The following is a 45841-nucleotide window of genomic DNA, read 5'->3' as shown; positions in this document are numbered from 1 at the left end:
AAATTAAACATAGATAACAGCCCGATTTTTACACCTTACTTTCTTAATTCTCATCCGGTAACACCTGATATTTATATCAACTGTAGTGCTAATAACTCTGCTTAAACACTCGATACAAAAATTTAACTTCCTTTATTTTTACAAGTGAAGTTTTAATCCCTTGAAATTAACAGTACTTATTTTATTGATTTTAGTTGTAAGTGAATAGTCACTTCAAATACAGAAAGAGTTACCAGGGTTATCTATGCTTAATTTTTTAGGGTTATTGGGGTTGCTGTCGCACAAATAAAAGTAACCCCCAGGGTTATATGTGTATTGCAAGCAAGGGTTATCAGAGTTAACATGAGTTAAACTCAGAATAAGGATTAAATTAATGAAATATCCAGTTATGGTTTTACGTAACAACGAAGAGAATAAATATGTATTATCAGTTGTTGATTTACCGGGATGCCAAGTGAAAGCGTCAACTATGGATGAAGGATTTTCGCTGTTAAATGAAGCGATGATTTCGCACTTAAAAATTTTAGTTGAGTACGGTGAACAAGTACCACATGCAAAGACAATTGAAGAGCACATGTTGCTGTGTTCAGCTACCTCTCCAATATGGGGTGTGTTAGATTTTGATATCGTTCCTTACATGGGGAAAAGCCATAAAATTAATGTCACGTTACCTGAATTATTGATTAAACAAATTGATGATCGGGTGGCTAAAACATCAGAATATAAAACCCGATCAGGATTTATTGCTATGGCATGTTTAACCGAGTTATCGAATTAATCTGGCAATAAATATATGCTTGTCGTTTGAAGTTTTGAATAACTTTAAGCGCTACGTTTTAAAGTTAGGTCTTGAAATTAAACTCTTTAATCAGGTGACTGTGCTTAGAATATATATTTAACAATAATGAAAGTTAAAAAGGTGAAAAAATTGTTTATCGAAAATGCAAACTTGTTACTACTAAGCAGCTCTCGTGTCGGGAGTACAGAATATTTACAACATGCTTCAGGAATGATAGAAGAAAAGCTTAATGGCATAACTGAACTTTTATTTGTGCCATACGCTGGTGTAACGCTAAGTTACGATGAATATACCGCTAAGGTGCAATGTGCTTTAAATGAGCAAGGCATTAAAGTAACAGGTATTCATGAATATGATGACCCGATCACCGCTATTAATAACGCACAAGCCATTGCCGTTGGTGGAGGTAATACGTTTCACTTATTACATCAGCTATATCAACACAAACTTATTGAGCCTATTCAACAAAAAGTGTCTACAGGTATGCCTTATATAGGTTGGAGTGCTGGGTCGAACATTGCTGGACTGACAATTCGTACTACAAATGATATGCCGATTATCGAACCGCAAAGTTTTAATGCACTTCAATTAGTTAACTTTCAGCTTAACCCGCATTATACCGATCATAGCCCTGCTGGTCATAATGGTGAAACACGAGCACAACGTTTAGCTGAGTTTATGGTACTAAACCCCACAACACCAATCGTAGCGATTGTTGAAGGAACAGCATTAGACATTAAGCTAAATACGATGAGATTAATCTCTGGTTTATCAGGCAGTAAATCACTAGCCAATGGTTTTATATTTAAGGCAGGTTGTAAAACAGAGATGACAACAGACGATATTGTAGATGATTTATTATAGAATCGGCGGTTAGTTGAATGATTATAATTATAAATTACTCATGGGCAATGTTTCTGAGCACCGTTTATTGAATAATGCTTATTTAACAATACTTAACGAGTAATTTATAATTAATCTGTTAGCGTTATTTTAGCGAGGTAAGTAGTGAAATATCAATACGCTTCGCAGCTTGTCGAATATCTTCGTCAAAAGGTAGCTCTGCTAATTTAGGAATTGGCAAAAGTGCAGTTAATTCACTAATGTTTTCAGCTAAATAAGGCATATCATCAGGGCAATTAGCTATCCAACCCAAACAGGTTAATCCGTCAGATATAATAGCCTGATAGGTTAACATTGCATGGTTTAAGCAGCCCAGTTTCATATTGACGACCAGTATCACATTTTGCTCACTAGTTTGGGCAAATTCAGATAAAAACTTCCCCTGGCCAAGTGGTAATCGCCACCCTCCTGCGCCTTCACAAATCACTACGTCTGCAGCTAAATTAATAACATCTTCATAATTACGCTCAATGTCATTTATGCTTATAGTTTGTTGTAACTTAGACGCGGCTATGTGTGGTGCAATAGGTTGTTCAAAAGCTATCGGGTTAACTTGTGAAATAGTTTGCTGGCAATTAGACTGGTTAAGTAATAACAAGGCATCTTCGTTTACTAGTGTATTATCAATAAGTTCACAGCCTGCAGAAATAGGTTTATATACTGCCACTTTGTTACCTGCTTGAACGAGCGCATGCACTATCGCTTGGGCAGCATAGGTTTTCCCCGCGTCAGTGTCTGTAGCGGTAATAAATAATTTCAACATATCAGTTCGCTTTTAAAAATGAGTTTATGATTCAACAATGATATTTCAGGTGACTTAATCGCTTAATTTAACCACTACACCAGAAAAGGCTTTATATGTTGCAGGATAAATTCCAGATGGCTCTAAAAAACTTTGGTAGCTTTTAGTCATTTTTTGCCACTGATCTTTACCGGCAAGGCCTTTGCCCTGCTTTTTAGGGACATGACTTGCGCCTAAGCTTTTCAATTCACGGGCTAAATGCAGAACATTTTCATATTCTAAAACAATATCTTGCTGCTTAGCATTTAAGAGTTTTCTATTTGTACCATCAAACAAGGGTCTAATTTCACTTTCAGGTTTAAAGTCAATCACGTGTTGGTCATTATCTACTTGTGCCCATGCAGATTTTAACTCAATTAACGTACCATCAATCAAGGTACTAAAAACAAAAAGACCGCCGGGTTTTAATACACGCATAACTTCATTGATCACTAAGTCGAGTGGATCGCACCATTGGATCATCAAGTTGGAATAGACTAAATCTACACTGCTATCTTGTAATGGTATTTTATATGCGTCTGCTTCTAGCCAATGAATCGACGAATTACGATTACCTTTGGCGAATTGCAGCATATTTTTTGATATATCTAAGCCAATAACTTGCTGGTACCGACTAGATAAAAGTTCGGTGAAAAATCCAGTACCTGCACCTAAATCTAACGCAGTTAAATCGTTACGATTAGGTAACCATGGCATTAAATGTTTTCCACAATAACGCTGTAATCGCGCAGAAGTGTCATAAGAACTACTAGCTGAGCCAAAAGATCTCGCTATCTTAAAACGGTTAGTCTTTTCAGACATTATGTTATAACCTCATTGATACAATTAGCTAAGTAATTGATATCTTTAATTTCGTGGCTCGAAGTTATGGTTACGCGTAACCTTGAGCTATTGTTTGGAACCGTGGGAGGACGAATTGCACTGAGCCAAATTCCCTTTTCTCGAAGCTTCTGACAAACATTAAGTGTATTAAGTTCATCACCAATAACAATGGCATGAATTGACGATGAATTTTTGATTAACTGCACACTACTGGATAATTTTGTTGCAAGTAATTGACTCAATTCTGTAATTTTTTCTCGTCGCCAATGATCGCGTTGAATGATTTCAATGCTTTTTTTAGTTGCCCATGCAAGGGCTGGTGAAATGGCTGTTGAATAAATATAATGCCGTGAAAAATTAACTAAATAGTCAGCAAGCAATTCATTACAAGCGACAAAAGCACCACTGGTTGCAATACTTTTACCGAAAGTCCCCATAATAATGTCAATATCGGCAATGCTGCTACTTCCTTGCCCTTTATTGCCAATAACACCGATACTGTGAGCGTCGTCTAAATATAGTAGTGCATTGTGCTGTTGTGAAAGTTTCGACAAACTTTCTACATCAGCCTGATCGCCATCCATACTAAAAACACCTTCAGAGACGATAATCTTATTTAATTCAATAGCGTCATTATCCGATGATTTTGTATTTTTAGTTAAAAATCGCTGTAATTGTGCCGTATCGTTATGTAAAAAGCGTTTTACTTTTGCCTTACTTGCTAAAGCACCATCGATTAAAGAAGCGTGGCTGAGTTTATCTAAATAAAGTTGGCAACTTTCATGACCTAAAGCGTGCATTAAGGCATTGTTTGCCGAAAATCCGCTAGCGAATAACAAACATTTAGGCTGGTTTAGCCAATCACAAATATCATTTTCCAATGCTTGATGAGCATAAGAGTAGCCAGTAATTAAGCTAGAGCCACTCGCACAGGTGCCAAATCGTTCAGCACCAACGACTAATGCTTGGTTAATATCTTTATGATGATTTAAGCCAAGGTAGTCGTTTGAAGAAAAGTTAAGGTAACTTTTCTTGTCAATTTTAACATAGCGGCCATTTTGCTCAGCAACACACTGACGCACACGATAACGTGCGCGCTGTTTTTGTTGTGCAATATCTGCGGATAAAAACTCAAACGCCATACAAATTAATTTACGGCGTTATAAAATAGATCACTGTTTTGCTGATCAACAACAGCGGTTTTAATTTTAGCTTCGTCTACTTCTGAACTCGCAATTGTTTCAGTATTAATACCTAAACGATCAAAGAGCATCATGTCTTTATTCGCTTCAGGATTACCAGTAGTCAATAATTTACAACCGTAAAAAATTGAGTTGGCACCCGCTAAAAAGCACATGGCTTGCATTTGCTCATTCATCGCATCACGCCCTGCAGATAAACGAACATGACTTTTTGGCATCATGATTCGTGCAACGGCAATACAGCGAATAAATTCGAAATGATCTAAATCATCAACGTCAGAAAGCGGCGTTCCTTCAATTTTAACCAGCATATTAATTGGTACACTTTCTGGTTGTGGTGAAAGGTTGGCAAGTTGAGCCAATAAAGACGCACGGTCTTTACTTTCTTCACCTAAACCAACAATACCGCCACTACATACTTTCATACCTGAACTTCGTACATTAGTTAAAGTGTCTAATCGGTCTTGATAAGTACGCGTAGTAATAATTTGATTATAATGCTCTGGCGAAGTATCTAAATTATGATTGTAATAATCTAAACCAGCCCCTTGTAATTCATCAGCTTGGTCGGCAGATAACATGCCTAGTGTCATGCAGGTTTCTAGTCCTAAAGCTTTAACGCCCTTAACCATTTCAACTACAGCAGGCATATCTCTAGCTTTAGGGTTACGCCATCCTGCGCCCATACAAAAACGTGTAGAACCTTGATCTTTAGCTACTTGTGCTGCTTCTAGCACTTTTTGAACTTCCATTAAACGTTCTTTATCAATGTCAGTTTTATAACGAGAGCTTTGAGAGCAATACTTGCAGTCTTCTGGGCAGGCTCCGGTTTTTATTGATAATAAAGTACTTACTTGAACTTCATTTGGATTAAAGTTTGCGCGGTGAATAACTTGGGCTTTAAACATCAAATCATTAAATGGCATTTCAAACAGGGCTTTAACTTCCTCTGCTTGCCAATTATGGCGTACTTCACTGTTACCTTGGTTGCTATTATTAGCGGTCGTATTTGTTGAAGATTCACTTACCGCTGATGTTTGCTGTGTCATAGTTATTCACTCGTTTTGAAATTGCATCTGCCATTATTAACGGGTAGTCTATGCGTCAACCGCAAGATGTCAACTAATTTACCCAACCAAGCCTTACATATGAACAATAAACAAACAGAATTACTCGAATTTGACAAAAACCACGTTTGGCATCCTTACACTTCTATGTCTAAACCTTTGCCTTCATACCTAGTTGAGTCAGCTAACGGTGTACATATTAACCTGGCAAGTGGTGAAAAAGTTGTAGATGGTATGTCATCATGGTGGTCTGTACTGCATGGCTATAATCACCCTGAACTAAATCAGGCCTTAATTGACCAAACCCAAAAATTTGCTCATGTAATGTTTGGCGGTTTAACGCACGAACCTGCCATAACGTTATCAAAAACCTTAATTGAAATTACCCCTGCTGGTTTGAACAAAGTATTTTTAAGTGATAGCGGCTCGGTGTCAGTTGAAGTCGCACTTAAAATGTCATTACAGTATTGGCATAGCAAAAATAAACCTGAAAAGCATAAAATACTCACTGTTAAGAATGGCTACCACGGCGATACGTTCGCTGCTATGTCAGTTTGTGATCCAATTAATGGTATGCATCAATTATTTGAACCTGTTTTAATGAAAAACCTCTTTGCTCCCGCGCCTACCATAGCCTTTGACCAACCTTGGGATAACAAAGAGGTTGAAGAGTTAAGTAAAATATTTGCCGAGCACCATAATGAAATTGCAGCTTTTATTATCGAGCCGATAGTACAAGGCGCCGGTGGCATGTGCTTATATCACCCTAACTATTTAAAAGCTTGTAGAGCGTTATGTAATCAATACAATGTGCTGATGATCGCTGATGAAATTGCCACAGGGTTGGGTCGAACAGGAAAGTTATTCGCCTGTGAGTGGGCTGATATTAGTCCAGATATTATTTGTTTAGGTAAAACGTTAACCGGTGGCTACATGACACTAGCAGCCACCTTATGTACTGACGAAATTGCTAACGCCATAAGTAATGGTGAAGCTGGATGCTTTATGCACGGACCTACCTTCATGGGTAACCCACTTGCTTGTGCGGTTGCAAACGCCAGTCTTAACATTTTAAAGCGAAACCAATGGCAACAACAAATAGCCAATATTGAAAGTACGTTTAAAGAACATTTATTACCACTAAATTTACACGATAGAGTTAACGACGTTCGTATATTGGGCGGTATAGGCGTAGTTGAAGTTATTGAAAATGTTGATATGGCAGAGATACAAAAGCGCTTTGTTGAATTAGGCGTTTGGATCCGCCCCTTTGGAAAGCTTATTTATATTATGCCGCCTTTTATTAGCAAAGAAACAGATTTAAATTTACTGATAAAGGCGATAAGTACGATATTGGATGAAGATAAATGTTTTAAACGCAATTAACGCTATTTATTTAACTAGTCGTTATTACGTTTAAAACTCATTAATACTTAATACTTTATACTTAGCAGTAAGTTATTAAACAATTTTCGATTCGGAAATTTGCACTAAAATAAAGCTTACCCAAGCGATGGTGATAGCAAGCAGCAATAATATATTAAAATGCTTACTGTCGCTTTTACGTCGGCTACGGTACTTGTCTAGTATCAAACAAAAATAACTACTTAAGGCACTTAACCATAAAACTATATATAAGTAACCCGTTAATGGTGTTAACCAAAACTTTCTAATTTCAATATCATGATAACGTAATAAACCATAATCAGACTCTGGTGCCGCATAGTAAGACACGATTAAAGCAAAAACGAATAATCCCCAACCTAAGATGGCTAGTATTCTCAATAGATAAGTCCATAAATCAGCAGCACTCCTTCGCTCTTTTCTAGTATTTTTCATACTTCGTACCGCCTTTTATCTCTAATTGTATTTTTTCTTTTTATAAAGACAAGATTTAGCAATTATTACTTGTTAAACCTTACAAGCAAGGTAACATATCAATCCTTAAAATTAGAGAACATTTTTGAAAAAAAAAGAGGTTTAAATGTCAGTCATTGCAATTACTGATATCTTGGCAGGAAAATATCCTGTTAATGAATCAATTACTATCCATGGTTGGATCCGCACACGTCGTGATTCGAAAGCAGGTATTTCATTTTTAGCGGTTCATGACGGTTCATGTTTCGACGCTATTCAAGCAATTGCTCCTAACAACTTGGATAATTATCAGACTGATATATTAAAACTTACTACTGGTGCTGCCGTAAAAGTTACCGGTATCTTGGTAGAATCACCAGGTAAAGGTCAGTCATTTGAATTACAAGCAGAGCAAGTTGAAGTATTAGGTTTAGTAGAAGACCCAGATACTTATCCAATGGCAGCAAAACGTCATAGCATTGAGTTTTTACGTGAACAAGCACATTTGCGCCCACGCACCAACATAGGTGGCGCTGTTACTCGTGTTCGTAATACATTAGCACAAGCGGTACATCGCTTTTTGCATAGTAAAGGTTACTTTTGGATCAGCACACCATTAATCACAGGTAGTGATTGCGAAGGTGCAGGTGAAATGTTCCGCGTTAGTACGCTTGATATGGAAAACTTACCGCTAAACGATCAAGGAAAAGTTGATTACAACCAAGACTTTTTTGGTAAAGAAACATTTCTAACGGTTTCAGGCCAATTAAATGTTGAAACCTATTGTTGTGCCCTTTCTAAAGTTTATACCTTTGGACCAACTTTTCGTGCTGAAAACTCAAACACTACACGTCATTTAGCTGAATTTTGGATGATCGAACCAGAAATTGCTTTTGCTGATTTGTCAGATGCTGCTGATTTAGCTGAAGAAATGTTAAAATATGTCTTTCAAGCTGTGCTTGATGAACGTGCTGACGACATGGCATTCTTCCAACAACGTGTTGATAAAACGGTTGTAGAACGATTAAATTCAGTGATTAACAACGACTTTGTACGTTTAGATTACACCGACGCAATCACTATTTTAGAAAACTGCGGTAAAAAGTTTGAAAACAAAGTAGCTTGGGGTGTTGATTTAAACTCAGAGCACGAGCGCTACTTAGCTGAAGAGCATTTTAATGGTCCGGTTGTTTTACAAAACTACCCTAAAGACATTAAATCTTTCTACATGCGTTTAAACGATGATGGAAAAACCGTTGCTGCTATGGACATTTTAGCTCCGGGTATTGGTGAAATTATTGGTGGTAGTCAACGTGAAGAACGTTTAGATGTTCTGGACAAGCGTTTAGCCGAAATGAATTTAGATCCTGCAGATTACAGTTGGTATCGTGACTTACGTCGCTACGGCACTGTTCCACACTCAGGTTTTGGTTTAGGTTTTGAACGTTTAGTGGCTTATGCAACAGGCATGCAGAATGTTCGTGACGTGATCCCTTTCCCAAGAACACCAAACAACGCTGCATTCTAAGCTTGTTAACTGTTAAACACTTAACAGGTCGACATAAAAAAACCCTCTTATAGAGGGTTTTTTATTAAGTAAAAATAAGTAAATACATCTATTACATACATTTAACTTCACTTAAAAACATAACATTGCGCGATTTTTATAACGTACAATTTACCTATCTAAAAATAACTAACATGGTCTTCAAGTAATTTACTATTTTTCAAAGGTAACTCTTTTAGCTCGTCACCAATGTATAAAAAGCCAACAATTTCTTCATGTAACTCAATATTTAAACGCTCTTTAACCAATGGATGATAACTCATTTCACCCGTGCGCCACACAGAACCGAGCTTAAGACATGTTGCCGCCATTTGCATTGCATGAACCGCACAACCCGCAGCAATTAATTGCTCTTGTTTTGGTACTTTAACATGTTGATGAAACTTGGTGCTGATCACAATAATTAACGGTGCTCTAAAAGGCATTTTAGCGGCTTTTTCAATTTTAGCTTCATCGCCACCATCAGTGATCACAGCTGACTTAAATGCCTTACTTAGCTTTGTTAAACCGTCATCTTTTATTACGGTGAATCGCCAAGGCGTTAAACATCCATGGTCAGGAACACGCATTCCTGCTTTGAGAATATTCTCAATGGTCTCTTGATCAGGTGTATTGCCGTGCAAATGAGGGTTAGACTGACGAGTATGTAAAAACTCTAATACATTCATAAAATTGAAAATTCCTTTAGTTTGATATCCTTTGAGCCAAAATGAACTGATGAATATAGCCATCAATTATACTGATTTTGCGTGTGAACATTACAGTTATATAGATGCTATCTACTTGTTATCATATAGGTTAAATATCTTTTGTCATCAATTAATGTAACTTTACTGTATATATCTATTTCTTCAACTTTATCATATAAAAAATTCCAAATTGTAATAAAGAATAAAATGATCGAGGGCTTAAACCTTACAAAATAACCCTCTGACAAAAATAGTTACATTTACGACTACTTAATCACGTGAATTTTCAGTAGCATATAGTATCGATAACTTAGAATAATCTGTAGACAGGTTTTATGAAAGAAAATAAGAGTACATTGGCACGAATCACCTTCGGCTTTTTTAGTTTACTTAACACTTCACGTAAAATTATACTCAATCTAGTTTTTTTTACCGTGCTATTCATTTTTATTATTGCCATTAATAGTGGTGAAGAAGCGATTGTGATTAAGCCAGGCTCAGCACTGGTGTTAAATCTAAGTGGTGATATTGTTGAACAAAAACACGATATAGATCCCATTGATGCATTCGTGAGTGAAGCTCTAGAACAACCTGATACCGCGCCTGAAGTATTATTAGCTGACATTTTAAACGTGATCGAACACGCTGAACAAAACGATAATATTAGTATGCTTGTGTTGGACTTAAAAAACATGCAAGGCTCAGGTATTACGAAATTAAGCGATATTGCTCATGCCATTACAAAGTTTAAAACCAGTGGCAAGAAAGTCATTGCTGTGGGCGAACAATACAGTCAAAACCAATATTACCTTGCTAGTTTTGCTGATGAAATTTGGCTAAACCCTAAAGGCTGGATGCTATTAGACGGCTATGGTCGTTATCAACTTTACTTTAAATCGGCATTAGACAAGTTATCAATTAGCCAACATGTTTTTCGTGTTGGTACTTATAAATCCGCGGTTGAACCTTATATTAGAGACGACATGTCTGTTGCTGCAAAAGAAGCTAACCAATTATGGTTAAACGATCTATGGCAACAATATAAAAACGATGTTGCCCAGCAACGTGGTTTTGAAAGCAGTAACTTTGATGAAGATGTTGATGTTCTCCTCACTAAATTGAAAGCGGCTAATGGTAATATTGCCGAGTATGCGCTGCAAAACCATTGGGTTGATGCGTTAAAAACAAGAGAACAAATTAGTAATGAATTAATCAATATGGTTGGAAGTGATGGTGAAGAAAGCTTTAAAAAAATAGTTTTTAATGATTATTTAAATGTGATCAAAAACCCATTTGCTCCGAACATGATTAACGGTGATAAAGTCGCTGTCATCGTTGCTAAAGGTACTATCTTAGATGGTAATCAAAAACCGGGTACTATTGGTGGCACATCTACGGCAGCCCTACTTCGCAAAGCTCGAATGAATGATGATGTAAAAGCGGTTGTACTCAGAGTTGATAGTCCAGGTGGCAGTGCATATGCTTCAGAAGTTATTCGACAAGAGGTTGAATTACTAAAAGTTGCCGGTAAGCCGGTAGTTGCATCAATGGGAACATATGCTGCATCAGGTGGTTATTGGATATCTGCCCCAGCAGATAAAATATACGCCTCACCTACTACAATAACCGGCTCAATTGGTATATTTGGTTTTTTTATGACCTTTGAAAACTCATTGAGCAAGTTAGGCATTCATACTGATGGTGTAGGTACAACTGATATTGCTGGGTTTGGCTTAACACGCGAATTAACCCCAGGCATGGCTAACATTGTACAATTAAATATTGAGCGCGGTTATCGAGACTTTATTGAACTGGTTGCCAATAATCGAGATATGACAACAGCACAAGTTGATGCTATTGCACAAGGTCGTGTGTGGTCAGGTAAAAAAGCATTAGAGCTGGGTTTAGTGGATGCATTAGGTAATATTGATAACGCTATTGAAGCTGCAGCTGAACTAGCCGGATTACAAAATTACGATACCTTACTCATTGAAAAAGAAAAAAGCCCTCGTGCATTATTCTTACAAAGCTTATTCGGACAAGCATCAGTATTGTTTAATGAACCGACTAAAGAAATTTACAGTGAAAACAGTATTACAAAAATAATCAGTCAGCTGGCTCTTGAAATTAAACAATTCTCGCAATTAAATGATCCTCAAGGAATTTATTCATTTTGTTTAGCGTGTGAAGTTGAATAAATAAAGTTTACATCAACTAACTCAAGCCTCGAATTATCGAGGCTTTTTTTTATCTAAAACCTGTTTAATTCTTCAAAGACACTGAAAACTGTGTGTTACAATCCTCGGCAATTACAATTCTACTTTGGCATTTTAATGTCAATTTTACATTAAGACTTATGCTATGAGAAAACGTATCTATATTGCTTATACCGGTGGCACCATTGGTATGAAGCCGAGTGAAAATGGTTACATACCACAAAAGCAACATTTAACCGACGCAATAATGAAAATGCCCGACTTTCATCGTGAAGAAATGCCAGAATTTACGATAAATGAATATCAGCCATTAATCGACTCATCTAATATGTCACCTGCCGATTGGCAACATATCGCTAACGATATTCAGCAACATTATGAAGATTACGATGGTTTTGTAGTGCTTCATGGCACAGATACTATGGCTTATACCAGTTCTGCGCTTTCATTTATGCTCGAAAATTTAAGTAAACCCGTTATTGTTACCGGTTCACAAATACCGTTAAGCCAATTACGTTCAGATGGCCAAGAAAACTTACTCAATTCATTATATATAGCAGCCAACTACCCTATTAATGAAGTTGGTTTATATTTTAATAATAAATTATTTCGTGGCAACCGTAGTATCAAAGCCTACGCTGATGGTTTTAATGCTTTCGACTCACCTAATTTACCACCGTTGCTTGAGGCAGGTATTAACATTAAGTTAATTGAAGGCAAAATTTCTGAGCCTGTTTCTCTGCCTTTAAAATTAGCACAAATTACTCCACAACCTATTGGCGTAGTACATTTATACCCAGGTATATCTGTCGAGTTAATTAAAAACATCATTAAACAACCAGTAAAAGCGTTGATAATACGCAGTTATGGTGTTGGTAACGCTCCACAAAATCAAGCAATGTTAGATTGTTTAAAACAAGCAAATGATGATGGTATTGTGATTGTTAACTGTAGTCAGTGCATTAAAGGCACAGTAAATATGAAAGGATATGCTACGGGTAATGCACTGAGTAAAATTGGGGTAATTAGCGGTAACGATATGACTTTAGAAGCAACATTAACGAAATTACATTACTTGCTAAGTAAAGAATACTCGCACGATAAAATTTGCCAATTACTTGAAGTAAGTTTACGTGGTGAATTAAGTTAAGACATCGCTAATTAGTTTGAAGCTATCAGTTTTTATGACGGCCGACAGCTTCAAACTTAGCGAGTTATTCTTTTATTGAAATATAGGTTTAACTCTATTCAAGTAGGCAATATCTTGCTGATCAAACTTTCCTAACATTAGCCATTGTGAAAATTTATCCTCTAAATCAATTGGCGCACCAGAAGACATTTGGGTCTGCATTAAATTAACCTGTACCGCCATTCTACTTTGCTGTAGTTCGCTTGGTGATGGTATACCAGATAAAATTTCAAGCTCTAGCGTTGCCTCAGCACGATTAGCCAACTGTTCTTTGTTGGTTAATTCTTTTAGTTTTTTCTGCCAGAATGTATTTAAGTGTTGGTATTCACCCTGCTCAGTAAAACCTGCTTCACTAGCAACACCTTGTTCCAACGCAGTAAATAAATAACGCCATTGCTGTTTTTCATTAGCTTGTTTACAGTCAACAATTTTCTTAGCTAAAGACTTTTCCTTCGCAATAATTTGTTTTTCAAGTTTGACCATTTTTGGCTTTTGTTGTGTTACTTCATGGTATAAAACTTGTAATGCTTGCTCAAAATCTTGTAGCTCTTGTAATTGGTTAATAGTTGAAAATTGGGCTTCAAGAGTTTGTAAAGCAAGTTCTAACTCAGCTGTTTTAGCGGTACTTGCTGATTTTTCAATCGCGGACTGTTGATCACGTTTAGTAAAAATATCATCATTAATTTTTCTAAAGGTTTGCCAAAGTTTATTTTCAACTTTAGCACCAGAATAACCAGTATTACGCCATTGAGTTTGCAACGTTTTAACTTGATTAACCGCTTTAAAAACATCGTCCTGTTCAAGTAACTGCTTAGCAGTACCAATAAGTTGCTGTTTTATTTCTTTGTTTTCATCATGATAAACTTTTATTGCAGATTTAACCGGTTGTAAAACATTATTAAACTGTTGGTTTATTTCTTGATAAATTGCACGGTCAACTTGCCCTGCACTTTGCCATTGTTTTACCACTTGGTTTAATTCAACTTCCAATGCCTTAAAATCTACAACAATGTTTTGGTCTATATCTTCAGTTGTACTCGGTAACTTATTAGCGAGTAAAGTTGCTTGCTCCATAAAACCCTGACGGGTTAATAAGTGTTGAGCTCTAAGTTTTTCTTGTTCTGCAAAAAATAATCTACACGGCGTAAATGCAGTTTCACATAATTGATTAAACTCGGTATTCAATTTTTGTTCTTCGTCGTCGTCAGCATGACCAAGACTATTCCAAGTTTTTCGATACTGTTTAACTTTTTCAGCTTGTTCGTTAGGGTTGTCTAGTGGTGTTTCTACAATTGTTTTAATGTCAGCTAATAATTGCTGCTTACGCGGGGTTGCAATGTAATGCTCCCAATCGGCTAAATCAGCTATTTTTTCACTGAGTGAGTCATAATCTTTTTGTATACGATTTTGTTGCTGCTCTGATAACGCATTAAAAAGTTGTTTAGCTTTTTTGAAAACGCCAAATGCAGCATTGTACTTACCCGATGCAATGAGCCTTTTAACATCATGTAGTTTTTTCTGAGTGACTGAGAATTCTTGCTTTTGTGCTTGCTGAAGTGGCTTGACAGCCTGACGCCAGTTACGCTGAATTTCATTAGCCGCATTCTTAATAGAATCAGGTAATGCTCCAGCCGAATTTTTTTCAGCATTTGTCCATTCACCAAGCCAGTCTTGATAAACAGTTTGGCGTTCGTTCATTTCTGCAACGGTTGTTGGCATAGCTAATTGTGATACTTTTGATATTAAATGTGTAGCATCACTAACCGACTGTGCAATTTCAGGTAATTGCTGAAGCTTTTGTTGTTGTTGGCAAATTTTTGCAATGAAGGAATTCTGTTCTTCTTTAGTTAATACTGAAGCAATTATCTCACTGGTTAATTTATCAAACAGTGTTTGATATTGTTGTTCTTCAATATCATCATTTTCAAAAATACTTGTTGTTAATGTTTGATCAATAATAGCTAACGTTTTGTCAAAATGAATACGTGACTTCTGTTTAGCATCGCTTAGTTCACGCGCAATTTCATCCTGAACATGTTGTTCAGCTTTTGTAGCAAAAAGTTTATCAAGTTGCACAGTAATAGTTTGGTGCTTATCAATAAAGTCATTATTTTCTGCCGTATCAAATGCAGACAATTCAGCAATTAATGCTTGCCATTCTGTATTCAAACTTTCGCGCTTATCTAAGTATTCTTTATAATCGTATTGATCTTTTAAAGCTTGTAACTTTGCCAGAACTAAATTAATTTTTTTACAAAGTACGATCGGTTGTTCAATGGCGTAATGTAGCTTAGCAATTTTATCGGTTAACCGTTGTGTAACTTCAAGCTGTTGTGATTTTTTCTTAAGTTTTTCTAAAGTATCTAAATCATCAACTTTACTGATAATGTAATTTTGTACTTCTGCGTTCTGCTTTAAGCTAAATAAATTAACTAACACCTGAGGTTTCAAGGTTAATTTATTACTGAGATCATTAGCCTGTGTTTTATTCGCTATTTTTTCAAATAAGGTGATGATCAAATTAGCTTCTTCGGCTGTTTTTAACCATGTTTCAAAAAAACTATAATCATTCGTGTTTTTGATATACGTGAGTTTATCTTGCTCAGAGAGTTTAATAGTGTCTTGATCGGTTAAAATTGCGCAGACTTTTTTCCCTGCGTATTGTTTAACTTTAACCATGTTGTTTTCTTGGCTATGGGTTAACCAAGATTGGTAACTATTAAGTTTTATTAATGCAGCACGTCGAACATTTTCATTGTCGTCATTGGCGGCAAGTGCTTCTATAATTTCACGTTGTTCTGGTTCATCTATTGAAAGACTAGAATTTATTGCTTCAACGCGTACGGTACTATTTTTGTGTTGCCATTTCTTTTTTAAAAATTTAGAAAAAATCATATATCTGAAAACCTAGCAATGTCGTTATTGTCGAGCGCTGAAGGAAAGTCTGAACGTAGTTCGCGTTTTGTTTTTATGATCATCTCACCTTTGGGGCTAATAGAAAGAGTTTGATCTGAGTTTAAATGCTTAGATTGATAAGCCATGGTAATTTGTAACGCACTTAATTGCTGTTCTTTAGCAACAACGGTACCTTCTGGCCACTTGCCAGTTTCAGCTGCACATTTTAAGCGCAAATACATTTCTTCTGACATATTGTCGACTAACTGAATGATATCCATGAATATCTCTTATAAATTAGGTTAATTAAGATTGGCTACGTTTGGTTAATATAAGTCTAACTCGGGTAATTATATAAAGAATAAAACCTAATACAGTACTGGTTATTGCAGAAATATATTCCCAAGTGCCCGGTTGTGCATCTTGCCAATATAAAAACAGAAAACCACCACAAAATAATAACATAGCAATAAAAGAGTGATTCATTAATTGCTGTGACTTAGTTACTGCACTTACGCGCTTTAAACTTGCTATTTTATCAGCATCTAATGCGGTTAAGTCTATTTGACAATGCTCACATTGTTTAGCTTTATCGGATATTTTTTTCTTACAACTTGGGCAATTTATTACGGCCATTTTTCTACCTCTGCTTCGATACTTTATTTTACCTAAAAAAAACACCCTTGCGGGCGTTTTTTTTCAGTAATTATCAATTATTTTTTATTTTGCTTATTAAAACGGTTTTCCCAAAAGTCAGCATTTTTAATTTCTAAACTTTTTGGATCAAAAGTGTAATCTTCAACACCTTCTTTTTGCTGTCTTTCGTAGTCTTTTAACGCTTTAATTGCGGGCTTAGCCATAAAGAAAATTGCAATAATACCAACAATATTTAACCAAGCCATTAACCCAACACCAATGTCACCTAATCCCCAAGCTGCACTTGGCTCTGCAACAGTACCGTAAAATACGGCTGTCATAATGATTAACTTAAGCACGAACCTAAGTATTGGCATTTTGATGGTTTTATTTATATATGAAACGTTGTTTTCTGCAATAAAGTAATACGCAAGTACCGTTGTAAATGCAAAGAAAAACAATGCTATTGCAATAAACGGCTTACCGAAACCAGTTAGTACACTATCAACAGCAAGCTGTGTAAAAGCAGGTCCGTTAATAACAACATCACTAGCTAAATTTTGTACAACAAAACTTGGTGCACCTTCAGGCATTACATTGTAAGACTGAGTAATTAAAATCATAAATGCGGTTGCAGAACAAACAAATAGCGTATCAATGTATACTGAAAACGCTTGAACAAGCCCTTGTTGTGCAGGATGTTGAACTTCAGCAGCGGCAGCGGCATGAGGACCAGTACCTTGACCAGCCTCATTTGAATAAACACCACGTTTTACACCCCAACCAATTGCAGCACCAAAGCCAGCCATAGGAGAGAACGCATCTGAAACGATTAACATGAAAACTCTTGGTAATGCATCAATATGTAGTGCGATAATTGAACACGCAATAATAATATAAGCTAATGCCATAAACGGTACGACAACTTGTGTGAAGCTGGCAATACGTTTAACGCCACCAAAAATGATAAAGCCAAGCAATATAACAATAAATACCGCAGTATATACTTTCGTTAAAGGCAAGGCGCCCATGAAAGAGTTTACTGAGCCACTGGTACCAAAAACATTGACCATAGCGTCACCAATACCGTTTGATTGAACAACGGGTAAAAGTACACCACATGCAAGAATTGTCGCTAGTGCAAACGTCCAAGCATACCATTTTTGTCCAAGCGCCTTTTCTATATAGTACGCTGGACCACCACGATATTGGCCGTCTTCTTCTTCTTTATAAATTTGTGCATTAGTTGATTCAATATAAGCTGTAGCAGCACCTAAGAATGCAACGACCCACATCCAAAATACGGCACCAGGACCACCAAAACCAATGGCCGCAGCTACACCGGCAATGTTACCGGTACCTACTCGTCCCGACAACGAAACAGCTAATGCTTGAAATGAGGATATCCCCTTTGCTGAACTTTTACCTGAAAGTAATAAACGGAACATTTCACGAAAATGACGAATTTGAACAAAACGCGTTAAAATAGAGAAAAAAACTCCAGCCCCAAGACATAGATAAATTAAATATGGGCTCCAAATATAGCCATTTATAATATCCACAATTTCTTGCATTCCATACTCCTAATAATTATTATTTTTATAAAGTTAATTTTGTGTTGTAAAATTTTATCGTAAGTCATCAACCACATGGTAAATAGCCGTAAGAAAATCACGCCCAAATAAACTACTGCGTTCATCTGACCAGCCAACACTATAGTCTGGCAATAAATCATTGTCTTTAAATGGCATTTCTACAGTGTAAGCTAAACAATTGAACTGTTCACCTACCCAATTAGCTGCAACTGTTAAGTTAGCTTGGCCAGGCTCGTCTTTATCATAGCCTTTGTCATCTTGAAATTCAGGTGTAATAGCGAGAAGTATATTTTTGAAATTATCTTCAAGGCCTTTAACACGTTCATTGTAAGATGGAACACCTTCGCTACCTGCAACAAAGTTGAAAGGTAAAGCCTCATCGCCATGAATATCTAAATGCATATCTACACCAGTAGCAAGCATTTTTTCTCTGACTAAATAAACCTCTGGGCTGTTCTCCATTGTTGGCGTTTGCCATTCACGGTTTAAATTCACTCCTTTCGCATTCGTGCGAAGATGACCTCTAGCAGAACCATCTGGGTTCATGTTTGGTACTAAATAAAATACAGCACTGTTGAGTAACGAACGTGCAACACCATCATCTTCATCTAATAAGCGATCAATAAAGCCTTCCATGAACCATTCGGCCATGGTTTCACCTGGATGCTGACGCGCTGTGATCCAAATAACTTTTTTGCCTTCGCCCTCTTCTCCAACTTTTAATAACGACATATCACGTCCATCAAGCGTTTGTCCCAACACTTGTAACTGACAATCTATATCTAATTGTGCGCTGTGAATTAAATCTTGGTGACGTTCGTAGCTGTAAGGGGCGAAATAAGCAAAATATGTTGAATCATATTCTGGAGTGAAAGTAATTGAGAGGTTTTCACCATCAAAAGTTGTTGGAACACGAAACCAATGTTGACGATCATAAGAAGCAACCGCTTGATAATCTTTCCATCCCTCTACATAAGCCGACTTGCCAGCATTAGTTAAATGCATAACATGTTCTGAATGTTCAGTATTATGTAGTTTAAAATGAAACCATTGGTAGAATTCTGATTGATGATCTTTTTTAATGGCTAGTTGTATATTGATAGGACTTTCGGCTGAGATAACCTCGATATTACCTGAGTCGAAGTTTGATGAAATTTGCATAAGGCAGTCTGCTCATTATTTTATAATGGCAATAGTGTACACAAACACTTAAAAGATCAGAAGACTAAAGACTCCTTAAATACAGACCTATTTCAGTTGTATAGCCTAAAGATCGAGCAATTACAGTATTTTGGCCGTCTAATACATAATAACTAGGGTAACCCAAGACCTTAAAGTCGGCTTTTACTTGCTCATTACCTAAAGCAACAGGAAACGTTAATTGGTGATTATTAGTAAATTTCATCACTTCTTCTTCATCAACAAAGTCTAATGCGACTGCAACAACATTTATTTCAGGATTTTCTAGATAAAAGCTTTGTAAATTATCGATGCTAAAATTGCACACTTGGCACCAAGGAGCAAAAAAATAAACAATCGTTTTCTTACCCTCTGCGTGAAGGGTAATAACATTATTTTTAAGTGTTTTTAATGTTTGTGGAGCTGGAGTAACATCTGCACTGGCAGATAACATATCAGTTTCACGCAGCATAGAAACAGCATTAAAAATTAACAAAAACACGAACGTTTGTATCAGAAGGCTACGAAACAATGTGATAACTGCCAAAAAATTAGAAGGTATTAATTAAGACCGAGTTTATGACTTATAAATTCATAATATAAAAGTAAATTTTAGGAATTATCATTTTAAGAGTATAAACCACCCTATATAAGCTAAGTTCACAAATAGCGAAAAGAGTTGAACCTTTCAATAAAAGCGAGATTTTCTAAACATTTCGGTGATGTAGAGATTTGAACTCTGCTCGAAATATTTCCACTACAAACCCTTTTTCGCATGAGTAAACGTTCATATAGCACAAACTATATATGATTTCTCGTAAGGATTTTGTTTTCCTTACCTGGTGTATGTGACCACGCATAATGCTTGAGATTACGAATTCCTATATGAGATTTAAATTAACCATATTAACTAAGCCACCAACGGATTTTAAAATGGGTTGAGTTTAACTGAATAAATAGTCTTATTCTCGTCAATATCCGATGGCTTATAAATAATTAACATTCATTACAAGTCAAACTTATGCTACATGAAGTCAAATATATTTGACATCAATTTAAAGTCAAACTAACATTACACCATGTCTAATATATTTGACACCAACTAAAGAGGAATGAGAAATGTCATTTGTTCATAAAAGTGTTTGGGTACAGTTTTTAATTACGGTATTTATTGCATATTACTACGGTAGTGAGTTTGCTCACTTATATTCAACAGAACAACTGAGTGATGATAACTTCACCTCATTACTTTTTTCTACAGCTATTCAGCTCGTTATCCTCAATATTGCTGTACATACCATAGTGGCATTACTGAGTAACAAGGACGAAGTAGAACAAGAAAGAGATGAACGAGATATATTGATTAGTTTAAAAGGTGGGAATATCGCCTACAACATGTTGAGTACTTGGGTCGTATTTGTATTAGTTAGCTTGTGGGCAACATCATTAGAAAATGCTCGTTACTACTTTGATACCTTAAGTGGAGAGTTTAATGTCTTGAACATACTACTTGTAGGCTTTCTTGTAGCAGAAATATTAAGATTCTCTTATCAGTTATTTTACTACCAAAAAGGTGTTTAGTTATGCCTAAAGTATTAACTAATAATGTTCGGGTTTTACGCTTTCATCACAATGAGATGACACAGCAAGAATTAGCTAAAATGGTTAGTGTCTCTAGACAAACTATTGTAGCAATAGAAAAAGGCAAATACTCACCATCATTAGAGGTAGCATTTAAAATTGCAGATGTATTTAGTGTATCGATTGCCGAGGTATTTAGTTATCAAGAACAAGTTGATGAGTAATATTCGGTTTTCAATTACTACTATTGTTTGAGGAAGATTTACAGGATACGCATCGCAAAAAACAATTTATCACCCAATAGCAACAATCCGCAGATTAAAAGGACATATGTGACGGTTCACTTCATGAATGAAATTATGTGGTTTTCACATGGATGTGATTAAAACCTGGAAATAGAGACTTGATCTCTACTCGAGTGTTTAGTGGTACAAACCCTATTTTTAAAGATTAGACGTTAAGTAGCAAAAAAAACGTTAACCTTACGATTAGCGGGTTTTTCTTAATGTGGCGGTGAGATAGATATTTGGACTCTACAAAAGGTTTAGCGATACAAACCATATTCTCGGTTTGGTAAACTCCAGACGAAAAAAAACAGCTAATAAATTAGCGGTTTTTTAGAATGTGGCGGTGAGATAAAGATTTGAACTCTACTCGAAGGTTTAGCGCTACAAACCCAATTATACTGTTTAGTATCTTAAGACGAAAAAAAACCGCTAATAAATTAGCGGTTTTTTAGAATGTGGCGGTGAGATAGAGATTTGAACTCTAGAAGGGCTACAAACCCTTGCCGGTTTTCAAGACCTACACTTAGAATAAGTAATTCAACTACTTAACTTTATTTTTCCGAATAAATAACTCAAATAGAGACCAAGAATAACAAATTAAGTAACAATAATATTCGGAAAAAATTTTTACCTGTGAAATGATCTTTAATAGATTTTAGATTTTAGATTTTAGATTTGCTCTTTGCTTATTTTGTAACTTACCTTTTAACGTCCATATTGCTTTGTTTATACAATGGCAAATTAATTGTCTGTGAAAGAGTTAACTTGTTAAAACGATATATTAATTTTAAGCTATTTTAATTGCTGTCAAAGGAATGGAGAACCGAGCTACAAAAGTTTTGTCACCATTTGATAGTATAATTGAGCCTTTATAGTTTATCGCTATGGTTTCTACAATAGACAAGCCTAGGCCGGCACCTTCTGCTGAACCGCTACGCCAAAAACGCGTGGTCATTTTGGCAATGTCTGTGGCGCTAACATTTGCCGTATTGCTTACATTAATACTTAAAAGGCTTTCTGTAGCGTTAATAGCCATTAAAATAGGTGTTTCTGGAGGACTGTATTTTAAAGCATTATCGATTAGGTTACGGCAAACAATAGCGATCATAGCCGATGGAATAACAGATATGAGCTCTTTTCCTTGCAGTGAATAAGCTATACGTTCACTGCCTTGCGTTGTTTCATTTATCATGTTTTTAATGAGTAATTCAACAGACCAACTTTCGTCAGTATGAACTTGAGTGCTTGCTTCAATATTTGCCAGTAAAAGTAAATTGTCTAATATAGAATTTAAACGCTTTGTGCTTTTACTTACCTGCAATAAAGCTCGTTGTTGCTTGTCTCCGGTTGTTAGTTCAGCAAGTTGGGCTTGAGCCAATATGCCGGCTAACGGTGTTCTCAGCTCATGTGCAGCATTGCTGGTAAATTGTTTCTCTCTTGATATAACTTCAGCTAATCGTGCCATTAGTGCATTTTGGCTGTTGATCAGTGGTTGAAGCTCTTTTAATGGTTGCTGTATTTGAATGGGAGCAAGGTCTTCACTACCGCGTTTTTCGAGTGCAGAAGTTAGTAGCATTATCGGTTTTATACCCGTACCAATAGCAAACCATAATAAACCTAGCGTAATAAAAATCGCTAATGCAGGAGGAATAAGAATACTTTTAAGCAGATCATAATATAAAGAATCACGCTCAGAAACCTTATCTGCAATGGTTATTTTATGTTGGCTGGTGATTAAAGTGAACGTACGCCACGCTGTACTTTCAGCTTGAATGTAATGGAACCCAGATTCAACTGCTGTGCTATTGGGAAAAGTGCTGCTATTGCTTGTTGCTATAATACTGCCGTGCAAAGAGCTTATTTGACAGGTTAATCCCTTTGCCGTGCCCACTTCATTGGCTTCCATTATTGCTGGTAAAGAGGCTGACATAGCACTTTGTGGCACATGCGCTAATATATTACTTAGCATTATAGCGGTAGATTCTAGACGTTTATCAAAGCTGACGTCTAATTTATGACTAAGCCCCGTCACCATCCAAACACTGGCTAATAGCCAAAAACCAATAAATACGGCTGCCACTAATATTGTTAGGCGAAGGCGCAAGCTCATTGTTCAGTTACTTCAATTGAACCTAGTCGAAATCCAAAACCCCGAATAGTTTCGATGCCTTTAGTTCCTATTTTTTTACGTAAATTAAATATATGTACATTCAAGGCGTTACTGGCTACGTCGTCACATGTGCCGTATAAAACATCTTTTAATTGGCTTTCAGATAAAATACGTTGTGGATTGTTAAGAAATATTTTTAAAAGTAAATCTTCGTTCCGAGATAAGGGAATATGTTTGTCATTAATTAATAGTTTGTGTTGTTCTAAGTGATAAGTCAGCAGGCCATGTGAAATGGTGTTTGTTAGTCTGTCGGTTGTACGTCGCTTTATACTGTACAAACGTGCTAATAACTCTCTTAGGTCAAATGGCTTGACCAAATAATCATCAGCGCCATTCTTTAATCCTGTTACTTTGTCGTCAATTGAATTACTTGCCGTGAGTATTAGTACCGGCAATGAGTGTTGATTTTTTCGCAGCCATGTTAGCCACGTTATACCATTTCCATCCGGTAAATTTAGATCAAGAATACAGAGGTCGAAGTTGCTTTTATTCAAGATGTTTTTTGCATGACTTATTGAAGCAACATGCTCCACAGCCATACCTTCACCTGATAAAAAAATGCTAATCGCATCAGCAATAACGGCATCATCTTCAACTAATAAAATATACATTTTTGCTCAATTACAATTCTTATGCCGCTAAGACTAACGTGAAAAAGTGCAGGAGAACAAGCGATAAATAAAGTTTTTAGCTGGGTTTAGCGAATGAAGCTTTTCTTAATATTGGCTTAATATTAGCGATTTATCATTGGTAAGTTAATGGAAAAAAGATGTGGTAAATAAATGCTAAGTATTGCTGTAGGGCCGATAGTTCTCTCAATTTCACAATTAATTACTCTGGTAGGGTTATTTATGTTTTGGGGAATAACTTATCTTCAAACACGTAACAATGCACAACAGAAACAGTTTTTAGATTATATATTCACAGCCATTATTATCGGTTTTTTAACCGCACGATTGACCTTTATCATCGCTATGTGGCAAGGCTACCAAGAGAATTGGTGGCAATTAGTAAATATAAGTGATGGTGGTTTTATACCTAGCACAGGTTGGGGAGTTGGTGCCTTGGTGCTAATGTTTTATGCTAGACGTAATAAATTGTTCATTAAAGCTTATTTTACATCGGCATTAATTACTTTTTGCTGTTTAATTATCCCTACTTTTTTTGCTGTTATTTATCAAGCAGCAGTCGAACTGCCCAGCTCACCCTTACGCAATATTGAAGGCCATGAAGTCGATTTAAGACGCTATAAGGGCACGCCTGTTGTTATAAATTTCTGGGCGTCTTGGTGCCCACCTTGTCGTAGAGAAATGCCGGTATTAGAAGCAGCTCAAAAACATAACCCTGAGCTTGTTTTTGTTTTTATTAACCAAGGCGAAAGTCTGCTTAGTGTTAAAGATTTTATTGATTCAACAGCGTTGGATTTAAAAAATGTTTTCATCGACCCCACTAGCAATGTTAGCCGAGAAACTGGCGCCGCAGGGCTACCAACCACATTATTTTATAATGAAAAAGGACAATTAGTGACTAGCCATATGGGCGAACTATCTCAAGCTAGCTTGCGCTATTACCTTAATCAAATTAATTCCGTCGTACCTTTAAAAAAAGGATAAACCTATGAAGATTTCAATTTATTTTACATTTCTGCTGCCGTTAAATCTTATTGCTGCAGAAACAGTTAACTTCCCTGCCCCCTTAACGTTATTCACTCAGCAAGGTGGTGAAGTGGTCAGTTCTTTTAAAGCGCCGGCAAATATGACTGGCTATATCGCTAACTTTAACAATGAGACGATTACTTTGTATGTCACTGAAGACGAAAAGTACTTATTTACCGGCCCATTAATGGATGCTGAAGGTAATTCTGTAGGTGAAGAAAAGCTGAATGCTTATGTTAATGGTCCAAAGGCGGTTAAGAATTGGCAAGCCCTTGAAGACAGTTATTGGGTAAGAGATGGCTCTGAGTCAGCCAAGCGTATTGTTTACACTTTTACGGATCCCAATTGTCCTTATTGTAAACAGTTATGGCATAAGGCACGGCCTTGGGTTGATTCAGGAAAAGTGCAAATTCGTCATATTTTAGTCGGTATTTTAAAAGCAGATAGCCTAGGAAAAGCCGCGGCCATATTAAGCGCTGATAATCCTGAAGAACAATTGAACAAATTATCTGGCTCAGGATTATTTCAGTCTATAAAACCAATTGAAAACCCAGAAAAAATGATCCGTGACAAGCTAATTAACAACTATAAAACCATGCTGTCTTTAGGTGCCCGCGCGACTCCAGCTACTTTTTATCTAAATGCAAACGGAGAGTTTAATAAACAAATTGGCTTGCCTCCTGAGTCAATATTAGCCGATATTTTTGCCCCAAATGTCGGTAAGTAGAGTTTAGTCAGATGAATAATATTTTATTAACAGAGGCTAAATAAATGTGGTTAGTTAAGCTCGCGCTTCGTCAACGTTATACGGTTGGCGTATTGGTTATATTATTGTTGCTTTTTGGCATTAGGTCTTTACAAAAAACATCTACTGACATTTTACCTTCAATTGATATTCCCTATGTCAACGTATTGTGGCAATACCCTGGTCTTAGTGCCTCTGAAATGGCGTCAAAAATTTCATCATTTAGTGAAATTGCCATCATGAATAATGTTGACGATGTAAAGCGTGTTCAATCTGAAAATGGTAATGGCTACTCGCTCATCCAAGTCAGTTTTCACCCCAGAGCAAAGTTAGCGGTGGCACTATCGCAAATTACCAGTGTCTCGCAAACCATACTAAAGCGGCTACCAAACGGAATGACTCCACCGTTAATAGTAAATTATACGACGTCAAGCGTACCTATACTTCAACTCGCCGTTTCTTCTCAAACAATGACTCAGTCACAGCTTTATGATTACGCTCGACTCACTCTGAGACGACAATTGCAGTCAATACCGGGCTTACGATTGAGCCTACCTTTTGGTGGAGCTCCTAGACAACTAATGGTAGATATTGATCCCGATAGATTGCAGGTGCATGGACTAACAGCAAAAGAAGTAGCTATGGCTATTTCGCAACAAAACATTACGTTACCTGCTGGTATTTTACGTGAAGGAAAAGTGGCCTTTACCGTTTCAACTAATGGCAGTCCGGAAGGTGTAGATGAGTTTAAAGCTATCCCCATTAAAAATAGCGAACATGGTCTAATTCAACTTCAAGATGTTGCAACGGTTCGTGATGGTGGCGCGGTTGCAACGAGTTTAGCTCGTGTAGATGGGCAAGCAGGCGTTATTGTTTCTATTTTAAAACTAGGGAATTCATCTACCGTTGATATTATTAATGAAATCAACCGTCGTTTACCAAACATACAAAACGGTGCACCTAAAGGCTTAACCTTAACGCCTATATTTAACCAATCTAAATTTGTTGTGGCTTCTAGAAATGCAGTGTTAATTGAAGCGGTAATAGTCGCCCTATTAGTTGCTCTCGTCGTTTTAATTTTTATTGGCAGTGTTCGCAGCACAGCCATTGTGCTTACTTCTATTCCTTTAGCCCTTTTAGCTTCTCTTACAGGGTTAACGCTTTTTGGCCACACATTAAACCTCATGACACTAGGAGGGCTAGGGTTAGCTATCGGTATATTAGTTGATAATGCCTTGGTTGAAATTGAGAATATTAACCGTAACTTAGACTGTGGAAAATCAATTCGACAAGCTGTAATAGATAGTGCCAAGCAAGTGGTATTTCCTGAGCTTGTTTCAACGATGAGCATATGTATCGTTTTAATGCCTATATTCTTGTTAAGTGGTACAAGCGCATACATTTTTGAGCCTTTAGCCTTAGCGGTTCTGCTCGCTATGATTGCATCATTTATACTCTCAAGAACATTGGTGCCCATACTCGCATTTTTATTACTGAAGAATGAACGTGAAAATGTAAATCGAAATTCATTAGTGCATAAAGTCCACATTAACGTTGAAAACAAATTAGACCGTATTATTGCGGTGCATCTATTAAACTTAAAGCGACTATTGAGATGCCGCATCTTAGTACTCACTGGAGTGAGTATCTTGGCCAGTATCATATTTGCCTCTACGTTTATGATGCTAGGAAAAGACTACTTTCCTAAATCTGACGCGGGCGGAATTCGACTACACCTTAGAGTTGAAAATGGTGTGCGACTAGAAGAAGCTGCAAAACAGTTCGCGAATGTTCATCAATTAATTAGAACGATAATCCCTGCAAACGAAATTCAGGCCATTGTTGAGAATATAGGGCCACCAGATGCTATAAACCGAACTTGGATTAGCTCTATGATTAGCACGTCTTCTGAAGGCGAGATATTAGTACAGTTAACCCCTGGTCATGCACCAACTGACCTTTATATTCGAAAAATCAGATCTCAGTTAGCGTTACAATTCCCTGACTACCAAGCGCTCTTTCGTCCTGCTGATATTATTTCCCAAACACTTAATGGCACGGCGAGTTCTGCCATTGAAGTAAAAATTACGGGCCGAGACATAAAAGGAAATTTACAGGCCGCAACAAAACTAATGAGCCAGTTAAAAAATGTTGAAGGTGTTGCTGATATTATCATTGATCAAGTTACGGCCTGGCCTGATATCAATCTCAATATTGATAGAATACTTGCAAAAAAACTAGGTGTGAATATGACTGACATAAGTCAAACCCTATTAGTGAGTTTAAGCTCTAGTGCAAACTTATTCCCCAACACATGGGCAAATAATGGCATCAGTTATATTGTTGCGGCACAAGTTCCGCCCTATCGTTTAGACTCGTTAAACACGTTGTTAAATACACCAGTTAAGGCCACTAATTCAGCTCAGGGAACCGTATTATTAAAAAGTCTAGTGAGTGTAGAAAAACGCGCTCGACCAGCGTTAATTAAACGTCAAATGTTAGCCCCCACCATCAGTATATTGATCAACATTGATCAACGCGATTTGGGTTCGGTTTATACCGACATCGCAAACAACGTTGCGTCGACAAAGGCTACTCTTAAAGCTGGCAATAAAATCATCATTGAAGGACAAGCACAAGACATGCTACTAGCCTACAGTGACTTAGCTAAGGGTATGGCGATGGCTGCAGTTTTAGTATTTTTATTGATGGTAATAAATTTCCAATCTTGGGCCTTGCCACTGGTAGCTTTAAGCGCAATGCCTATGGCCATTACTGGCTCTCTGCTTGCTCTATTCCTGTCAAATACGCCGTTAAGTGTCTCCGCATTTATGGGCATGATTATGGTAATGGGAGTAACCACGGCAAATAGTGTTTTAGTTGTCAGCTTTGCCAGAGCTGAAATGCTTGCGGGAAAACTAGCAAAAAACTCAGCATTATCTGCGATAAAGACCAGGTTTCGACCCGTAATTATGACAGCTATAGCTATGTTGGTTGGCATGATCCCCATGGCATTAGCATTGGGAGAAGGAGCAGAACAAAACGCTCCTCTTGCAAGAGCTGTTATTGGAGGCTTAATTTTTGGCACACCAGCAACTTTGACATTAGTACCACTAATACTGAGCTTTCGAACTAAGCCAATGTTTCAAGATCTCGAGGAAAACTAAAATGACAGAATGTAAAATAAAAAGTAGTACTCAAGCTAAAATCCAATGTACTGCATTGCATAAAGTTCAGCATAACATTGTACTTATTGGCTTACTTTTATTAACGCCAACATTGACTGTGCAAGCAGAAACGAATTCCCAATCAAGTTATCAAACCGCTAAGCTAACAAAAGTTTTAGATAAAAAAACGGTGAGTTTGCCAACTGTTTCTCAGGCAAAACAAACGACAAAGTTATATTCTAGAGCCAGTGGTTATATCAAAGAACAATATGTAGAAATTGGTAGTGCGGTCAGTAAAGGCGATGTACTTGCAGTAATTGACGCTCCTGAGATTAAACTGCAAGAGCAACAAATACTGGCTGATATTGAGTTTGGCAAAGCCGAGCATGAATTAAATCGATTAACGTTGAAACGAGCCAAGCAGTTAATAAAAGATAACTTAATTAGCAAAGCTGAATTAGATAGGCTGGCCATTCAAACAGAAAAATCAAAGGCTAAAATAGCGAGTTTGTTCGCACAAAAAGAACAAAACCAATTTCAACAATCATTACTTATTATAACGGCACCAATTGCTGGATACATTACCGATAAAAATATTGAGATAGGCGACATGATCAATGGAGGTAGCAACCCATTAAATAACTATCTTTATAAACTACAAAATATCGATGATTTGAAGTTGATTACATACGTACCACAAAACGAAGTTAGTAAAATATCAATTGGGGATACTATCAATGCCACGTTTACAGGCTATGAGGGCATATTTGTATCTGCGACCATTTCTCGTAAGGCGCAAGCAATAAGTGTTTCATCCGGAACTATGCTTGTTGAAGCTGAGTTTGACAATAGTAAGTATAATCTACCAACCGGTCTTAATGGAATCATCAACTTTAAAATCAAAAACACTAAACTTGATCGGCCAAGATGGAATGCGCCTTTAGCAGCGCTTACCTATCATCAAGGAGGACCCGCGATTGCGACCGTTAGCGAGAATAATATTCAATTTCAAAAAATCGACATAGTTTCACAATCAACCGACAGTTTTATATTTGTCAGTCCAAATCCAATTTACAAAACAGTTATACTGAACCCTAATGCTTTATTGAATCATATAAGTCATTAGGGTTCAGTTTTTGACGGAAAGTCTACTTGTTTTTTTGAAACTCAGATACAAATGAACAGAATGCCAAGTATAACTTTCTTCCTATGTTATTTAACTAATAGCGCTTTAAGATGAGATACACATTTATTACTTTGTCTGCTTTTATTTCATTTATACAGCAACCTAAACGTTTAATGCGAGCCTGGTTCTCGTCACTTTTCTACATTGCCGCGTCCTTATAGAAAAGTATTTAATGGCTACTTTGAAAGTTAGGAGAGTTCTGATCATGAAATTCAACTTTAATTAATAAATTTTCGGGTAACTTTTTTGGCAAAATAACGGAGAAATAATCACCACCTCTACGCATACTTCGATGGCCTACAGGCACTATAGTGTGCAGCAGTAATTTCCCTTCATTTGAAAATGCACTAACGTCAATGTGGCCATTACGAGCAGCAAAACGTTTGGATTTCTTAAAATAGCCACTTACTTTAATTGCTCCATCTGTTTTAAAGGCAATGACATTTTCAATCTTCCATGTTTGAGAGTTTTGATTGAGGATTTCGGTATTTATTGGAATACCTGCACAGCCGTATAGCATAGCTACAATAGTCATTAATATTGGTAAGTTACACTTCATGGTTGAACTTTCCCACTTGGTTAAATTTATAATATGTTCAAATGTTTATTAATTATAAGTGTTTTGGTTCATTAGCTTTATTGGAAGGAGGGAATGTTGCCCCCTTCCATTTTCTATATTAGAATTTAGCTTCAGAGTTAACCTTTAATACATCACCAGACATGGTCATCAGGAAATAAATTGTTTTATTTCCTGACACATTCTTCGCACTAACAACATATCGGTTAGCTTCTGTTGCATGAAGTTTGAAATTTTTTGTAGTCAAATTCTTCCAAGTATCACTTAATTTTCCAACTTTAAAGCCCAAGTCTTTGAAAGTAAGTTGTTTAGTGACTTTAGTTGCAATTTCTATCGCTGCTTTAGGGCTTATATTTCCGTGGTCAGAATGTGCAAATGCTGAGCTTTTGCTAAGCATTAATGTAATAAATAGGGCTGTAATTAGTTTTTTCATTTTGTAACTCCAATTGTTTAATTCAAATTTAAAGTGTATTGATAGTGATTATTTAAGGCCATGCTGCGCATATTCGCCTTTGACAATAAGCTGTACAGTAATCGGTGAATCAGTAGTGTTTTTCCAGTACCAGCCCTGAGAGCCAGAAAATGGCGCTGTAAAGCTACCTTTCATCTCACTCAAAGTTGCTATGGCATAGCTTTCAAAATAGCCTGTTGTGTCGCCTTCAGGTTCTCCGTGTAGGTCAAAGTACAATGCAGCACCATCGGTTATCCATTCGTACTCAAGATTTTGATATTGCGCCATGATAAATTTGTACTCAACACCACGACCGGCAGGAACAAGCACTTCTATTGTTTCTGAATCTCCTTTTGATTTTTTTGATGCTTCCAGTGTTAAGAGTTGATCGGCACTTGCATCCTTTCCTTGATGAAAAATAGTTAAGCCAAGTTCATGCCCAATTCCGGTAGGGTCGATATCATATTCAGCAGGCAATATAATGATTAACAGTGTAAATGCTGCGAATACTATGCTGAACATCGTATATTTGAGCAGCGCAGAGTTTGTTAATACCATCGTTTGTGGCGTTGCTTGTTGCATTTTTTCTTGCCCTTTATCTTGCATAGTCTTATCTCTTAAAATAGGTAAAATTTAATCAATTAGTTAATGAAATAGCCCGTAAGTTGTAAACCGACCAACATAAACCCAGCGCTCATTAACAAGCAGTTCGTATTTTTCGCAAAGCGAGTAAAACTGCTATGCGTACGCCAAAAATTAATAATTAATAATATAAAAGCCAAGGCGGTAAATTGCCCTAATTCAACCCCAACATTAAAGGCGATTAAGTTGGTAATTAAACCGTCATCGGGAATTTGAAACTCTTGCAGCTTAGTTGCCAATCCGAAACCATGAAAAAGGCCGAAAATTAATACCGCTAATTTAGCATTGGGTGATTTGCCAAAAAGCCGATCAAACCCTCCTAAGTTATCAAAGCCTTTATAGACCACAGACAGACCGATAATGGCATCAATTAAGTAAGCGTTAACTTGAATATCGCTGATCACACCGAACAACAAGGTTATGCTATGGCCTAGCGTAAACATGCTGACATATAGCAAAACATCTCTGCTTCTATATAAAAAGAACAACACACCGACAAGGAATAATAAATGGTCGTACCCTGTCACCATGTGCTTAGCACCGATGTATAAAAATGGAATTATCTGTACACCCGTATTTTGTTGTAAAAATGCACGTGTACTATCGTCTACACCATGAGCAAATGCTTCTATTGGTAGCCATAGCGCCATAAGAGCGATAAGGCTTAATAAGCCATATCGCTGATAATTATTAAACATTCACTGTTTCCTTTGTGTCAGCGGTTGAAGAAGTTGTCCCTTTAAGAAAGGTTTCTTTGTGGCTGTGTAATAAACGGTATAAAGCAGGTAGTACAAATAGGGTTAATAAAGTAGATGAAATTACTCCACCAATGACAACTGTTGCTAACGGACGTTGCACTTCAGAGCCAATGCCAGTATTAAGTGCCATAGGTACAAAACCTAGTGAGGCAACAAGTGCGGTAGTTAGCACAGGTCTAAATCTTGTCAAAGCCCCTTCAATAATGGCGATATCTAGTGCAGCACCCTCACGTCGCAGTTCTCTGATAAATGACACCATTACTAAACCATTTAAAATAGCGATTCCTGATAAAGCGATAAAACCTACAGCTGCTGATATTGAAAATGGAATATCACGCAGTAACAAGGCAAAAATACCACCGGTTAATGCCAAGGGAACACCTGTAAAGATAATCATCGAATCTTTAAATGAGCCGAGTGCTAAGAATAATAAACCGATGATCATCACGAGGGTAATAGGCACTACAACGGATAGTCTTTTTGATGCGGATTGCAGTTTCTGATAGGTGCCTCCGTATTCAATCCAGTAACCCGCAGGTACTTCAACAGAGCTTACAATAGCGGCTTGAATATCTTGAACAAAAGAGCCTAAGTCTCTTCCTCTGACGTTAGCAGTAACAACCACTCTACGTTTGCCATTTTCTCTATTGACTTGATTTGCTCCCTCAACCAATTCAAGATCAGCTACTTCTTGCAAGGGCACATACTTACCTTCATTTAGTGCTATTGGTAAATAAGCTAGAGCGTCAACATCTGTTCTTAGATCTTCAGGAAGACGAACAACAATATCGGATCTCCTATCACCTTGATAAAACTTACCTGCAATGGTGCCACCTAAGGCAGTTGCCAGCTGATCTTGTAACTCTTTTATACTAATGCCATATTTTGCCAGTTGTTCATGGTTAGGGTTAATGGTCATCATAGGAAGGCCTGTTGTTCGTTCAACTTGCACATCTGCTATTCCCTCTACATTAGCAATAGCGGTATTGATACTGTTTCCTAATGTCGTTAATGTTTCAAAGTCATCACCAAAAACCTTGATGGCAAGCTCAGCCCGAACACCGGCAAGTAACTCATTAAAGCGCATTTGAATAGGTTGAAGAAACTCATAGCGATTACCTGGAATAGGCTCTACTACTGCTGCTAGTTCTTCGACAAATTGCGTTTTAGGCTTGTTAGGATCAGGCCATTCGCTTCGTGGTTTTAAAATAATAAAATTATCAGCAACGCTCGGTGGCACGGCATCAGTTGCAACATCTGCGGTACCAATTTTGGCAAACACACGCTCAACTTCAGGCATCTGATTGATTTTTTCTTCCAAAACTTTTTGAAGTTCAACTGCTTGTGATAACGAAGTGCCAGGTATGCGTAATGCGTGCATAGCTATATCGCCTTCATCCAAATTTGGCACGAACTCACTACCCAATTTGTTGACTGAAAAACCAGCGACTCCAACAAGACCAATTGCAGCTATAACAACAAACCAACGAACCTTAAGCGCAAAAGTCAACGAAGGTCGATAAAGTGCAAGTGAGGATTTTATGATGATGTTTTCTTTTTCTTTTACTGGACCTTTGAATAAAATAGCAATAGCCGCAGGGACAAAAGTTACTGATAAAAACATAGCGCAACATAAAGCGATAACAACGGTTATTGCCATAGGATGGAACATTTTCCCTTCAACCCCTGTTAGTGCAAAGATCGGCAAATAAACTGCTGTAATGATAAATACACCAAATAATGCCGGTCGAATAACTTCCTTAGTGGCATCAAATACGAGTGATAAACGTTCATTTAACTCCATAGAACGTCCATTTGAAGAGGCTGCACTAAGCCTTCTCATACAGTTCTCAACAATAATAATGGCTCCGTCTACTAAGAGACCAAAGTCTAAGGCCCCTAAGCTCATTAAGTTGGCGCTAACTTTAGTTTGTACCATACCTGTAATCGTCATTAGCATGGCAAATGGGATCACGGCAGCAGTGAGTAAAGCGGCTCTCATATTCCCTAATAATAGAAATAGCACGACAATAACTAATAATGCGCCTTCTAAAAGGTTCATTTTTACCGTATCTAAGGTTTTCTCGACCAATTTAGTACGATCATAAACGGCGGTAACGGTTATCCCTGTCGGTAAACTTTCTTTCACTTCCTCTAATCTTAAGCCGACAGCTTTAGCAACTCTTTGGCTATTTTCCCCAATGAGCATAAAGACAGTACTCATCACCACTTCTCTACCATTTTGAGTGGCAGCACCTGTTCTTAATTCTTTCCCTTCCCCAACATTAGCAACATCCGAAATACGGACCACGCTACCGTTGGTAGATTTTACAGGTATGTTAGCTAAGTCTTTTAAGCTTTTGGCTTGTCCTGGAATACGTAATAGCCATTGAGCACCATTTTTTTCAATAAATCCTGCACCCTTATTGTCATTATTGTTTTCTATTGCTTGAATAACATCTTGCTGACTAACACCAAAAGTCAGCAACTTTTTAGGGTCGAATGCAACGAGGATTTCACGTTTAAAGCCGCCAATAGGGTTAACTTCAACTACCCCTTGAACCTGCATTAACTGAGGACGAATAATCCAGTCATGTACAGTCCTTAAGTCCGTCGCAGTAATCAGTTCACCTTCGTCATTACGTGCGCCTGGCTCGGCATCAACAGTGAACATAAATATTTCACCTAATCCGGTCGCTATTGGGCCAAGTTCTGGCTCTAAACCAAAAGGTAAATCAGATTTCGCAGAAAGCAGTCGTTCATTAACAAGTTGCCTTGCAAAATAAACATCGGTTTCATCACTAAATATGGCGGTAACTTGCGATAAACCGTAGCGAGAAACAGAGCGTGTGCTTACTAAGTTAGGTATACCAGCTAACGCAGTCTCTAATGGGTAAGTCACCCGTTGCTCTACTTCAAGCGGAGTATAGCCAGGCGATTCTGTGTTGATCATTACCTGTACGTTAGTTATATCAGGAACGGCATCAATTGGTAATTTGGTGAAATTCCAAATACCTAGTGCTGCAAGTGCTAGTACGACTAACATAATGATAGAACTTTTACGGATAGAAAATCTAAGTAAATATTCGAGCATAATTAAACCTTAATAATCCTTAATGATCGTGTGAGGCGCCAGATTTTTCAATATCGGCTTTGAGGATATAACTATTCTCTGTGACATATTCAGTGCCTAAGGAAATACCACTTAGCACTTCTATTTCATCGCCGACTACTCGGCCAAGTTCGAGCATTCTTACTTCATATTCGTTACCCACTTTGGCATATACAACTGTAAAGTCTCGAAAGCTCTGCAACGCTTTACGTTCAACAGCCATAGCAACATCGTATGAGCCAATTTCAATGTCGGCACTAACAAATAAACCTTCAGATAACACAGAGTCTGGATTGTTAACTAACACACGAAATAGTTTCGCCTGATCATCTCTGACTTTTAGAACTCGACTATCAATGGTGCTGACTTGTTTTGCTTCAACACCATTTATCGTCAACGTGGTTTTGGCGCCGAGGCGTATAGTTGATAAATCTTTTGGAAAAACAGCTAGCTCAGCGATTAATGTTTTATCGTTGGTGATTTGTAGTAATGAACGACCTTTTGATTGCTCTCCAGAAGTCACATTAACCTTCGTTACTATGCCATTTTGGGCAGAAAGTACCTTGTAAGATTGCAGACTTTCATTACTTTCTACAGTAAAGAGTAGTTGCCCCTTTGTGACAGAATCTCCCAGTTTTACATGTACTTTTTCAACAAGCCCATCAAACCGAGCATACACGTTGCTAGTTGCATCAGCGGGCAAGGTTAACCTGCCATAGACTTCAACAGTTTCGTGAAATGTGGATGGTGCTACAAAGTCAGTGATAATTTCCATTGCCTGGGCAATATCGTCCGCAATTTTGGTACGACCTTCAAAATTGTCATATTGCCAATCATAGGTTTGCCCCTGATATTTAGCGTAAAGTGAAACCAGAAATGAGTGTGGTTCATAAATAACCATGTCGCCACGAAGGTATTCTCCTTCCTGATAAAAATTTATGTCATCTATGCCATCGCCCAACCGAGTTAATTTTACATTGAGCTCTACTTTTGATGGATCTATAGCTTTACCATCCATTGTTGCCCACACGCGAAATTCTGGTGGAACACCTGTTTCAAAAATGGCTAACTCTATAGCAAAATCACCTTTTCTCAGCATTCGACCACGATTAGGGCCTTTCTCTGGTTCAGATTCTTCTACTTTTTGCTCTGAAATGGCAAAGCTAGAGAAACTCGCACTTAAGCCAACAAAGCATAGCGTGCCTATTAACGTTAATATTTTAAATGTTGATCTCATGGGTTATTTCTCGTTACTTGTTTTGTTAAAAGGAGCATTAGAGGCTTTATTGATGGCAACTAGGGACGTACCCGTTAACCGCTCTATTTCAATATTGTTTAAATGCGCATTTTGATAAGCGCCTATCAAATCTGATTGAGCATTTATTAATGCTTGTTGCGTATTCATCCACTCGGTATAGCTATACATACCCACGTTGTAGGCTGTCTCGGCTTCTTTAAAGGCTTGTTCTAACAATGGAATGACTTTCTCAGTTACCGCGTGAATAACATGTTGGCTGTGTTTCATTTGCTCTATCAGCACATATAGCTGCGTGTTGAGCTTATGAACGAGGGCTAGTGACTCTGCTTCTAGTTCATTTTGAGTGGCATGTAAGGCTCTTATTTTCCCTTCATTTTGATTGGTATCACCAAAGGGGATCGAAACCCCAGCTACTAAGCCGAAATCATCAGTTGTTTGATAACGACGCAAACCAGTTGAAAATTGCCATAAGGGTTTAGTCTCAATACGTGAAAGCTCAATTTCAGACTGAGCAATTCGTTTTTTGGTGGCGAAAAGGCTAACAGAAGGGGTCTGTTTAAGTTTATTAACTAAAGAATTAAAATCAGAACCAGTCGCTAACGATAAGTTTGGTAAAGATAATAATGACCCGATCACCTTACTCTTTTTATACTGTTCACTAAGATTTACTGCTTGAGCTTGTCCACCCCATTGAGCAAACAGTTGATATTTACTTGCATCAACTTCGTGAGTTAAATCTTCAACGTCCAATTCACGCTTAGCAACTTCAGCTTGAGCTTTTAATTTATCTACTCGGGATGACTTTCCCACTTTCACACGACTATCTATGGCTTTTAATGAATTCTTCGCTTGTTTTAGGCTGAATTTTGCTAACATCAATCGTTCTTTATTAACGAGAACTTGAATAAAGTATCGTGCCGTTTGTGCCGCTAAATCCAATGTTTTAATTTCACGCTCTAAGGCAACAGTAGAGCCATACTGTTTAGCTGTTGCCATTTTGCGCTTCACTAATTCCCCATCTAAAAGCCAAGATATCGACAAGGTAGATTGTGCACTTTTAAAGCCACTATGTTCACCAGTACCTAAGGCATCTTCAATTGTAAAGCCGATTTGCGGTCTAGACTGAACTCCAGCTTGCTGAGCATAACCTGAGTAAACCTCTGCTTTAAGTACAAATGATTTAAGTTCAGGATGCATACTGATGGTTCTTGAAATTGCTGATTCTAAATCAATGGTTTGCAAAGGACTTTGTTGAGCAAAAATAACAGTTGGCACTAGTGATATGAATATCAGCATGATGCTCTTATGTTTGAGGTTAACACTTGTAAAAAACCGACTGCCAATCGGCTTTTTACAAGTGCGTATTTTAAAGTAGCGTTTCATTGTTAATACCTTAGCGTAAGACTTTAGATGAGTGTTTTAATGCGTAAATAGGGTTTCAATAACGTGATGTAAGCTATCTACAGATGTTGTTGAAATCAAAACTAAAAAAAGTATGGCTATCAAAACACCTCCCTTGGGAAATGTTTTGAACTGTTTGTCATTGAGTAAATGTAGTACTCGTTGTTCAATAGCGTGTCGACAGAAGTGAACAAATAACTCACTGTTATATTGTGGGTGAACTGAGTAGTTAGCTGCCAATTTCGTAAATTTTATCAGGGTACTAGCGACATTGTTTGACTGTTGTTGGTTCTGGACAAACAAAGAATCAGCGTCTTGTTCCATAGATAGAGACATCATGGATAGTAATAAATGCTTAATATTAGTTGCAAAATAAGCTGAGAAAAATGAAAAAAGCCATTTTTTCATTGGATCATAATGGTGTACATGAGCTAACTCATGCTGAAGGATGATTTCTATATCATCAGCGCCTAGTTGCTCAATAAGACCCGTTGAAATAAAGCACGAAGGATTGAACATCCCTCCTGTGAATGCTGTTGGTAGAGGTGACTCAATGATAAATACTTGTTTACTCTTCTCTGTCCCAAATCTACGCAAAAGACTGATCTGCTGATGGTTATGATAAAGCACAATTATTTTTTTTGTAAAAATATATAGACTGAAACCAACGAAGATAAGCAAACTAATACTATGCCAACTCAGGAAATAGAAAATATCTGAATGATGCCAATGCGCTAAGTCAGTCAGCCAATTAGAAGTCGAATCATCTTGAAATAATGGACTAAAAAAAAGTGTGACACATACAGCAATAAACCAAGGAGTGAGCACAGATAACCATAATAATGATTTACGTGTAGTGACAGCATAATCAGCTAATCTCCCCTTTAGAGACCAAAATACCGCTGAAACAAATATGTTAGCTACTATAAAGGCTAATACCCCTACAGCAAGCAAATTCAATGCTAATGCCCATTGGTCATAAATCATTATTCAGCATTCTTCTGTAGTTTTTGACGTTGCTGTTCAATCATTGCCTCTAACTTATCAAGCTGTTGTTCATCTAAATCTTCTGAAATAGAAGAGAAGGCAGCAATGACACTATTCTCATCTTTAGAAACAAAATCATGAGTAACATTTTTGATAAGCTGGCCTATTAATTCATGACGTTTAACTTTAGGGTAGTATTGATAAGCATGGCCGCTTTTCTCTCTGCCAAGCAAATCTTTTTTAAACAATCGCTCTAAAGTACTTTGTATAGTATTTAATGAACCACCTCTATTTTTTTCAAAATAACTAAACACTTGTTTAGCATCAGCAGGTTGTATTTTCCAAAGATATTCTAAAACTTGTTTTTCTAATTCACCGAGTTGCATAGATTTTTTCATCACTATAAATTCTGGTGTGATATTGACACACTAAAAACCGATAGGCAATCGGTATTTAGTGTTTTTTACGGTTATATATTCATATTAACTTTTAGAAGTGGTGTATGGGCTTTGTTGTTTTATTCGGGTAGTTGTTGTGAAATGATTAGTACATGAGTGTTCTTAAATCACCTGCTTTACTTAGCTACAATCCCCAAAGTTGAACGTTCATTTTATCTAAAAATTGGTATCTCAAAGTATATTGATGCAAATACAAGAAATAATTCACTTCCTCAAGCATCTAAAATATTTAAACAGGAAGTAGCAGAATTGCACCGTTGTTTTCAGGCTGAGCAAATTGTATTGTAAGAGGAAAAACAAGAAGGTTTTGTTATCCCCCCTCCTATTGAGATTTAAGGGATACTCTAAAGTGCTTATGCAGTTGCCATTAAAATCAAAAGTTAAACAAGATTATTATGCACGACTAAAATCAGCCATTGAAGAAACCAAAGATTATGATGAATTCATAAAACTTTAGTGTTTAATGTAAATTATATTCGGAAAGTATTCGGAAGTGCCAAAAAGGAAAAAGGGCTGCACTTTGTGCAGCCCTTAGAATGTGGCGGTGAGATAGAGATTTGAACTCTAGAAGGGCTACAAACCCTTGCCGGTTTTCAAGACCGGTGCTTTCGACCACTCAGCCATCTCACCTGAAGTTCAAAAGCATTGCTGCTTGAGAACGGAGCGAATAATAAAGGCTCGAAATTCTCTTGTAAAGGATTTATTCTATAAAAAAGTTTGTTTGCTAAAAAAATCAACAATTTGCCATATATTTGAGCAAATAAGACCGATTTTCATATTGAGGAATGCTAGTGAGTGAAAAAAACCTATGTCGCTGTTCGTGGTTAGATACAACTAAAGACGATTACGTTGCTTATCATGATGAAGAATGGGGAGTGCCTGTTTATGATGATCAAAAGCTATTTGAAAATTTAACTCTTGAATCTGCGCAGGCAGGATTAAGTTGGTACACAATTTTAAAACGTCGCGAAGGTTATCGCACCGCATTTGAGAACTTTGACGTGCATAAAGTTGCCCTTTTCAGCGATGCTAAAGTTGAAGAGTTAGTACTAAATAGTGAGATTATACGCCATCGAGGTAAAATTCTTGCCGCGATTAATAATGCTAAACTCTTTATAGAAATACAAAAAGAGTTTGGCAGTTTTAGTCATTATATGTGGAGCTTTGTTAACCATAAAACTATTGTTGGTCATTGGGCAAAACCAGCTGACTACCCTGCCACCACTAAAGAATCAGATGCTTGGAGTAAAGACTTAAAAAATCGAGGTTTTAAATTTGTAGGCTCTACGATTTGTTATGCGCATATGCAAGCTTGTGGCATGGTGAACGACCATAGCAGCGACTGTTACAAACGCTCACAAATTATCGATGAGTTTCAACAAGGTTAAAGATAGTATTTAAAAATATAGCGTGCCATAATATGTCATGTGGTTAATAGTTATTTATCATCTTTACCGATGAATTAAAGGTTAAATATTTGATTTACCCTTGAACTTTTAACATTTGCCCACATCTAAAAAATATATTTAGCATACTTAGAGGAAATTTTATGCAATCAAATATTAGTGTAAATGCTAGTAGAAGTTCAGCGATTGAAATTAACAAGGTTTTGAAAAACACCTATATGTTACTTTCAATGACTTTGGCGTTTAGTGCCGTAACTGCTGGTGTTTCTATGGCGATGGGCTTGTCTCATATGGCTGCCTTAGTAATGACCTTAGTTTCATTCGGTTTATTATTTGTTGTAAATAAAAATGCCGATAAAGCGAGTGGTATTTTTTGGATTTTTGCCTTCACTGGCTTAATGGGTGCATCTTTAGGCCCTATGCTTAATTATTATGCTGCAATGCCAAACGGCGCATCAATGATTATGCAAGCATTAGGTGGAACCGCATTAATTTTCTTTGCTCTTTCTGGTTACGCGTTAACGAGCAAAAAAGACTTCTCATTTATGGGTGGTTTTTTAATGGTTGGTTTAATCGTTGCCGTAATTGCAATGGTAGCAAACATCTTTTTCCAAATTCCTGCTCTTTCGCTAGCGATTAGTGCTGCAATTATTATGATTATGTCAGGTTTAATTTTGTTTGATACAAGCCGCATTATTCATGGTGGTGAAACAAACTATATTCGTGCAACTGTTTCTTTATACTTAAATATTTATAATATTTTTGTGCACTTATTAAGCCTTTTAGGTGTTCTAGGCGGCGATGACTAATAAGCAGTTAAAAAATCATTTAATGTGATTAGTAATTGTTTATACTTACCGTATAAAATATAAAGCCTCATTATTGAGGCTTTTTTATTATCTACTTTTTATTAACATTGCAATTGCACAAGGCAAAACATGAAAAATACATTGGCTTTGGTGGTTACTACTCCACCTCACAGTAACTTAACCACCAGTGCAATTAATCTTGTTCGTGCCGCTGTTAATAACGATGTTGAAATTTTAGGTGTCTTCTTTTATCAAGACGGTGTATTAAATGCAGCAAAAAATTTATCTATTCCTAGTGATGAATATCAAACATTAATACAATGGCAAGCGTTAAACCGTGAATATAGTGTACCGTTATATTTATGTATTACTGCTGCAGAAAAACGTGGTTTAAGTGATGATATTAGCAACCAAGCGCTTTCAAATATCGACCCAGCTTTTATAGTGTCAGGCTTAGGTGAGTTAGTTGAGTTAACCAGTAAAGCTGAACGCGTGGTGCAATTATAATGATTGAAAATAATACTCGTGATAAAACAATCGCTATCATCAATACACAAGCGCCCTTTTCAACAGCTGTAGGAAAAGAAGCGTTAGATGCGGCATTAATTTTTGGCTCTTATGAGCAAGCTACATCGTTATTCTTTTTAGGTGATGGTGTATTTCAGGTGATCGGGGATCAAAACGCTTCAGCCATAGAAATTAAAGATTATTTGAAAACGTTTTCAGCATTAGAGTTTTATGACATTGAAAATATATATGTTTGTAAATCATCATTACAAGAAAGAAATTTATCTGAAAATTTTCATATGAGTAATATACAGGTATTGTCCAATAAAGATTTTAGTCAACGCTTACATCAACACAACGTGATTTACAGGTTTTAACATGGCAACGCTACATATTATTAGAAGTTCAGGCTATAGCAGTAATGCACTAGCACAATGCCTTAGCATGTTGTTACCACAAGACAATATATTATTAATGGATGACGGCTGTTATAACTTAAGCCATGCTTTATTACTCAAAGCGCTGAAAGATGACCCTGAATTAACTGCCTATGTTGTAAGCGAACACGCAAGTGCTCGTGCTCAAAGCAGTAGTCATAGCGATTTTATTTTGACGACATTAACTGAAGTAGTTACCTTACTTTTTAAACACGACAACTCGATTACCTGGTCATGACAATAATTTATAATAACCAAAATATAGCCACCGACAAGCAAGGCTATTTGCTCGATTTTACCCAATGGAATGAAGACATTGCAGCTCTGTTAGCTGAATCTGATGACATTGAACTGTTAGAAGCTCATTGGGAAGTTATTCGCTTTGTTAGAGACTTTTACTTAACTTACAACACTTCTCCTGCGATCCGCGCTTTAACTAAAGCTATGAAAGCTGAGTTTGGCGAAGAAAAAGCCAGTAGCCGATATTTATATCGTTTATTTAAAGAAGGGCCAGCCAAACAAGCAACCAAGTATGCGGGATTACCTAAACCTGCTAGATGTATTTAAGCGTTAATTTACTCAAATTGATAAGAATACTGTGTAAGTTGTAAAGATTTAAATGTGATGTGTTAGTGAGTTGCATTAGCTAAACTGCGCAAACTTAAGCTGTTAATAAATGCCTTTCTTAAGAAACTTTAAATGGCCTAGGCTTTAATATTGATATTTTGACCAATATTACCGACAACAGCTAAGCTTTCGTTACCAACAGATGCAGATTCAATAAGTGCTAATGCCATCTGACCTTCTAACTCGGTTTGTGACTTACTTAGGTTAGCACTTTTAACTGCGAGTATAGTTTCAGTGCTCATAGGAACTGTACTATTTGTATTTAATTCTACTGACATTTTACCCCACCTTATAATTAATCACTTTAATAACCTATAATCATATATCGACAACATGCGCTAAGACTTTAGCGTTGATCAGTATTTAGCCATAAAAAAAAGCGCTTACCTATCAGGTAAACGCTTCTTGTTAATAAATCAGGTTAAATAACAACACCCCTGATTACATAAGCTTTATTTGAACATTTAAAAAAACTTGAAATGTTCGCTTAGTTAACCGGTAATGTTGGTACGTTAATATCAGCCATTGCTAGCATTACGCGCACAACCTGACAGCTGTAACCAAATTCATTATCGTACCAAACGTAAAGTACGGCACGGTCACCATCAACAATAGTCGCTTGAGAGTCAACAACACCGGCGTAACGAGAACCCACTAAATCAGTTGAAACTATTTCTGTAGAAGCAGTGTAGTCAACTTGGTTTTGTAATTTAGAGTTCAAAGAAATTTTACGTAAGTAATCATTTAATGCTGCTTTGTCAGTCTCTTTTTTCAAGTTAAGATTCATAATAGCCATTGAAACATTTGGCGTAGGAACTCGAATAGCATTTCCTGTTAATAAACCTTTTAACTCTGGTAATGCTTTTGCTACCGCTTTAGCTGCGCCAGTAGTACTGATAACCATATTTAATGGAGCACTGCGACCACGACGAGGAGCTGGATGGTAGTTATCAATTAAGTTTTGATCGTTTGTATATGAATGAACAGTTTCAACATGACCGTTGCGAATACCAAACTCATCATTTAATGCTTTAAGCACAGGTGTTATCGCGTTAGTAGTACAACTTGCTGCAGAGATAATTTTATCGTCCGCTAAAATCATATCGTCGTTAACACCGAATACGATATTTTTGATATCGCCTTTCGCTGGTGCTGTTAATAACACCTTAGCAACACCTTTTGATTGAAGATGTTGACCTAAGCCTTCTTCATCACTCCAGATACCTGTATTATCAACAACTAAAGCATCATTGATGCCGTATGCTGTGTAATCAATTTCAGATGGAGATTTAGCATAAATAATTTTTATGAATGCGCCGTTAGCTTTAATAACGTTATTTTCTTTATCAATAGTAATGCTGCCATTAAAAGCACCATGAACAGAATCACGACGAAGTAAACTCGCACGCTTTTCTAGATCATCTTCTTTACCTGGACGAATAACAATCGCACGTAAATTTAACTTAGCATTGGGTCCAGCGCGTTCAATAAGTAAACGTGCAAGCAAACGACCAATACGACCAAAACCATACAGTACAACGTCTTTAGTTTCTTGTACGTCATTACCCTTTGCAACAATAGTTGCCAGCTCTTTTTCTAAAAACTGTTCAATTGATAAGCCATTAGCTTCACCCTTGAATAAGTAACGATAGGCTAATTTACCTACATCAATTCGTGCAGGCGCTAATTCCATTTTGGCTAACGCTTGTAAAAATGGGAAACTTTCGCGTAAACGCAACTTGTTTTCTTCGTGTAATGCCACAGATCTGTGAGCTTTAATAATGTCGATAGCAGAAGCATTAACTAGTGGACGACCATAAATAGAAATTTCAATTCCTTTATTTCTAAATAATTGTCCTGTGATCGGCTGCATGTTTTCAGCGAATGTTTGGCGCTCTTGCCAACTAGTTTGGTATTGTTCCTCAAGATGAGAAGTCATTGCGTAAACCTTTTATATCAGTCAATTGAAGATGGGTTATTAAAATGTAAAGCTGTAAGTCGTAATGTTTAATTACTAAATCCGGAAGATATTGTAATGCAACATGAAATATTTCGCTACCGGTTACAGAGGTTTTCAGGCATAAATAATCAAATAAATTAATTTTATTTAAATACTAACTATTTTTTATTTACGGATGGACTAATAGAGACATTAAGGAGCTAAAACGCGCTGTTTTGTTTATTAATATGTATCGAAAAGTG

General features: G+C 36.9%; 43 protein-coding genes and 1 tRNA gene. 18 read left to right on the top strand and 26 right to left on the bottom strand.

Annotated features, from left to right (window positions below; translation table 11 throughout):
- Positions 1-373: 373 nt before the first annotated feature.
- Together H4J50_RS07970 and pepE are read left to right on the top strand one after the other, a co-directional pair.
- On the top strand, positions 374-778 hold the full coding sequence (locus H4J50_RS07970) for a type II toxin-antitoxin system HicB family antitoxin (protein WP_108456109.1): 405 nt from the start codon (positions 374-376) through the stop codon (positions 776-778).
- A 150-nt stretch (positions 779-928) separates the two neighbouring features.
- On the top strand, positions 929-1663 hold the full coding sequence (gene pepE, locus H4J50_RS07965; RefSeq protein ID WP_259366201.1) for a dipeptidase PepE: 735 nt from the start codon (positions 929-931) through the stop codon (positions 1661-1663).
- 124 nt (positions 1664-1787) lie between these two features.
- Here pepE and bioD read toward each other — a convergent pair whose 3' ends face one another.
- From bioD to bioB, 4 genes are read right to left on the bottom strand one after another with little or no spacing between them, the layout of a single operon-like run.
- Positions 1788-2465: a dethiobiotin synthase gene (gene bioD, locus H4J50_RS07960; protein ID WP_182255555.1), complete on the bottom strand. Its 678-nt coding sequence runs from the start codon at positions 2463-2465 to the stop codon at positions 1788-1790.
- Positions 2466-2519: 54 nt separating this feature from the next.
- The gene (gene bioC, locus H4J50_RS07955; RefSeq protein WP_182255553.1) at positions 2520-3305 is read right to left on the bottom strand and encodes a malonyl-ACP O-methyltransferase BioC; all 786 of its coding nucleotides are present in this window, start codon (positions 3303-3305) and stop codon (positions 2520-2522) included.
- Complete coding sequence (locus H4J50_RS07950) at positions 3305-4468, bottom strand: 8-amino-7-oxononanoate synthase (RefSeq protein WP_182255551.1); 1164 nt, start codon at positions 4466-4468, stop codon at positions 3305-3307. The genes bioC and H4J50_RS07950 overlap by 1 nt, the downstream gene beginning before the upstream one ends.
- A gap of 5 nt (positions 4469-4473) precedes the next feature.
- Entirely contained in the window at positions 4474-5454 is a 981-nt protein-coding gene (bioB, locus tag H4J50_RS07945) for a biotin synthase BioB (protein WP_231295871.1), read from the bottom strand.
- A gap of 222 nt (positions 5455-5676) precedes the next feature.
- On the opposite strand from bioB, the gene bioA reads away from it, so the two are divergent.
- Positions 5677-6981, top strand: a complete 1305-nt coding sequence (bioA, locus tag H4J50_RS07940) for an adenosylmethionine--8-amino-7-oxononanoate transaminase (protein ID WP_182255547.1) — start codon at positions 5677-5679, stop codon at positions 6979-6981.
- Between the two features lie 75 nt (positions 6982-7056).
- On the opposite strand, the gene H4J50_RS07935 is transcribed toward bioA, so the two are convergent.
- Positions 7057-7434: a hypothetical protein gene (locus H4J50_RS07935; protein WP_108456115.1), complete on the bottom strand. Its 378-nt coding sequence runs from the start codon at positions 7432-7434 to the stop codon at positions 7057-7059.
- A gap of 145 nt (positions 7435-7579) precedes the next feature.
- On the opposite strand from H4J50_RS07935, the gene asnS reads away from it, so the two are divergent.
- Complete coding sequence (gene asnS, locus H4J50_RS07930; protein WP_108456116.1) at positions 7580-8980, top strand: asparagine--tRNA ligase; 1401 nt, start codon at positions 7580-7582, stop codon at positions 8978-8980.
- Positions 8981-9138: 158 nt separating this feature from the next.
- Here asnS and H4J50_RS07925 read toward each other — a convergent pair whose 3' ends face one another.
- On the bottom strand, positions 9139-9687 hold the full coding sequence (locus H4J50_RS07925) for an NAD(P)H nitroreductase (protein WP_182255545.1): 549 nt from the start codon (positions 9685-9687) through the stop codon (positions 9139-9141).
- Positions 9688-10043: 356 nt separating this feature from the next.
- On the opposite strand from H4J50_RS07925, the gene sppA reads away from it, so the two are divergent.
- Both sppA and ansA read left to right on the top strand, forming a co-directional pair.
- Positions 10044-11906: a signal peptide peptidase SppA gene (sppA, locus tag H4J50_RS07920; protein WP_182255543.1), complete on the top strand. Its 1863-nt coding sequence runs from the start codon at positions 10044-10046 to the stop codon at positions 11904-11906.
- Positions 11907-12069: 163 nt separating this feature from the next.
- The gene (gene ansA, locus H4J50_RS07915) at positions 12070-13074 is read left to right on the top strand and encodes an asparaginase (protein ID WP_182255541.1); all 1005 of its coding nucleotides are present in this window, start codon (positions 12070-12072) and stop codon (positions 13072-13074) included.
- Positions 13075-13146: 72 nt separating this feature from the next.
- On the opposite strand, the gene H4J50_RS07910 is transcribed toward ansA, so the two are convergent.
- The 6 genes from H4J50_RS07910 to H4J50_RS07885 form a co-directional block, all read right to left on the bottom strand.
- Positions 13147-16008: a HEAT repeat domain-containing protein gene (locus H4J50_RS07910; protein ID WP_182255539.1), complete on the bottom strand. Its 2862-nt coding sequence runs from the start codon at positions 16006-16008 to the stop codon at positions 13147-13149.
- Entirely contained in the window at positions 16005-16289 is a 285-nt protein-coding gene (locus tag H4J50_RS07905; RefSeq protein WP_108456121.1) for a YeaC family protein, read from the bottom strand. The genes H4J50_RS07910 and H4J50_RS07905 overlap by 4 nt, the downstream gene beginning before the upstream one ends.
- 25 nt (positions 16290-16314) lie before the next feature.
- Positions 16315-16644, bottom strand: coding sequence for a hypothetical protein (locus H4J50_RS07900; protein WP_108456122.1), 330 nt, complete (start codon positions 16642-16644; stop codon positions 16315-16317).
- A gap of 77 nt (positions 16645-16721) precedes the next feature.
- Positions 16722-18218, bottom strand: coding sequence for a sodium:alanine symporter family protein (locus H4J50_RS07895; RefSeq protein ID WP_108456123.1), 1497 nt, complete (start codon positions 18216-18218; stop codon positions 16722-16724).
- Positions 18219-18272: 54 nt separating this feature from the next.
- Complete coding sequence (locus H4J50_RS07890; protein ID WP_182255537.1) at positions 18273-19400, bottom strand: carboxypeptidase family protein; 1128 nt, start codon at positions 19398-19400, stop codon at positions 18273-18275.
- A gap of 64 nt (positions 19401-19464) precedes the next feature.
- On the bottom strand, positions 19465-19890 hold the full coding sequence (locus H4J50_RS07885) for a TlpA disulfide reductase family protein (RefSeq protein WP_259366200.1): 426 nt from the start codon (positions 19888-19890) through the stop codon (positions 19465-19467).
- 647 nt (positions 19891-20537) lie between these two features.
- Here H4J50_RS07885 and H4J50_RS07880 point away from each other — a divergent pair.
- Positions 20538-20999 carry a hypothetical protein gene (locus H4J50_RS07880; protein WP_182255534.1) on the top strand — a complete coding sequence of 154 codons (462 nt, stop codon included), beginning with the start codon at positions 20538-20540 and terminating at the stop codon, positions 20997-20999.
- A 2-nt stretch (positions 21000-21001) separates the two neighbouring features.
- The gene (locus tag H4J50_RS07875; protein ID WP_182255532.1) at positions 21002-21223 is read left to right on the top strand and encodes a helix-turn-helix transcriptional regulator; all 222 of its coding nucleotides are present in this window, start codon (positions 21002-21004) and stop codon (positions 21221-21223) included.
- 850 nt (positions 21224-22073) lie between these two features.
- Here H4J50_RS07875 and H4J50_RS07870 read toward each other — a convergent pair.
- Entirely contained in the window at positions 22074-23396 is a 1323-nt protein-coding gene (locus tag H4J50_RS07870; protein WP_182255530.1) for a histidine kinase dimerization/phospho-acceptor domain-containing protein, read from the bottom strand.
- On the bottom strand, positions 23393-24067 hold the full coding sequence (locus H4J50_RS07865) for a response regulator transcription factor (RefSeq protein ID WP_182255528.1): 675 nt from the start codon (positions 24065-24067) through the stop codon (positions 23393-23395). The genes H4J50_RS07870 and H4J50_RS07865 overlap by 4 nt, the downstream gene beginning before the upstream one ends.
- A 171-nt stretch (positions 24068-24238) precedes the next feature.
- Between H4J50_RS07865 and H4J50_RS07860 the strand changes: the two genes are divergently transcribed.
- From H4J50_RS07860 to H4J50_RS07845, 4 genes are read left to right on the top strand one after another with little or no spacing between them, the layout of a single operon-like run.
- The gene (locus H4J50_RS07860) at positions 24239-25069 is read left to right on the top strand and encodes a TlpA disulfide reductase family protein (protein WP_182255526.1); all 831 of its coding nucleotides are present in this window, start codon (positions 24239-24241) and stop codon (positions 25067-25069) included.
- Between the two features lie 4 nt (positions 25070-25073).
- On the top strand, positions 25074-25838 hold the full coding sequence (dsbG, locus tag H4J50_RS07855) for a thiol:disulfide interchange protein DsbG (RefSeq protein WP_182255525.1): 765 nt from the start codon (positions 25074-25076) through the stop codon (positions 25836-25838).
- A gap of 44 nt (positions 25839-25882) precedes the next feature.
- Positions 25883-29023 carry an efflux RND transporter permease subunit gene (locus tag H4J50_RS07850; protein WP_182255523.1) on the top strand — a complete coding sequence of 1047 codons (3141 nt, stop codon included), beginning with the start codon at positions 25883-25885 and terminating at the stop codon, positions 29021-29023.
- Between the two features lies 1 nt (position 29024).
- On the top strand, positions 29025-30149 hold the full coding sequence (locus tag H4J50_RS07845; RefSeq protein WP_182255521.1) for an efflux RND transporter periplasmic adaptor subunit: 1125 nt from the start codon (positions 29025-29027) through the stop codon (positions 30147-30149).
- Between the two features lie 229 nt (positions 30150-30378).
- Here H4J50_RS07845 and H4J50_RS07840 read toward each other — a convergent pair whose 3' ends face one another.
- The 10 genes from H4J50_RS07840 to H4J50_RS07795 all read right to left on the bottom strand — a co-directional run bounded on the left by H4J50_RS07840 (position 30379) and on the right by H4J50_RS07795 (position 40483).
- On the bottom strand, positions 30379-30768 hold the full coding sequence (locus H4J50_RS07840) for a hypothetical protein (protein WP_182255519.1): 390 nt from the start codon (positions 30766-30768) through the stop codon (positions 30379-30381).
- 118 nt (positions 30769-30886) lie between these two features.
- Complete coding sequence (locus H4J50_RS07835; RefSeq protein ID WP_182255517.1) at positions 30887-31219, bottom strand: DUF6488 family protein; 333 nt, start codon at positions 31217-31219, stop codon at positions 30887-30889.
- Positions 31220-31267: 48 nt separating this feature from the next.
- The gene (locus H4J50_RS07830; protein WP_259366199.1) at positions 31268-31843 is read right to left on the bottom strand and encodes a hypothetical protein; all 576 of its coding nucleotides are present in this window, start codon (positions 31841-31843) and stop codon (positions 31268-31270) included.
- A 35-nt stretch (positions 31844-31878) separates the two neighbouring features.
- Positions 31879-32577 (bottom strand): HupE/UreJ family protein, encoded by a 699-nt coding sequence (locus H4J50_RS07825; RefSeq protein ID WP_182255515.1) that lies wholly within the window; start codon positions 32575-32577, stop codon positions 31879-31881.
- Positions 32570-35731 (bottom strand): efflux RND transporter permease subunit, encoded by a 3162-nt coding sequence (locus H4J50_RS07820; protein ID WP_182255513.1) that lies wholly within the window; start codon positions 35729-35731, stop codon positions 32570-32572. Before H4J50_RS07820 ends, H4J50_RS07825 begins: the two co-directional genes overlap by 8 nt.
- A gap of 19 nt (positions 35732-35750) precedes the next feature.
- Positions 35751-36986 (bottom strand): efflux RND transporter periplasmic adaptor subunit, encoded by a 1236-nt coding sequence (locus H4J50_RS07815; protein WP_182255511.1) that lies wholly within the window; start codon positions 36984-36986, stop codon positions 35751-35753.
- A gap of 3 nt (positions 36987-36989) precedes the next feature.
- The gene (locus H4J50_RS07810) at positions 36990-38303 is read right to left on the bottom strand and encodes a TolC family protein (protein ID WP_220466134.1); all 1314 of its coding nucleotides are present in this window, start codon (positions 38301-38303) and stop codon (positions 36990-36992) included.
- Positions 38304-38426: 123 nt separating this feature from the next.
- Positions 38427-39395, bottom strand: a complete 969-nt coding sequence (locus H4J50_RS07805) for a M56 family metallopeptidase (protein ID WP_182255509.1) — start codon at positions 39393-39395, stop codon at positions 38427-38429.
- Complete coding sequence (locus H4J50_RS07800; protein WP_182255559.1) at positions 39395-39781, bottom strand: BlaI/MecI/CopY family transcriptional regulator; 387 nt, start codon at positions 39779-39781, stop codon at positions 39395-39397. The genes H4J50_RS07805 and H4J50_RS07800 overlap by 1 nt, the downstream gene beginning before the upstream one ends.
- A gap of 611 nt (positions 39782-40392) precedes the next feature.
- A tRNA-Ser gene (locus H4J50_RS07795) sits at positions 40393-40483 on the bottom strand.
- Positions 40484-40644: 161 nt separating this feature from the next.
- Here H4J50_RS07795 and H4J50_RS07790 point away from each other — a divergent pair.
- The 6 genes from H4J50_RS07790 (at position 40645) to H4J50_RS07765 (ending at position 43579) form a co-directional block, all read left to right on the top strand.
- A complete protein-coding gene (locus H4J50_RS07790) occupies positions 40645-41241 on the top strand; it encodes a DNA-3-methyladenine glycosylase I (RefSeq protein ID WP_182255507.1) in 597 nt (198 codons plus the stop codon).
- 161 nt (positions 41242-41402) lie between these two features.
- Positions 41403-42068 carry a Bax inhibitor-1/YccA family protein gene (locus H4J50_RS07785; RefSeq protein WP_108456134.1) on the top strand — a complete coding sequence of 222 codons (666 nt, stop codon included), beginning with the start codon at positions 41403-41405 and terminating at the stop codon, positions 42066-42068.
- A 129-nt stretch (positions 42069-42197) separates the two neighbouring features.
- Positions 42198-42575: a sulfurtransferase complex subunit TusD gene (gene tusD / locus H4J50_RS07780; RefSeq protein ID WP_108456135.1), complete on the top strand. Its 378-nt coding sequence runs from the start codon at positions 42198-42200 to the stop codon at positions 42573-42575.
- Entirely contained in the window at positions 42575-42952 is a 378-nt protein-coding gene (gene tusC / locus H4J50_RS07775; protein WP_182255505.1) for a sulfurtransferase complex subunit TusC, read from the top strand. Before tusD ends, tusC begins: the two co-directional genes overlap by 1 nt.
- A gap of 1 nt (position 42953) precedes the next feature.
- Positions 42954-43250, top strand: coding sequence for a sulfurtransferase complex subunit TusB (tusB, locus tag H4J50_RS07770; RefSeq protein ID WP_182255504.1), 297 nt, complete (start codon positions 42954-42956; stop codon positions 43248-43250).
- Positions 43247-43579, top strand: coding sequence for a TusE/DsrC/DsvC family sulfur relay protein (locus H4J50_RS07765; RefSeq protein ID WP_182255502.1), 333 nt, complete (start codon positions 43247-43249; stop codon positions 43577-43579). Before tusB ends, H4J50_RS07765 begins: the two co-directional genes overlap by 4 nt.
- 137 nt (positions 43580-43716) lie before the next feature.
- Here H4J50_RS07765 and H4J50_RS07760 read toward each other — a convergent pair whose 3' ends face one another.
- Positions 43717-43917, bottom strand: coding sequence for a hypothetical protein (locus tag H4J50_RS07760; RefSeq protein WP_182255565.1), 201 nt, complete (start codon positions 43915-43917; stop codon positions 43717-43719).
- A gap of 209 nt (positions 43918-44126) precedes the next feature.
- The gene (locus H4J50_RS07755) at positions 44127-45578 is read right to left on the bottom strand and encodes a glyceraldehyde-3-phosphate dehydrogenase (protein WP_108456140.1); all 1452 of its coding nucleotides are present in this window, start codon (positions 45576-45578) and stop codon (positions 44127-44129) included.
- Between the last annotated feature and the right edge of the window lie 263 nt (positions 45579-45841).

The organism is Colwellia sp. 6M3 (assembly GCF_014077595.1).
In the GTDB taxonomy this organism is placed as follows: domain Bacteria; phylum Pseudomonadota; class Gammaproteobacteria; order Enterobacterales; family Alteromonadaceae; genus Cognaticolwellia.
Note: the sequence above shows the minus strand (reverse complement) of the source record. Positions and strands in the feature narration are given on the sequence as shown.

Bases quoted from the DNA above. Each gene is read 5' to 3' on its own strand.
- H4J50_RS07800 (WP_182255559.1), bottom strand. From the start codon at position 39,781: ATGCAACTCGGTGAATTAGAAAAACAAGTTTTAGAATATCTTTGGAAA.
- H4J50_RS07765 (WP_182255502.1), top strand. From the start codon at position 43,247: ATGACAATAATTTATAATAACCAAAATATAGCCACCGACAAGCAAGGC.
- H4J50_RS07970 (WP_108456109.1), top strand. From the start codon at position 374: ATGAAATATCCAGTTATGGTTTTACGTAACAACGAAGAGAATAAATAT.
- H4J50_RS07805 (WP_182255509.1), bottom strand. From the start codon at position 39,395: ATGATTTATGACCAATGGGCATTAGCATTGAATTTGCTTGCTGTAGGG.
- H4J50_RS07755 (WP_108456140.1), bottom strand. From the start codon at position 45,578: ATGACTTCTCATCTTGAGGAACAATACCAAACTAGTTGGCAAGAGCGC.
- H4J50_RS07935 (WP_108456115.1), bottom strand. From the start codon at position 7,434: ATGAAAAATACTAGAAAAGAGCGAAGGAGTGCTGCTGATTTATGGACT.
- H4J50_RS07950 (WP_182255551.1), bottom strand. From the start codon at position 4,468: ATGGCGTTTGAGTTTTTATCCGCAGATATTGCACAACAAAAACAGCGC.
- H4J50_RS07845 (WP_182255521.1), top strand. From the start codon at position 29,025: ATGACAGAATGTAAAATAAAAAGTAGTACTCAAGCTAAAATCCAATGT.
- H4J50_RS07875 (WP_182255532.1), top strand. From the start codon at position 21,002: ATGCCTAAAGTATTAACTAATAATGTTCGGGTTTTACGCTTTCATCAC.
- H4J50_RS07760 (WP_182255565.1), bottom strand. From the start codon at position 43,917: ATGTCAGTAGAATTAAATACAAATAGTACAGTTCCTATGAGCACTGAA.
- H4J50_RS07905 (WP_108456121.1), bottom strand. From the start codon at position 16,289: ATGGATATCATTCAGTTAGTCGACAATATGTCAGAAGAAATGTATTTG.
- H4J50_RS07860 (WP_182255526.1), top strand. From the start codon at position 24,239: ATGCTAAGTATTGCTGTAGGGCCGATAGTTCTCTCAATTTCACAATTA.
- H4J50_RS07815 (WP_182255511.1), bottom strand. From the start codon at position 36,986: ATGAGATCAACATTTAAAATATTAACGTTAATAGGCACGCTATGCTTT.
- bioA (WP_182255547.1), top strand. From the start codon at position 5,677: ATGAACAATAAACAAACAGAATTACTCGAATTTGACAAAAACCACGTT.
- H4J50_RS07900 (WP_108456122.1), bottom strand. From the start codon at position 16,644: ATGGCCGTAATAAATTGCCCAAGTTGTAAGAAAAAAATATCCGATAAA.
- H4J50_RS07835 (WP_182255517.1), bottom strand. From the start codon at position 31,219: ATGAAAAAACTAATTACAGCCCTATTTATTACATTAATGCTTAGCAAA.
- H4J50_RS07870 (WP_182255530.1), bottom strand. From the start codon at position 23,396: ATGAGCTTGCGCCTTCGCCTAACAATATTAGTGGCAGCCGTATTTATT.
- H4J50_RS07880 (WP_182255534.1), top strand. From the start codon at position 20,538: ATGTCATTTGTTCATAAAAGTGTTTGGGTACAGTTTTTAATTACGGTA.
- H4J50_RS07825 (WP_182255515.1), bottom strand. From the start codon at position 32,577: ATGTTTAATAATTATCAGCGATATGGCTTATTAAGCCTTATCGCTCTT.
- H4J50_RS07850 (WP_182255523.1), top strand. From the start codon at position 25,883: ATGTGGTTAGTTAAGCTCGCGCTTCGTCAACGTTATACGGTTGGCGTA.
- tusB (WP_182255504.1), top strand. From the start codon at position 42,954: ATGGCAACGCTACATATTATTAGAAGTTCAGGCTATAGCAGTAATGCA.
- bioC (WP_182255553.1), bottom strand. From the start codon at position 3,305: ATGTCTGAAAAGACTAACCGTTTTAAGATAGCGAGATCTTTTGGCTCA.
- ansA (WP_182255541.1), top strand. From the start codon at position 12,070: ATGAGAAAACGTATCTATATTGCTTATACCGGTGGCACCATTGGTATG.
- H4J50_RS07925 (WP_182255545.1), bottom strand. From the start codon at position 9,687: ATGAATGTATTAGAGTTTTTACATACTCGTCAGTCTAACCCTCATTTG.
- H4J50_RS07830 (WP_259366199.1), bottom strand. From the start codon at position 31,843: ATGCAAGATAAAGGGCAAGAAAAAATGCAACAAGCAACGCCACAAACG.
- H4J50_RS07810 (WP_220466134.1), bottom strand. From the start codon at position 38,303: ATGCTGATATTCATATCACTAGTGCCAACTGTTATTTTTGCTCAACAA.
- bioD (WP_182255555.1), bottom strand. From the start codon at position 2,465: ATGTTGAAATTATTTATTACCGCTACAGACACTGACGCGGGGAAAACC.
- H4J50_RS07885 (WP_259366200.1), bottom strand. From the start codon at position 19,890: ATGCTGCGTGAAACTGATATGTTATCTGCCAGTGCAGATGTTACTCCA.
- bioB (WP_231295871.1), bottom strand. From the start codon at position 5,454: ATGCCATTTAATGATTTGATGTTTAAAGCCCAAGTTATTCACCGCGCA.
- H4J50_RS07865 (WP_182255528.1), bottom strand. From the start codon at position 24,067: ATGTATATTTTATTAGTTGAAGATGATGCCGTTATTGCTGATGCGATT.
- tusC (WP_182255505.1), top strand. From the start codon at position 42,575: ATGATTGAAAATAATACTCGTGATAAAACAATCGCTATCATCAATACA.
- H4J50_RS07910 (WP_182255539.1), bottom strand. From the start codon at position 16,008: ATGATTTTTTCTAAATTTTTAAAAAAGAAATGGCAACACAAAAATAGT.
- sppA (WP_182255543.1), top strand. From the start codon at position 10,044: ATGAAAGAAAATAAGAGTACATTGGCACGAATCACCTTCGGCTTTTTT.
- H4J50_RS07785 (WP_108456134.1), top strand. From the start codon at position 41,403: ATGCAATCAAATATTAGTGTAAATGCTAGTAGAAGTTCAGCGATTGAA.
- H4J50_RS07840 (WP_182255519.1), bottom strand. From the start codon at position 30,768: ATGAAGTGTAACTTACCAATATTAATGACTATTGTAGCTATGCTATAC.
- H4J50_RS07895 (WP_108456123.1), bottom strand. From the start codon at position 18,218: ATGCAAGAAATTGTGGATATTATAAATGGCTATATTTGGAGCCCATAT.
- H4J50_RS07820 (WP_182255513.1), bottom strand. From the start codon at position 35,731: ATGCTCGAATATTTACTTAGATTTTCTATCCGTAAAAGTTCTATCATT.
- asnS (WP_108456116.1), top strand. From the start codon at position 7,580: ATGTCAGTCATTGCAATTACTGATATCTTGGCAGGAAAATATCCTGTT.
- tusD (WP_108456135.1), top strand. From the start codon at position 42,198: ATGAAAAATACATTGGCTTTGGTGGTTACTACTCCACCTCACAGTAAC.
- dsbG (WP_182255525.1), top strand. From the start codon at position 25,074: ATGAAGATTTCAATTTATTTTACATTTCTGCTGCCGTTAAATCTTATT.
- H4J50_RS07890 (WP_182255537.1), bottom strand. From the start codon at position 19,400: ATGCAAATTTCATCAAACTTCGACTCAGGTAATATCGAGGTTATCTCA.